Raw genomic sequence first — 57484 nt, forward strand, 5'->3', positions numbered from 1 at the left:
TTCTACTACAGGGGCATAATCATAAAATCCAGAATGATAATAACAATATCTACATTTCATGTTACAGTCATCAGTTACATTTAAAATTAGTTGTCTAAAACCATCTCGTTTTAGAAAATCTTTTATTTCTTCAATTATAAAAATATCATTTTTACCATAGTACTCTTCGAAATATTTATATTTCGAATCTCAATTGTCAAGACAATTACCTAAATAATTATTTAATTCCTTTACTAAATGTTCGTACTTATCTTTAGGAAAAATGATTCCCAATACATCATCATAAATATACTCACAATTCTCTGTAGAAAACTCAATAAACCTCAGTGAATCCATTATCCCTTTCTCCTGTTTTATTAAACTCTTTAAAACTACTTTGAAGTAGCTCCAACAGTAGTCCCTGTTTGAGATGCTCTTTGGGACACTACTAAATCAGAAACTGGTGATGCAGAATCTAATAAACACACTAATGCACATCCTACCCCACAAACACTCATACATATTACAAAGCATCTCCAAAATCCTTTTTCTGTATTGCTTTTAATTATTTCCATATGGACCCTCCTTCCGTGTTATTATACAGTGGTATTTAAACAAACAATCCCTAAAATCTTTGTGCTAAATTATAAGAAAAATAACTAACTCTTAGCGAAGCAATAACATCAGCAATTGGTATTCCTGGAGTATCTCCCATACAACCTATTGCACATCCACCTCCACATCCTGCTCCACATAAAAATACACACCACCTACTCACAGAATTAATCTCTTGATTTTTAACTATAACTTCCATTTTTCACTCCCCCTTCTAGAAGCTACTCTTTTTAATCCTTTTTGCTATAAAATTTTATATTCATCAATATGACTTTCCAATTTTTCATTTTCCCCAGTATAGTCTTTATCTTAAATATAAAACTATATTTATATCCCTTTTCATAAATTTTCATTTATCCCTAAAAATTTATCAAAAATATTTTTTACACGAAATAGTGTAAATAAGAGAGTGAAAAACGTGGAAGGTCTTGGTCTTTTCTTTTCATCTACAGTGATAAATCAGATGATAAGATTTTTTGAGTTTGTATTTGCCCTTTTAATGCTAATGTATCTTAATTTAAAATTGACTTTTTATGCTATTTCCATACTTCCAGCTTATTATGTAGTTATAAGGGCATTTTCCTTAGGATTAGTATCAGCGACAAAGGATGTTCTTGAGGGATCAGCAAATATTATGGGAAAGATACAAGAGAAAGTTTCAGGAGTAGAGGTTGTGAGGCTATTTGGGACTGAGGAAAGGGAAGCTGAAGAGGTAAAAAAGGAATTTAAAGGTCTTGCCAGGAAGAATTTATTACAAAGTATATTTTTTACCATTTTTGGAGAGTTAAATTTTGTTATTATCGCTTTAGGTGGTCTTTTAATTTTATGGGTAGGAGGGATGGATATAATAAAGGGTTCTTTTACGATTGGAAGCTATTTAGCTTTTGTAGGATACCTGCAAAAGCTTTATGGTCCAATTCAAAGTATGGCTACATTTAGTTTATCTTTGTATCCAGCTTTTGTTTCTCTTCAAAGAGTATCAGAGATATTAGAAGCAGAGAAAGAGAAGGAAGGGAATATAGAGCTTAAAAATTTAATAGGAGACATACAATTTAAGAATATTTCTTTTTCTTACGATGGAGAGAAGAAAGTTTTAGAAGGGATAGATTTACACATAAAACCAGGGGAGAAGGTAGTGATTTTAGGGCCTAATGGATCTGGAAAAAGTACCTTAATAAAGTTACTTTTAGGGATGTATGACCCTTTAGAGGGAGAAATTGTAATAGACGGAATAGATATAAAGGACATAAAACTGTCATCTCTTAGAGAAAAAATTGGTATTGTTTCTCAAAATGTATTTTTATTTAACGACAGTGTGAGAAACAATGTAGGCTATGCGATACCACAAGTGAAGGATGAAGAAATCATTAATCTTTTAAAGACAGCAGAGCTTTATGATATTTTTATGGAAGGATTTAAAGATGGACTTAACACGATAATAGGAGAGAGAGGAGCAAAGATATCAGGTGGACAAAAGAAAATAATAGCCTTTTTAAGGGCTGTACTAAAGAAGCCACATGTTTTAATACTTGATGAAGCCACATCGGAAGTTGATATGACAGTTGAGAGAAAGATTTATAAATATATTGAGAGGTTTATGAGAGATAAGACATGCATAATCATATCCCATATTATGCTGCAAAAGTTTTAGGAAAAGAAAAGAAAATAATAATTTCATTAAATGGAAAAGTTATAAACCAAAGCTAAAAAATATTACTAATATAATGTTTCTTCAGGGATGAGATATGGTAGTTTATATGATTATAAGGAATATCGTAATAATGCAGGATATTGGGTGTTTAGTAGGACATTAACTCTTCTTGGTAGTTTTTATTATGATTATAGCACTGGTAAAGTTATATCTGTAAGTGCTCATGTTCTATCTTCTGCGAGTATGTTTGTTAGTGCAAGGCCTTCTAATTGCTCGTATGGTACTGTAAGCTCCTGTGTTGTATAGACACGTGGAAGTGCTTTTTATGAGGTTTATATTGGTATTTGGGGAGTATAATTATTTTTGAGTATTGGAGTATGTTAATTATATTTCATGTTTTTTCTTTTTTGCAGATAAATTTAAAGATATGTATATTTAATTTCGAAACTTATAATTTAAGGAGGAGATTTAATGAGAATTATAAAGAGATCCCCATTGACTTTTTGAGTAATTTTATTTGTTTTTTATCTTAGAATTCTCTTTATTTTATTATTTTTAAGGTTTTAAAGGAAATGAAAGAAAGGAGTCAAAAAAAGATCAGTAGGGTCTAATTTTAGAGATGACAAATTCTTTTATTTTATTTAATAAACCCTGGAATATATTTTCTTAATATTTTCTTTTCGAAAAAATAAAAATAAAAGATATAGGCGAATATGTTACTTAACAATTAATCTTATTTTTGATAAATAGTAAAGTTTCCTATATTATCTATTACAATAATTAAATATTCTACATCTGGAATTTTTACATTATATTCTTCCTCATTAAAACCGTATCCTCCTATAGGTTCTATAAAATATTTTCTTGCAAGTTCCATCTCTTTGTAGTCCCAATCTGAGTCCTTCTTATAAAAAACTAAAACTCTGTTTATTCCACTTTGATTGTCTTTTGCTAAAACTTTAATTTCAATATTTCCATTTTGTTTTATTTCTTCTACTTTTAAAATTTCTGGCTTTTCTTTGTCCTCAAATTTTATTAATATGCGATTTGCTCTGTCATAATTAAATATTGTATATATTTTCCCATATGCAACACATAATTTTGGCATGTATGTTTCCTCACATTTAAACTTATATTCATCAATTTTGTGTATTCCATTCCATAAGAAGTAAATTTTAGAATAATCTTTTCCCACTACTGGCAATAAAACCATCTTTCTTGAGATAACTGGGGATCCTGCATTCTCATTTTCTTCTAACTTAAATTCCCCAATAATATTTCCATTAAAGTCAATAACATAAAGATTTAATGGTCTCTCTCCTAAGGTTCTGGGGGTATAGATATAATCTCCACAAGCCAAATAAGAATTACTATTAACATCTCCTCCTAAACCTAAAAATTTTTTCAATAATAATTTTCCTTCAGATGATAAAATTAATAGATTTCCCGAGGAGTCAATAAGGATTAATTTACCGTTCTTAAAAATAGGGGTGCTTAACATATTTTCATGTTTATAAACCCAAATTTTTTTGCCAGTTTCTACATCAAAGGCATGTATTTCTGTTTTTGGCTCTGAAACTGCATAAACAATCCCATCGCCATAGGCAAGTCCTCTTACTATTCCACCTATTTTATCTTTCCATAGCAATTTTCCATTATTATTGAAACAAAAAACGTATCCATCCGGACCTGAAGAACCTAATAATATTTTTTCATTTACTACAAGAAGGTTTGAAGATACGGATAGATCTGATGTTGTTTTATCTTCTGCCTCTAAAGGAACCTTCCAAATAATTTTCCCTGTATTTTTATCAAAGGCAATAAGGAAACCACTCTTTTCACCAGAGGGAGAGGATGAAGTTCCGACATAAAGATGATTACCTAATCCATAAGCTGTTACAAATCTAAAAAGACCTAAGGCTTTCCATTTTGGCCCTAAGTTGGTTCTATCATCGTATACCTCTACTCCCCATATCACTTCTCCTGTGTAATCGTTTATTGCATAAACCTTTCCACCTCTATCTGCCAAAAATATTTTTTCTCCTTCAACAAGAGGTGTAAAAGATCCAAACGTTTTTATTTCAAGAGATTTTACGGCAATTCTTGGTAATTCAGAAGGGGTTGATAAAGTAGCCCCTTCATCGGATTTTGTTAATTTCCAAGAGTAGTTTATTGTGGCATAGATATCCTTAAGAATTTTTTGTAAGTAAGTATTAATTTTATTTTCTTCTAAGATTTCCAATAATGGCTCTTTTTTCTGAGAAATTTCCGTTTTTGCACATCCAGATATTATTAGTATAGATAATATAATAACTGTAACGATTAATTTTTTAGCCATGTTAATTCACCCCCATTTTGTTTTTTTATAAAAGTTTATTAAATCTCTTAATAATCTTCAAACATGAATTTTAAAGAATTTAAGGAAAAATTTTCTGTAGTTGGAAATGAAATTTAATACATCAGCTAATTTTCTTATGATTAAAATTTTTAAAAATTAATTAATATATTGAGAAAACTTGGAATTTTTGTGTCAATATAAATAAGATAAATAAGAAAAAATTTTAAGATTTTAATGTTTTTTATTTATAAGTCTGATATACTCTTTAAGAATAGGTTTGAAGATAATTTTTCAAGAAAAAAGGAGGGAAAAGTGAATGTTTGATATGCTAAGGGGGATTATTTCAAAAGTTTCAGCAGATTATGTGGATATAAGATATGAGAAGGTGTGGGAAACAAAGATTGTTATGAATAAGAGGGAGATATATCAACTCGGAGAAAATTCTGGTGATGGGTATGTAGTAAGAGTATTGAAAGATGGAGGATTTTCCTCTATTGCTTTTACAAAGTTGGAAGATGCTGAAAAGGCTTTAAAAATTGCCTTAGAGAATGCTATTTTAATTTCAAAGAATTCAAAGAAAAAAGTTAAATTGGCAGAGGTTGAAGTAATTAAAGATATTTTTATTCCACCTCTTGATGAAGATCCAAGAAAGATATCTATAGATGAAAAATTAGAACTTTTAAAGCACTATAATGAAATTCCTTTGAAGTTTGATAATATAACTACAAATCTTCATTATTGGGAGGTAATAAGGGAGAAATATTTTGTTAGTTCTGAAGGAACAGAGATAAGAGAAGATCTTATTACATGTGAAATAAGAGGTTCCTTGATAAGTTTTGAAGGGTCTCTTGTACAGAATGTAAGGGTAGGAATAGGTGGAAGTACAGGATTTCATAAACTAAGAAATAGGGAGGATGTTTTTGAGAAGAAAACAAAGATTGTACTTGATCTTTTAAAGGCCGAGCCTGTAAAAGCAGGTGTATACAATGTGATTCTTAATCCTGATATGGCAGGGGTTTTTACTCACGAAGCTTTTGGGCATTTTTCAGAAGCAGATCTTATAGAGGATAATCCATCTATGAGAGAAAAAATGAAGATTGGAGCTAAGCTTGGAAATGATATCTTAACCATAATTGATGATCCTACCATGCCAGGACAATTAGGTTTTTATAAATATGATGATGAGGGAGTAAGGGCAAGGAGGACATATCTTTTGAAAGATGGTATTCTTTCAGGAAGACTTCATTCAAGAAGGACTTCTGCTGAATTTGGTGAACCTGTAACAGGACATTGTGTGGCAGAAGATTATAGATATGCTCCTATAGTAAGGATGGGAAATATATTTATAGAGCCTAAGGATATGACCTTTGAAGAGCTACTGGAAAAGTTAGGAGATGGTCTTTATATTCTGGATGCAAAAGGTGGCCAAACTTCTGGAGAAAACTTTACTTTTGGAGCTCAATATGGCTTTGAAGTAAAAAATGGAAAGATAGGGAAGATGATAAGAGATATTAATATTTCAGGTAATCTATATCAAACCTTAAAGGACATTGTGGGAGTGGGTAATGATTTTGAGCTTGGAGAAGTTGGAGGATGTGGAAAAGGCCAATTAAATATAAGATCTTGTCATGGTGGTCCCCATATTCTTGTTAATAATGTGGTCATAGGAGGTGTATAAAATGTTAGATAGATTGATGGATATGACTAAAAAATATACAGATGAGGTGGAAATATATTATATAGATTATTCTGTTTCAAATATATCTTTTGAAAATGGTAGTTTAAAAGATATAGAAAGTAGTATGCAATCAGGAATATCTCTTAGAATTATAAAAGATGGAAAATTGGGTTTTTCTTATACAAAAAATCTCATAGATCCAGAACTCCTTATACAAAATGCAATCCACTCTTTAAAGGGAGATGTAAAAGTAGAGTTCCATTTTCCAGAAAGAAAAGGTATTAAAAGTTTGAATACTTATGATCCAGAGATAGAAAACCTTACAAATACTCAGATGGTGGAGGAAGGAAAAAGAATTTCTGAGATATTATCTCATAAAACTGGTACTCAGATAAATGTAGGTCTTCATAAAGCAGTTACAAATTTAAGGATATTGAATAGCAAAGGAGTAGATTATTCTGTTAAGACTTCTGTATATTATTGTCATGCAGAAGCTATGTATCCAGGCTCCTACTCTGCTATAGTTAGGTTAGTTGTAGATAAAAAGTTTAGAGAATTTTCTCAAGAAGACATTGATTATATTGCCTTTTTATACAATAGTTCTAAAAAAGAGGTAAGACCCAAGGGTGGAAAAATGAAGGTATTATTCTTACCAAGTACCATGTATGTGCTAATGTGGAGACTAATTTTTGCTACTAATGGTAAGAATGTCTATGAAAAAACTACGCCTTTATTAGGAAAAATTGGAGAGCTAATCTTTGATACTTCAATAACCATATATGATGATCCTTTGAATGATCTTTTACCAAATGCAAGAAGCTTTGATGATGAAGGAGTTGAATGTAAAGTATTGCCTATTGTTGAAAATGGAATTCTGAGAAACTTCTATTATGATCTTTATTATGCTGGAAAGATGAATACAAATTCTACAGGACATGGTTATAGAGCAGGAGACTGGGGACAAGAAAGTATAAGAGTAAGGCCATCTCCTTCTTTAGAGCATCTCTATATGCAAACAGGAGATAAAAACTTCTACGATCTTATAAGATTAATAGATAAAGGCATTATAGTGGCAGGAGCTTTAGGTGCCCATAGCGGAAATATCCCTAATGGAGATTTCTCTATCGGACTTTCTCCTGGATTATATGTAGAAAATGGAGAGATTGTAGGACATGTGAAAGATTCTATGGTAGCTGGAAATATTTATGAGGTTATGAAAAATGTGGTAGGTATAGAAAACAGGGCATATGTATACAGCATGGGAGTTTTTCCATCAGTTCTCTTTGATAATGTAAGTGTGGCGATAAAATAGTAATTTTAATGGGGGTATTTTATGATTTACTTAGCAAATCCAAGTAGATATGAGAATATGATTTATAGAAGGTGCGGAAAGAGTGGTTTAAAATTACCTGTGATATCTTTGGGTTTCTGGCATAATTTTGGTTATAATGATTCTTTTGAAAATATGAGAGAGATGGTAAAGAAGGCTTTTGATCTTGGTATTACCCATTTTGATCTTGCTAATAACTATGGGCCACCTCCTGGATCTGCAGAAGAAAATTTTGGAAGAATTTTAAAAATTGATCTAAAAGGTTATAGAGATGAAGTTGTGATTTCCACAAAGGCTGGATATAAGATGTGGGATGGACCATATGGAGATTGGGGAAGTAAAAAGTATCTTATAGCAAGTCTTGATCAAAGTTTAAAGAGAATGAATTTAGATTACATAGACATTTTTTATCATCACAGACCAGATCCAGAGACACCTATAGAAGAGACTATGGAGGCTCTTTATCAAATTGTAAGACAGGGCAAAGCTCTTTATGTAGGCATATCAAATTATGGACCTGAAGAAACAAAATTAGCTTATGAAACCCTTTCAAAAATGGGAGTAAAGATAATTGTGAATCAGATTTTGTATAACATGTTCTTTAGATATCCAGAGGAAAAATTGTTTCCTGTAATGGAAGACCTGGGAATAGGGGCTACTATTTTTTCTCCATTGGCACAAGGACTTCTTACTGAAAAATACTTATGGGGTATTCCTGATGACTCGAGGGTTAAAAAATCAGGTGTGTTTTTAAAAGAAAGTGATATTACTCCTGAAAGGATTGAAAAGGTTAAAAAACTTTCAGAGATAGCCAAAGAAAGAGGACAAAGTGTTGCTCAACTTGCCTTAGCATGGGTGCTAAGAAAAAAGGTAGTAACTTCTGTTATCATAGGTGCAAGTAAACCGTCTCAGATAGAAGAAAATGTTAATAGTATAAAGAATTTAGATTTTTCTGATGATGAATTAAGAAAGATAGATGAAATATTAAAGGGATAAAAGGGGGAGGAAATATATTTCCCTCCCCCCTTTTACTTTTAATTTTCTTCTAATTCTACGTTATCCAGATAAATTGTAGTTGCAATACTTTTTTCACTTATTTTGCCCATATCAAAAACTATTATGTGGGCATCTTTTTTGGGGGTAAATTCCCATTCAAACTTTTGCATCTCAGTGGTAAGGTCAAAAACTTTTTGTTCTACTATTTCCCATGTTTGATCTTGAATAGCTCTTATCTGTAGATCTCTCGGATTATCGGCCTTTGCTTCAAAAGTAATTTTATACTTCTTATTAGCAGAGAGTGGTACATGACTTCCAAATTGTATATGCCAGAAAGCATCGCCGGGATTCTTGATCTTTACATAAAATACTCCATTTTTAGCACCATATTCTTCTACTTCTGCTGTTCCTTGTACCACAATATACCAATTAGATGGTGTAGAAAACGTGATAGATTCATCAAAGATGCCTAATTTTGTTACATTTACAACTTTTGCTGTACCTTCTGGGGTCTTTACTTCAGTAACTGCTTGTTCAGTCTCTTTTGATGTTGTCGGGGCACCTGCACATCCAGCAACAAATAAAGTAAAAGCTAAAATTAGTAATAGCACATAAAACTTTTTCATAGTATAAACCCCCTTTTAAAAAATGTAAAAGGTTACAAAGGAGTTTAAAAAAAATAAAAATTTTCTCTTTTCTTTTACACCTCCCTTTCCTCTTAAGCTTTTAATTTGTACATAGTATAATACTTTTCTCCTCTCTTATCAAGTTATTGATTAATTGTGTTATTTATAAAATTTAAAGTGTAACTAATAACAATTAAAAACCCTTAATATTTTTTTAATTTGACATAGATTTTCGAGGTTAATAAAATATATTGTGAAAAAAATAACGTTAAAAAATGAACAATATAGGAGTAGAATATGGATAAGCTTATCTTAACACAAGAGATCAATTGTCAATATTGTTATAAATGTCTCAGGAATTGTCCTGTAAAAGCCATAAGGTTTAATAAAGGTAAATCATCAGTTATAGATGATGATTGTGTATACTGTGGTACATGTATTGAGATATGTCCACAACATGCCAGGATCTATAGAACTGATGTAGAAGATTTAGAAAAATATATTGATAAACCTTTTCTTATATCCATAGCTCCATCATTCTTTGCCCATTTTGATCAACCTTTTAAAGTTATTACCTTTTTAAGGAAATTAGGAGCAACATATATACAAGAGACTTCCTTAGGTGCGGATATGGTTTCCTTTTACTATAAAAAATATGTCAATTTAAGAAAAGGTAAAACTTCTATAAGTACAGCCTGTCCTGTAGTATACGAATTAGCAGAGAAATATTATCCTGAGGTTATACCTTATCTTTTACCCTTCTTATCTCCCATGAATGTACATGCTCTATATATGAAAAAGTATTTTGGCGATTTTCCTGTGATATATTTAGGGCCTTGTATAGCAAAAAAGAAAGATGGGGAAAATTATGTGGATCTTATATTAACTTTTGAAGAATTAGATATTTTTATTAAGAAAAATAATATTGATATAGATTCTTTTGAAGAATCATTTCCTAATGCTCCATTCCCTGAAAGAGCCCGAATATATCCAATAAGTGGGGGTATTAATTCAACTCTTGATGGTAATTGGGAGAATCATTTAGTGGTTGAGGGAGTAGATAACATTATTAGGCTTTTTGAGAAGATTAATAATTATGGAGAAGGATTTTTTGTGGAGGCATCAGCCTGTTTTGGTGGGTGTATTAATGGACCTGCTATTAGGAAAGATCTAACTCTTTTGGAAAAGAGAAGAAGGATCATATCTTATACTGAAAAGATGAAAAGTTTAGAAGGAGAGGTAATTAATTGGGAAGATATAGACTTAAATATAAGAAAGAGATTTGAACCCCAAAAGAAAGTTATAGATATTCCTGAGGAAAAGATAAAGGCAGTTTTAAGAGAGATGGGGAAGGATAATCCTAAGAAGGAACTCAATTGTGGGGCTTGTGGATATGCTACATGTAGGGATAAGGCTATAGCAGTTATTTTGGGGAAAGCTGAAAAGGAGATGTGTATTACCTATCTTTTAGATAAAGTAAGCTCTGTAAGTAATGCTATTATAGAAAATTTTCCGAGTATTGTAATTATATATAAAGATAACACTTTACTTTATCTAAATCCATTTGGGGAGAAATTCTTTGAGGATAAATCACCTCTTTTAGATTACGTCCTTGAGGAGATCGAATCGGGTAAAAATCCATTAGAAATATTAATTGATGATAAGAGATATGTTTTCTTTATAAAAACTTTTATACTTCCTGATCAGTCAGGAAAGGTATCTTTACTTATTGATATTACAGGTGAAAAGGAAAAGGAAGAAGAATTAAACCTCCTTAAAAAGGAAAGTATGGAGAAGATCGAAGAAGTAATTAACAGACAAATGCTTCTTGCTCAAGAAATTGCTAGTCTTCTTGGTGAATCTATAGCAGAGACTAAAAGTTATTTTGCTAAATTTAAGGAGTTTTTGAAAAAAGAAAATGCTGACCTGTGATATTTCTTATGCCTTTAAAAATAAAGAAGGAGAAGAGGTTTGTGGAGACACTATAAAAATAAAAAAAGGTGAAGATAGGGTTGCTGTTACCGTTTCTGATGGTCTCGGTAGTGGAATAAAAGCAAGTATTCTTTCCACATTAACTGCATCAATGGCAACAACTATGCTTTTTAATGATATGGGATTGGATGATGTTGTGAGAAGTATTTTAGCAACACTTCCAAAATGTAAAGTGAGAGGAATAAGCTATGCCAATTTTTGCAGTACATTGTATAGAGCTGATACTAATCAACTCTATATAGCTGAATATGAATTCCCTGTAGTACTTTTTGTTAGAAATGGTATTTTCTTTGAGCTTTCTAAAAAGAAGGTTTTGATAGAAGGAAGAGAAATATTTGAAAGCACCCTTCATCCGCAAGAGGGAGATGTCCTATTTATTATGACAGACGGTATTTCTCAGGCTGGATTAGGTACTAAATTATATCCTTTGGGTTTTGGAATTGATAATATAAAGCGAGAAATCTTAAATCTGATGCATTATAGATTGTCTTCTAAAGAGATAGTTTATCACCTTATAGATAAAGCAAAGAGATTAGATAAGGGAATCAAGGGAGATGATGCTTTAGCGGCAGCCTTATATTTTAGAGTATTCAGTAAAGTAAATATCATGGTAGGTCCTCCATCTGATCCTAATCGTGATAAAGAAGTAGTAGAAAGATTTTTAAGTTTACAAGGAAATAAGATTATATGTGGGGGTTCTACTGCTCAAGTGGTTAGCAAAATTACTGGTAAGGAGGTGAGATTGGATTTAAAAACTATATCTGAGAATTCTCCTCCTATAGGTTATATGGAAGGAATTGATCTTGTTACAGAGGGTATTATTACTTTAACGCAAGTTTTCAGATATCTATCGGGGCAGATTAGAGATGTGGGCTATGGTGCCAGTTTAATTATAGATTTATTGGAAAAGGCTGATAGCGTACATTTTTTAGTGGGAGGAGCTATAAATCCTGCTTATCAAAATCCTTTATTTAGTTATGACTTATCATTAAAAGTTAGAGTTGTTCAAGATATAGCAGAAATTTTGCAAAGTAAAGGAAAGATTGTAAGTATTGAATACTACTAATTAGGAGGGTTTTTATGAAACTAAAAAGAAATTTTGCAAAAGTAGAGGAGATTCTTAAAAAGCATGAGTATCGCAAAGACAATCTTATAAAAATTCTTTTGGATGTACAAAAAGAATATAGATATATACCAGAAGATGTGGTCAATTATATTGGTGTAGCCCTTGATATACCACCTGCAAAAATATATGGTGTTGCTACTTTTTATTCTCAGTTCTCCTTAAAACCAAAAGGTAAATATACCATCTTGGTGTGTGATGGTACGGCATGTCATATGGCAGGTTCCACATCGTTGATAGAAGCAATAAAGGAAGAGACAGGTATTGGACCTGGAGAGGTTACAGAAGATCTTTTGTTTAGTCTTGATCAGGTAGGATGCTTAGGAGCTTGTGCTCTTGCTCCTGCTATGGTTATTAATGAAGAAGTTTTCGGAAATCTTACTCATGAAAAGGTTAAAGAGATAATAAGAAATTTGAAAGAAAGGGAGAGGGAAAATGCTTAGGACAATTGATGAGGCTTTAAATTATATTGAACAGCAAAAAATAGAAAGAAAGAAAAGATTAGAAAGTCTCAATGTATTTGTATGTGTAGGTACAGGTTGTGCAGCAAAAGGAGCTTTAAAAATTTTTTCTGCATTAAAAGAACTTTTTGAAAAGAACAATATTAATGCCAAACTCCAAAAATTGGAGGGGGATGAATCTTATGTTAAAAGAACAGGATGCTGTGGGAGATGTTCTGATGGACCTTGGGTAATTGTAATGCCTTATGGATATTTCTATTCAAAAGTAACACCAGAAGATGTAAAAGAAATATTTGAGGAAACTATATTAAAGGGTAGGACAGTTGAAAGACTCCTTTTTACTGATCCTGCTACTTCTGAAAAGGTATTTAGTCTTGAGGATGCAAAATTTTTCAAGGCCCAATCCTTCTATATTATGGAAGAAATAGGAAAGTGTGAATGCGATAACATAAATGACTATATGGGTAGAGGAGGGTATCTTTCTTTCTTAAAAGTATTAAAAGAAGAAAGTCCAGATAAAGTAGTGCAGATGATCAAGGCTTCTGGTCTTCGTGGAAGAGGAGGAGCAGGTTTTCCTACGGGAGTTAAATGGGAAATAACAAAAAATAGTAAGGGAGATAAAAAATTTGTGGTGTGTAATGGAGATGAGGGAGATCCAGGTGCATTCATGAATAGAACTCTACTTGAAAGAGATCCTCATGCGGTATTAGAAGGAATGCTTATTGCAGCATACACTATAGGGGCTCAAAAAGGTTATGCTTATATTAGGGCTGAATATCCAGTAGCGGTTTCTATGTTTAGAAAGGCAATAGAGGATGCTAAAAAATTGGGGTTAATTGGAGATAATATTCTTGGTACAGATTTTTCTTTTGATATAGAGATAAAAGAAGGGGCTGGAGCTTTTGTATGTGGAGAAGAAACAGCTCTATTAGCCTCTATTGAAGGGAAAAGAGGAGTGCCAAGACCAAGGCCTCCGTATCCTGCTCAAACTGGGCTTTGGGGATATCCTACTCTTATTAACAATGTAGAAACTTACGCCAATGTTCCAAAGATTATAAGAGATGGGGTAGAAAATTATAGAAAAAGAGGAGTGCCTAATTCTCCTGGGACTAAAATGTTCTCTGTAACTGGACCTGTGAAACTTACTGGTATTATTGAGGTGGAATTTGGCACTACATTAAGACAGATTCTTTTTGATATATGTGGGGGATTGTCTGAGGGTGAAGAGTTTAAGGCAGTACAAATAGGAGGGCCATCTGGAGCTTGCCTATCAGATGCTTATTTAGACCTTCCTTTAGATTATGATTCTTTAAAATCTGCTGGTGCTATGGTAGGTTCTGGTGGTATTGTAGTACTTTCTAAAAAGACATGTATGGTAGAAGTAGCAAGATTTTTCCTTGATTTTACAAAGAGAGAATCTTGTGGAAAATGTATTCCGTGTAGAGAAGGATTGATGCAATCATATAGAATACTTGAAAGGTTTACCCAAGGAAAGGGTACATGGCAAGATTTGGAAAATTTAGAATTTCTTGCTAATCTTATAAAGACAGCCTCTGCATGTGGGCTTGGACAAACTGCTCCAAACCCTATCCTAAGTACTTTAAGATTATTTAGAAATGAATATGTTTCTCACATTGAAGGAATATGTCTTAGTGGAATGTGTACTGCCCTTAAGAAATATGTTATTAATCCGGAGCTATGTAAGGGTTGTGGACTTTGTGCTAGATCTTGTCCTCAGGGGGCTATTTCTGGAGAGAGAGGGAGGCCTTATTCAATTGATCAAGATAAATGTGTAAAGTGTGGACTTTGTTTTGAAAAATGTAAATTTAAAGCTATAGAGATCAGATAAAGGAGGCAGATAATTATGAAGATATATGTGGATGGAAGGGAAGTAATAATAGGAGATAATGAGAGAAACCTTCTTGAAGCTCTAAAGAAGGTGGGCATTGAGATACCTAATCTATGTTATTTATCAGAAGCATCTATTTATGGGGCCTGCAGACTTTGCTTAGTGGAGGTAAATGGGAAGAATATTGTCACATCTTGTAACTTAAAGCCAGAAGAAGGAATGATAATAAGAACTAATACTCCCGAAATATATGAGGTAAGAAAAGGTATATTAGAACTTCTTTTGGCATCCCATAATAGAGATTGTACCACATGTGAAAGAAATGGAAGCTGTAAACTCCAAGAGTATGCAGAAGCCTTTGGTATAAGAGAAATAAGGTTTGATAATGTAAGAAAAGATGGTGGTGTAGATAAGCTCTCTCCTGTAGTAAGGGATAATACCAAATGTATACTTTGTGGAGACTGTGTTAGAGTTTGTGAAGAACTTCAAGGGGTTGCCGCCATAGATATTGCGGGAAGGGGTTTTGTATCAAAAGTTACACCAGCCTTTGAACATAGTTTGGCAGATGTTGAATGTGTTTATTGTGGTCAATGTGTCGCATATTGTCCTACAGGAGCTCTTTATGTAAGGAACGACATAGATAAGGTTTATAATGCATTAAAGAATAAGAAGAAAGTTGTAATTGGTATGATGGCACCTGCTGTTAGGACAGCTATTCAGGAAGAATTTGGAATGGAAAAAGATCTCTTTGTAGCAGGAAGGGTAAGTTCATTTTTAAAGATGTTAGGTTTTGTAAAGGTTTTTGAAGTACCTTTTGGGGCTGATCTTGTAGCCTATGAAGAGGCACACGAATTCTTAGATAGATTAGAGAAGGGAGAAAGACTTCCTCAGCTTACATCTTGCTGTCCTGCATGGGCAAAATATGTGGAAGAGTTTTTTCCAGCCTATATAGATAACTTATCAACAGTTAAATCCCCACAACAAGCCTTGGGTACTGTTATAAAAGAGATATACTCTAAGGAGATCGGGGTACCCAAAGAAGATATATTTTTAGTATCCATCATGCCATGTACAGCTAAGAAGTATGAAGCAGAAAGACCGGAACATAATGGAATAGTGGATGTGGTTTTAACAACTAAGGAACTTATACAGATGATAAAAGCAAGTGGTATAAAATTATCGAATTTTAATCCTGAAGCCTTTGATAAGCCCTTTAATTTATATTCTCAGGGAGGACTTGATTTTGGCAAAACAGGAGGAGTATTAGGTACTGTACTCTCTGTAATAAATGATAAGGTTAAGATTAAGGAATTCAAAGAGGAAGAAATAGAAAAGGGGATAAGACTTTTCAATATAACTCTTGGAGATGGTAAGGAAGTAAAGGCTATGGCAGTATTTAACTTAGGTAATGCTAAAAAGGTTATGAAAGATATAAAGGATGGAATTTTACAAGTAGATATTATAGAGGTTATGGCTTGTGGTTATGGATGTATAGGTGGAGGTGGACAACCTTATCCTAATGATACTATAGTAAGAAAAAATAGAGCTAAGATTCTAAAGGATATGGTAAGTGTAAATCCAATAAAAACTCCTCAAGAAAATCCATACCTTATGGATCTATATAATAAATACTTAAAGCATCCTTTAAGCCACGAAACTCATCGTCTATTGCATACCACTTATTCGCCTAAACGAAGAGTTCCTGAAGAAGATATTGAAATCTTAACTCTTCCTTTGCCTGACGAAGAAAAAATAAAGGTTAGGGTTTGTCTTGGGACTTCTTGTTATATGAAAGGGTCATATAAAATTCTTTCTGATCTTATAGAAATGGTAAGAAAAGAAGATTGGGCAAAAAATGTTGAAGTTGTGGGTACTTTCTGTACAGAAAATTGTGACAAATCTCCCAATGTTATGATAAATGATATACTTATTAGTGAGGCTAATACTGATAAGATAAAGGAGATGTTAAAAAGGTATGTTAAAGGAGAATAAAGAATTCATAATGTTTCCAAAAGCTACTTTAGAGAGGCTTAAATTATATCATAGACTTCTTTCTGAGGAGAAAAAAGAATATATTTCTTCTGAAGAGATAGGAGAAAGACTTGGCATTCTTCCAGAGCAAGTAAGAAAAGATTTATCATATCTTGAGTACAAAGGGAAGCCTAAGGTAGGTTATAATGTAAAGGATCTGCTGGAGGAATTAAATCGGTTATTTGGTATTGGAAAATCAACTAAGGTTATAATCGTTGGAGCGGGAAATTTAGGTACTGCTATTACAAACTATCCCGGATTTGCTAACTATAATATTGAAATTGTTGGTATCTTTGATAATGATCCCAATAAAATTGGAAAGAGAATTGGAGATTTAGTAGTTCTTCCTATGGATTATTTAGAAAGAGTCATAAAAAAGTTTAATGTAGAGATAGGTGTAATGTGTGTACCTAAAGAATCTGCTCAAGAGGTAGCCAATATTTTGGTAGAGAATGGAATAAAGGCTATCTGGAATTTTGCACCCACTTTTATAAAGGTACCTGAGGATGTAATTGTGAGAAATGAGGATATAACCTCTGGACTTTTATCTTTAAAACACATGTTAGAAGTTAAAGAGCGAAAAATCAAAAAAGATTAAATATTTTATCTGCGATCTCTTTATCTTCTCTATCCTCCTGGTGGCTAACCATCAGGAGGGTCGTTTTTTTATTATTATCTAAATGATATTTAAGAAAGGCTTTAGCTTTTTCTTTCAGATTTATATCCAGAGATTTGAAGGGTTCATCAAGGAGTAATAAATTATGGGGAATAGTAAGAGTCCTTACAAAAGAAAATATCTGCAGGTAACCTCCACTAAGTTGGTGAGGAAATAGATTCAGGTAATTTTTCAATTTAAAATAATCTATAAGTTCTTTTAATTTTACTGAATCTTTACAAGTTAAATTAAGATTCTCTTCCATATTTAACCAGGGCAAAAAGATAGGATTTTGAAACATAAAGGATATTTTAATGCCTGGTCCTATTTCTACAATACCTTCATCAGGTTTTATTAGGCCTGCAATAATTTTAAGAAGAGTGGTTTTACCACAGCCATTTGGGCCTTTGATTACAATTTTTTCTCCTTCTTCTACTTTCAAAAATATTCCATTTAATACTTTTTTGTCATCAAAACTTTTTTTCAGGTTTATAATATTAATTGCAGTCACGATTTAAGATCCTCCTTTAAGATATTCATTTTTCTAAATATGTATTCTAAGAGTTTACTTATAATAAAGAGATATATAGATATGGCATAGATATATTCAGTATTGAGAAAGGTTTTTGCATAGCTTAAGAGAAAGCCTATTCCATTATTAGTAGCAAAAAATTCAGACATGGCTGATATTTTGAAGGATGAAATGGTTGAATTTGCTAATACTGGAAGTATAAATGGTTTAATATAAGGAATTAGGAATTTGGTAATATAATCCTTTTTAGAGATGGGATATATTTTGAAAAGTTCTATATATTCAGTAGGGACATTTTTAATAGCATGATAGACAGGAAGATAAAGATTAGGAAATAGCATAATGAAGGTAGTAAAAATGACAGTTCTGCTTCCAAAACCAAACCATAGTAAGGCTAAGGTAATCCATATAATTAAAGGATTACTCTGAAAAATATCTATTATATTCCTTATTCCCACATAGAATTTTTTATTTTTTATGTTTCCTAATATAAATCCTATAAAGAAGGCTAAAAAGAGGCCTACTAATGATCTAATAATAGTTAAACTGAGGTGGTATAAAAATTCTGTGTCACTAAGTAAAGAAATGGTCTTTAAGATTACCTTATGGGGATAAGGGAATATGGCAGGGGAATTCACCCTTAACCCCATAAGGTACCAAAATATAAAAAATATAATCCAAAATATTATTTTAAATCTTAAAGAATTCTTCATTAGGCAATTTATTATCTATTACTTGAGGTGTTTTTTCCAAAATAAAGTTTAAAAATGTTAATAAGTCTTTTTTAGCTGAGTTTCCTTGATATCTAAAGGAATGTCTCTTAAAGGATAAGTTTATTATATTTTTATCTATCTTCAATATACTGGATGCTTTTTCTATAAAAGGATCTGGATTATCATGAAGTTTCTTGAAATTATCCCTAAAAATTCTATCTATTTTTATTACTAAATCTTTCCTTATTTTCTCATTAATACCTATAGATGTTATAGGAAGATGGGCTTTATTAAAATCTCTATATACTCTTTGGATATCAAGGATTATAGATCCTCCTTCAGAAAGGCACATGGAAACATAGGGTTCTGGAAGTAGGGCATAATTTATCTTTTTAGCTATAAAAAGTGTGGTTATTTCTTGAGGTGTAGAATAGTAGATATGGACTTTGTCTTTTAAATTCTTTTCCTGTAGATAAATAGAAAATATAATATCTTGGGTTGATCCTTTTTGAGCGATATATATATTTTCTCCTACAAAATCTTTCTTATTTTTATTAGTAACAAGATAAAAAGAAGCCCAGTTAAATGTGGCTAAATGTCTTGCTTTAATAATTCCTTTATTTTGAAGATTTACAAGGGTTACAAAAGGAGAAATCAATATATCAAAATTCCCATCTTTAACTTTTATTGCCAGTTCATCAATTGTTCTCCAAATAATAAAGTTAAATTTTATATCTACTTGATTATTGCTTGACATTAAAGGAGCAAAGGGAATTATAGATGGTCCAAAAGGTATTAAAACATTTATCTCTTGAATTTGGGAAAAGGTGTTTGCTGAAAGAATAAAGAGAAGAATGGTTAATGTGAAGATTAGTTTAGATATATTTTTCAAGCTATCACCTCCACAAATTGTTATTTTTTTCACGAATTATTATATCAAAGAAATATTTAAGAAATATTAAAAATTATTAATCGTGATCTTTTTAAATTCTCTATTTTTGATGTATAATTACATCTGTTTATGGATAGTGGTTTAAAGAAAAAGTTTAAAAATTTAATATTTAGACAAAACGTCACTCAGGCAGCAATCTTGATTACAATCCTTGCAACTATTAGTAGGATAATAGGCTTTTTAAGGGAAATGATGATTGCTGCCTTTTTTGGAGCAAAAAAATTTACTGATAGTTTTATAGTGGCACAAGCTATACCTGGAGTTCTTGCGGGACTTATTTCAGGAGCATTATCAGCAGTATTTATACCTCTTTATGCTGAATGGAGAGAAAAGAAAGGAAAAGAAGAAGCAGAAAGGTTTACTTCTATTCTTCTTACTGACATATTGATAATCCTTATTGGTACTACACTTCTTGCGTACTTCTTAGCTCCCTTTATAGTTAATATTTTGGCTCCAGGATTTAATCAAGAAACAAGAAATCTTACTTTAAGTTTTACCTATATTATGCTTCCTTCTATCATATTTTGGGGCACTTATGGTTTAATTACTGGACTTTATAATTCTCAAAAAAGTTTTTTTATTCCAAATCTTGCAGGACTACTTGGAAGTGTTATTTTCATTATATCTATATTTTTATTTCATAAAATATTTGGGGCTTACATACTTCCATGGGGCTATCTTGCTAATGTATTTGTCCAATATATTCTTCTTATTCCAGCTCTTAAAAGAATTGGGGTAAATTTAAGATGGGAGTTTAATCTAAAATATGAGGGTCTAAAAAAAGCGCTTATCCTTATAGGGCCTATATTCTTGGGACAAAGTGTAGGAATCTTAAATATGGCAGTGGATAGAATTTTTGGATCTTATCTCTCTGAAGGTAGTATATCAGCCTTGAATTATGCAAGTAGAATTTATCAACTTCCTATGAATTTATTTGTAAATGCCCTCGCTACAGCCATATATACTGACCTTGCTTTTAGTGCTCAAAATGATAATTTAGAAAAATTCAAACTATCTATAGAAAAAATCATAAGAGCACTGTTATTTTTTATTATTCCAGCCACTTTTGGACTCATATTTCTTTCAACCCCTATAGTCCAGCTTGCTTTTCAAAGAGGAGCTTTTGATGCTATTGCTACCCAAAGGACATCAGAATCGTTAACCTTCTATTCTATTGGATTAGTATTTATGAGTATTAATTTAATTATGGTGAGAGGATTTTATGCCCTTCATGATACAAAAACACCTACTATTAACTCTATTTTAGCTCTCCTTTCAAATATAGCATTAAACACTATATTTATTAAACCTCTTGCCCATAGAGGTCTTGCTCTTGCTACTTCTTTAGCTTCTTTTATTTCTTTTGTACTGCTTTACAGATCCTTTAGATTAAAAATAGGAGAAGTTCTTTCAAAAGAGACCAAAAGAGATATTATAAAATTTATGATTTCTGGAGCTCTTATAGGTATGCTTGCGTTTTTTATCTATAAATTTTTAGATTGTGTTTTACCATCAAAACAAATCTATCTTGCTTTTAATTTATTTTCTGCTATAGGTATTGTTGTGATGTTATATCTATATTTAGGAAAAAGATGGAAAATTGATGAGGCAAGAAAAATTTGGAGTCTAATTGATAAAGGTTTAAAATTAGTATCAGGAATTTTGGGAATTAAATAATCTCCCTCTTTAAAAAATCTTTGAACTCTTCCAATAAATTCTTAAGAGTATTTAAACCCATGTTTAATGTACTTCCCTTATATTTGAAAATGAAAAAATTTTAAAAAGGGGGTAAGTTAATGTTTAAGAAAAAAAGTATAACAGTAGTATTAGTAATGGGGAGTTTACTTTTAGTTTTTTTACTTCTATCTTTATTTAATTTTTTAAATCCTGCAATGGCAAATATGGAAAAGGTAAAAGCAAAAATAGCAATATTTTCTGATCCTCATTACTTCAGCCCTAACTTGTTAATTAAAAGAGGTCCTAAATTTGAAGAATATATTATGATGGATAGAAAGATGATCTTAGAAAGTCCTGCTATTTTAAAGGCGGTAATAGAAGATCTTAAAAGTAGTGATGTGGATATTGTTTTGATTCCAGGAGATTTGACAAAAGATGGGGAAGAGATATCTCATCTTGAATTTGCTGATTATTTAAAGGAACTAAAAGATAACGGTAAAAAAGTTTATGTTATAAATGGTAATCATGATATAAATAATAATCATGCTTACAAGTATGATGGGGATAAGGTAGAAGCTGTAAAAAGTGTGACACCAGAAGAGTTTAAGAAAATTTACTGGGAATTTGGATATAAAGAGGCAATAGCTGTGGATAATAATTCTTTAAGTTATGTAGTTGAACCTATAAAAGATGTAAGGATAATCGCTATAGATGCATGTAAATATAATCCATATTCAAAAACAGAGGGTGAAATATCGAAAGAGACTTTAGACTGGATTTTAAAACAAGTTGAAATTGCTAAAAAGGAAAACAAAATTGTTTTTGGAATGATGCATCATGGTATTTTAGAACACTTCGAAGGTCAAAAGATGTTATTTCCTGAATATATTATAAATAATTATGAGGAAGTAGCTAAATTATTTGCAGAAAAAGGACTAAATGTGATATTTACTGGCCATTTCCATGCCCAAGATATAGTGAGAAAGGATTTTCAAAATGGTAATTTTCTCTTGGATATAGAGACAGGTTCTCTTGTTACATATCCTTGTCCTTACAGAATGATAACATTAACAGAGGATAACAAACTAATTGTCGGTAATAAAAAGGTAGAAAAGATTGATTTCGATATAAAAGGTATTTCTTTTCAAGACTATGCTTATGACTTTTTAAAGACAGGGATAAAAAATATTATCCCACAATATTTTGCGGGTTATTTAATGAAGAAAGGTTTATCAAGGGTAGAGGCAATGTTAAAGGCCAATAATCTTTTATCTATTGATTTACCCTCGGATATAGCTCCAAATTCCAAGATCATTGATATTTTGCCTGATGCTATTATCTCTCATTACAAAGGAGACGAGAAAATTAGTAAATTAGTATTAGAATTCTTTGATAATTTAGCACATTCTGAGGATGATAATGAAATCTTAATAGGAAAAATTTTGATTTCTTATTTTTCTGATCTTCCCCCTGATGACAATGACACTGTAATAGACTTGAATCTTAATGTTGTTAAATAAATAACCTTAGTAAAAATCTTATTTTTCTAATTCCCCCTTTCGTCATGAATAAGGCGAAAGGGGTTTTATTTTTGTATGAGGGAATATATAATATAAACTTGTCTTACTAAGTAACTGAAAAAAATAAAATTTCATAAAGGTGTAATTTAATATGATGAGATTAAAGAAATATATAAAGAATAACTTGCACTTTTTTTTATCGGCTATTTTCTGCGCTATTTTGGCTTTATCTCTTGATATGTTTAATCCTAAAATTGTTGGAGTGCTTGTTGATAAAGTAATTATAGGGAAAGATATAACTCCTTTATCTCGATTACTTCTATTCTTAACTTTGATAACAATTTCCAGAGTATTTCTTGGATACTTTAAAGAATATTTTATGGATTTAGGTGGATCAAGACTTGCTTATGAGCTGAGAAAGGATCTTTTCGAACATCTTCAAACTTTGCCTTTTTCTTTTTTTGATGGCATAAATACTGGTGAGCTTATGTCCCGAATCAGAGAAGATATTGAAAATATTTGGTTTACTTTTGGTTTTGGGTTGGTCTTTTTTATAGAACAGCTTTTTTATTTTATTATCGCCAGTATAATCCTTTTCTCTATTGAATTCAGATTAACTTTAATAGTACTTCTCGTAATTCCCTTTATCGGCTATACAGCTTATAGACTTGAAAAAGAAAATGATGAGGTATATGGAGAGATATCAGATCAAGGGGTTAGAATGAATACTACTGCTCAAGAAGATATAGCTGGAATAAGAGTTGTAAAATCCTTTGGTAGAGAGAAATATGAGATAGAGAAGTTTTTTAAAGAGAATATGAGAAATTATGAGTTAAATGTAAAACAGGCAAATATTTTTGCAAAGTATTTTCCTTGGATGGAATTTTTAACTAATTTTTCAATAGCTTTATCTATTACTATTGGTGGACTTTTAGTAATTGCAGAAAAGATGTCTATTGGTACGTTAGTTTCTTATTCATGGTATGTTTCTATGATTGTATGGCCTGTGAGATTAGGGGGTTGGATTGTTAATATGTTAGCTCAGTGTTTGGCTTCCTTAAAGAAGATAGATAAGTTATTTAAAGAGAGATCGGAAAGACCTTACATAACTGAGAAAGTAGATATTAGGGATATAAAGGGAGAAATAGAGTTTAAGAATGTATCTTTTAAATATAAAGATGAGTATGTGTTAAAGAAAATTAGTTTCCATCTAAAACCTGAGGAAACTCTTGGTATTATTGGGCTCACAGGTTCTGGGAAGACCACTTTAGTGAACTTATTAGGAAGATTTTATGAGCCTTGGGAAGGTGAGATATTAATAGATGGTATTGATATAAGAAGAATTGATTTAAAATTTTTGAGAGAACATCTTTCATATGTTCCTCAAGATATATTTCTTTTCTCTGATACAGTAAGGGAGAATATAAAACTTGGGAAGGATATAGATGATGAAAGAATAATACAAGCTTTAAAGGATACAAGATCCTATCACTTTGTAATGAGGCTACCAGAAAAGCTTGATACTGTTATAGGAGAAAGAGGTCTTGGCCTTTCTGGAGGTCAGAAACAAAGGCTAACTATTGCTCGTGCATTGGTAAGATCTGCTAAGATTTTGATTCTTGATGATCCTACTTCTGCTCTTGATTTGGAGACAGAGCTTTATATTCAAAAATCTTTGGAGAAATATAAGGGAGTAACAAAAATTATTATTGCTCATAGGATTTCTGCAATAAAAAATGCTGATGAAATAATAGTACTTGATAAGGGAGAGATTATAGAAAGAGGAAAACATGAGGAACTTTTAAGAAAAAAGGGTAGGTATTATGAGATTTATCAAGAGCAGTACGGAAAATTTGCCTTTATTGAGGGGGAATTAGTTTAAATGCCTTATGCATTAAGAGAAGACGAAAAGTTGGAAGAGAAGGTAAGTATAGACATACTTAAGAGGCTTTTTAAATATTTGAAGCCATATAAGAGAGAAGTCTTTATAGTATTATTTTTCATTTTTGTAGTTATGGTGGTCGATTTACTAAATCCCTATTTTATAAAATTTGCTATTGATAGATTTATTAAAGATAAGGATAGTAATGGATTAATTCTTGTTGGCATTTTAATGATTGTCTTAAATCTCATATCTATGATATCTGCTAAGAAAAGAACTCAAAGAATGTCAAAGATTACCCATGGAATATTATTAAATATTAGGCAAGATTTGTATAATCATATTCAACAGCTTTCTTTTACCTTTTTTGATGAAAGACCAGTGGGAAAAATTTTGGCGAGAATAATAAGTGACGTAAACTCTTTAGCAAATCTTTTTAATATGAGTATTACAAATCTTATACCTGATTCTGTTACTATAATTGCTACTTTGTTAATAATGTTTTATCTTAATTCAAAACTTGCTTTATACGCTATGTCTATGCTGCCTCTTTTGTTTGTAGTTCTTTTTTCAATACAAACCATAAGCAGAAAAAGATGGCAAGTAGTAAGGAAAAAGGGATCTACCCTTAATGCTTTTACTCATGAAAACTTTTCTGGAATAAGAGTTGTTAAATATTTTACAGCAGAAAAATATAGAGCAAATATATTCTCAGAGCTTGCGTGGGATGTAAGGCAGGCTTTTGTTAGAGCTGTGAGAATAAATGATTTATTCTGGCCTATGGTGGAGTTTTCTTGGGGAATAGGTACTGTTATAACCTTCTATTTTGGAGTAAAGATGATAAATTCAGGTGATATTTCTGTAGGCCTTCTTATTGCATTTACAAGCTATATAGGCATGTTTTGGAGACCTATAATGAACCTTTCTAATTTATATAACAATTTTGTTATAGGCATGGCAAGTGCGGAGAGAATATTTGAAATAATGGATATAGAGCCCAATATAAAAGAGGAAGAAGATGCAATAGATATTGATATAAAGGGAGAAATAGAATTTAGAAATGTCTCCTTTTCTTATGATGGAAAGAGAAAGGTTTTGGATAATGTAAGTTTTAAAATAAAACCTGGGGAGAAAGTGGCTCTTGTTGGACATACAGGTGCAGGTAAAAGTACTATTGTTAATCTGTTATGTAGATTTTATGATCCACAAGAAGGAGAGATTCTTATTGATGGGATAAATATTAAAAAGATTAAATTAGAGAGCTTAAGAAAACAGATCGCAGTAATGTTTCAGGATACATTTTTATTCTCGGGTACTATTCTTGAAAATATAAAATATGGAAGACTTGATGCTACTTATGATGAAGTAGTTGAGACAGCAAAGAAGGTTTATGCCCATGATTTTATCTCTAATATGGAGAAGGGTTATGATACAAACATTAATGAGCGAGGTATGAGGCTTTCTTTAGGACAAAGACAAATAATTTCTTTAGCAAGAACTCTTATTGCAAATCCTAAAATTATAATACTTGATGAGGCAACAGCGAGTGTAGATACCTATACTGAGAGATTACTTCAAATGGGAATTGAGATCCTTCTTAAGGGAAGAACTTCTATTATTATTGCTCATAGACTATCTACTGTGCAAAATGTTGACAAAATTATAGTTATTGAAAACGGAAGGATTTTAGAGATAGGCAATCATGAGGAACTTATGAAAAAGAAAGGAATTTATTATCATATGTTTATGTCCCAATTTAATTATTGGGAGGAAAGAAATAGTGAAATTGTCTCATAAAAAAATAAACCCCCTGAGAGGGGGGACTCAGGGGGAGGGGGTGAGAGGGGGAGGTGTCTTCTCTAACTTACTCTTTTTACTTTTTTAGACTTACTAACCTTACTTTTTATTCCTAAACTTTTTTAATAACATCAACTTTCGTTAAATAAGGTATCAAATATTTAATATGGTGTCAACCAAAAAGGGTTAAAGTTATATTAATTATTTTAAAAATTTGTTAACATCTATAACTCAATTCCCATAAGTTGTAGAATAAAAACTATCTGCCCAGCATGATAACAGTCATGACTTATTATACCATATAGATTGTCTTCTAATGTACCATATTCTCCAATATTTTTATCAAGGTCATCATCATTCTTGGTTTTTAATATTTCTATAAGCTTATTATGTGCGTCTTCAAGTCTTTTAACTGTATTTTTCCAAGCCTCTTCAGAGGTATCAGTGGGAGTTTTAAAGTCATCTTCGGAAGGAAGATCTTTTCCTTCAAGGATACTTAAGAGATATTCTTTCCCAAAAATTAAATGATTTGTTATCTCCCAAATACTATGGGTATTTTCCTTTTTAAAAACTGCCTCTTTTGAAGTGGCATTTTCAAGAACATCCATTACAGAGTGAGACCATAATCCTTTGTCTTTTTGGAATGCATCATTCATGTATTTTATTATCCTTTCTAAGCGATCTCTCATGATGGACACCTCCTAAAAGGTATATTTGTGGATTTGATGGTCTTGTTTATAGTTTATCATAAATGTAAAATAAAACTTATGAAAAAAGAGATTTTTTTATTAAAAGTATTCTTTTTTATATACTTTTCTGCTTGGGTATTTATCTTCTCCTTTGTACCTGTTTATTTAAGAGAAATAAAAGGTTTTTCTATTGGAATGATAGGGCTTTTATCTGCTATCTCATCGCTTTCTGGGACTATTTTTCAGGTATATATAGGTTATTTATCAGATAAGATAGGGAAGAGAAAGCCATTTATTATTTTAAGCTTTATTATGCTTATTATTCTTTACTCTCTTGTTTTTCCTAAATTGAATAGTTTTTGGACTTTTATATTTGTTTATTTTCTTTTAGGGGTTTTTGTAAGTACTATAACTACTATGGCTAATGTACTTGTTATGGACTATGCTATATCCGAAAATACTGGTACCCATTATGCCTCTATAAGAATATGGGGAAGTATAGGTTTTTTATTACTTATGCTTGTTACAGGTTTTTATCCTAAACTGGTAGAGCCTAAGATTATGTTTGTTATGATTGGTTTAATATATATGTTAGGCTTAACAATAACTCTTATTGTGAAAGAACCTTCTTCTAAGATTAGTGTATCTAAGGTTGACTTTAGGAATATAAAGAGATTAATTTTAAGATCTGATGTTAGAAATTTTCTTTTATTTTACATTATTTACTACGTAGCTCTTCTTGGAGCATCTTCTAATGTGAATCTTTTAATTCGATCCTTAGGGGGTGAAAGTAAACATATAAGTTTTGCTTATTCAGCAAGCTCCTTTTCCGAAATTCCTTTTATGCTTATCTGGGGACGTTTATCTGATAAGGTAGGAAGAAAACCTTTATTAGTATTTACCTCTATTGTTCTTCCTATAAGGATCTTTCTTTATACATTAACTACTAATCCGTGGCATATAATCTTAATTCAATTATTACACTCTTTAACCTTTGCTGTTATAGGTACTATCCCTGTTGTTTATATGAATGATTTAGTTAATCCAGAAGAAAGGGCTACTGCTCAAGGTTTATTAAGTATGGGTATGTCCTTATCTTCAACAATTGGACCTGTAATCTCAGGATTTGTAGCTGATATTTCTGGATTGAAAGGTATGTATCGTTTTCTAACCTTTGTTTCTTTGCTTTCCACTTTAATTTCAATAAAATGTATAAAGGAATCAAAAAATAAGGTATCCCCTGTTTAGGGGATACCTTATTTAAATTTCTACTATTATTTTTTATTATCTTGTTAATTTCTTATGGCAGAGCCACCAATCAAAGCATTCAATTTCTCCTTTTTTAGCAGATTCAAGTCTTTCATTGGCTGTTTTTACATCCTTTGCAGGAGGAATTATTACATGGTCTTTACCAACAACTTCACTATCTGGCCAGTGAGCGGGCATGGCTACTCCATATTTGTCAGATACCTGTAATGCTTCTACTGCTCTTAAAATCTCGTCCATATTTCTTCCTACTTCTTGTGGATAGTAAAGTATTAATCTAATTATTCCCTTATCATCAACGACAAATACAGCTCTTACAGTGTTTGTTCCTTTTCCTGGATGGATTAAACCAAGCTTTTCTGCCACCTTTCCTGTATCATCTGCTATAATTGGGAATTCAATATCAACGCCTAACTTTTCTTTTATCCATTCAACCCATTTTATGTGACTGAAGACTTGGTCAATACTTAAACCTATTAATTCTGTATTGAGAGCTCTAAATTTTTCATATCTTTTTTGAAAGGCCACAAACTCAGTTGTACATACTGGAGTAAAATCTGCAGGATGACTAAAAAGTACAAACCATTTACCTTTATAGTCATTAGGAAGTACTTTCTCACCATGAGTGGTTAAAACTTTCATTTCTGGGAAAGGTTCACCAAGAAGTGGAAGCCCTTTTCTTTCAAGGTTCTCCATAATTACACCTCCTTTTTTAAAATAATTATTATTTTCAATTTTATATTATCACAAATGAAAAATTTTTGCAATATGAGATGATTTAAAAATAAATTTATGAAGATTGTCAGTAGTGACGAAAATCACTTTTAAATTACATTCTTTATGATATAATAAACAAAAAAATGTAGATTAAGAAAGATAAAATATGTTGGGGGTTGAATTGGTTAGAATAATTAAAAAAACTTGGGTACGTATCTTATTGGACTGGTTTTTTTTTATAATTTCTATATTTCTTGCTTTTTTTCTAAGATTTGAATTTTCAATTCCCCAAAAGTATATCCCAATTATAATGTACGCTCTTTTAAGGGAAATTATCATATTTTTTATGTTTTATTTCTTAGTATTTAAAATATATAGAACTCTTTGGGAATATTTTAGTTTAGACGCATTAAAGGATTTAACCCTTGCACTTACTTTTGAAAAGCTTAATTTTTATCTTTTAGGTATGATATTTCCATTAGAGGGTTATCCTCGTTCTATATTTGTAATCTCCTATGTTTTGTCTCTTATAATGCTTTTTTCATTAAGGGCTTTTATAAGATGGTTTTATGAAACTTTTAAACATCCGAAACCTCTAAATAATCATTACAAAAATGTAATTATCATTGGGGCTGGTGATGCGGGAGAGAAAATATTAAGGGAGATTAAAACCCATAAGGAGTTAAATTATAACGTTGTTGGCTTTCTTGATGATGATAAGAATAAAATTGGAAAAATAATTCATGGAGTAAAGGTTTTAGGACCTATATTCTCTCTGCATCAGATTGCAAAGAATAATTCTGTGCATGAGGTACTCATTGCTATACCTTCAGCCCCCTCATCTTTAATAAGGGATATAGTTGGTATGGCTTCTAAATTGAAAATTCCCGTAAAGACACTTCCTGGTATTTGGGAGCTTATAGATGGCAGAGTAAGTATTAACAAGATAAGAAATGTAAGAATTGAGGACCTGCTTGAAAGGGATGTAATAAACTTAGATTCGGAGAAAATAAGGGAATATATAAAAAATAAGAAAATTCTTGTAACTGGTGCAGGAGGTTCCATAGGTTCTGAGATATGTAGGCAAGTAGCAAAATATGAGCCAGAAAAACTTATTCTTCTTGGAAGAGGAGAAAATAGTATTTTTAATATAGAAATGGAATTAAAAAAATATTATCCAGATCTTTCTTTAAAATCATATATAGCAGATATAAAGGATAGAGATAGAATTTTTTATGTCTTTGAAAAGGAGAGGCCTCAGATAATATTTCATTCAGCAGCCCATAAACATGTGCCTCTTATGGAGGAAAATCCTGATGAAGCGATATTTAATAATGTATTTGGTACCATAAATGTCATGGATGCAAGTATACATGTAGGAGCAGAGAAATTCATCTTTATATCTACTGATAAGGCGGTGTATCCTGCTAACATTATGGGAGCTACAAAAAGAATAGGAGAGATGTTAGTTAAATTTTACAATAGTCATTCAAAAACCAGTTTTATTGCGGTAAGATTTGGGAATGTTTTAGGAAGTAGAGGAAGTGTACTGGAGGTTTTTAAGAAACAACTTGAAAGTGGTGGCCCTATTACTATTACAGATCCTGAGATGGAAAGATATTTTATGACTATTCCGGAGGCTGTAGGACTTGTGCTTCAGGCAGGAAGTATAGGAACTTCTGGAGATGTTTTTGTGCTTGATATGGGAAAGCCAGTAAAGATTTTAGATCTCGCAAAAAACTTTATTGAACTTTCTGGGCATTCGGTTGATGATATAGGAATAAAGATAATTGGACTTAGACCTGGAGAAAAATTAAAAGAAGAACTTTGGGAAAAGGAAGAAAAAATTGAAAAAACTTCTCATCCTAAGATATATAAGATAGTTTCAAGTATGGGTATTGATAGGAATACTTTTAATAGAAAACTACAAGAACTACTGGAATCTGCAAAGAAAAGGGAAAAGAAAGAAATTGAAAGGGTAATTATAGGATTAATTCCCACATATAAAAAGGATATGAATTTAACAAAAAAAGTCATAAAAGAAAGTGGAGTATCATAGATTATACATTTCAAAACATAAGGATTAGAGACTGTTAGAAAGAGATTTTATTATTAGTGGTAATGATTTTTGGCTATGTCTGATGATAATTTAGATTTATAAATTTTTGTGTCCTGTAAAGGAAATTGAAATAGAAAATTTGATAGATTATATAGATTATAAAGAAATTATGATATTTCTTTTATGATAAGAGGTAAGTTTATATAAAGAAAGGAAGAGAATTTAGATGGGACTTAATATAGTCTCCATTGTAGGTGCAAGACCACAATTTATTAAACTTGCTCCTCTTTCAAAAGTCTTAAGAGAGGAAGGTTTTAAAGAGACAATTGTACATACAGGTCAGCATTACGATGATAATATGAGTGATATATTCTTTAAAGAACTTGAAATTCCAGAGCCTGATTACAATCTTGGTATTGGATCAGGTTCTCATGGTGAGCAGACAGGAAAAATGTTAATAGCTATAGAAGAAGTACTTATGAAGAGAAAGCCAGATTTAGTTATAGTCTATGGAGATACAAATTCTACTTTGGCAGGTGCTTTAGCTTCATCTAAACTTCATATAAAATTAGCTCATGTGGAGGCTGGACTTAGAAGTTTTAATAAAATGATGCCTGAGGAGATAAATAGAATTGTGACAGACCATCTTTCTGATATACTGTTTTGTCCTACAGAGACAGCAGTTAAAAATTTGGAAAAAGAAGGTATAACAAAAGGAGTTTATTTGGTAGGAGATATAATGTTTGATGCTCTTATGTATTTTTCAAGAATGAGTGAAGAAAAAAGTAAAATATTACAAAACTTGAAGCTAAATCCTAAAGAATATTATCTTCTTACTATTCATAGGGCTGAAAACACAGATAATTATGATAGGTTAAAAAATATACTTTTGGCTATAGCTCAATTTAGAAGAAAAGCTGTATTTCCTATTCATCCCAGAACAAGAAGCAGAATTAAGGAGTTTAATTTAGATAAGTATTTAGACAATGAGAATATTTTATTAATAGATCCTGTTGGATACTTGGATATGATAAGTTTGGAGAAGAATGCCTTTGCCATATTTACAGATTCTGGTGGAGTACAGAAAGAAGCATTTTGGTTAAGAGTACCTTGTATTACTTTAAGGGATGAAACTGAGTGGATTGAGACTGTAAAATATGGATGGAATACATTGGTGGGAGCAAACATAGAAAAAATATTAGAAGCTGAGAGAAATATTAAAGAAGGAGATTATGTAGATTTTAGTGATTACTATTCTGCTCCAAAGATGAAAGAGGTTGTAATAAAGGAAATTTCATAAATTACTTTGATGGTTATGAAAAAAGATATTGTTGAAAAAACTAAAGAAGAGCTAAAAGAGATTATAATAGACTATCCAGTTGATTTTGTAATAATATTTGGATCCTTAGTTAAAGGAAATTTTAGAGAAGATAGCGATATTGATATTGCAATTCATTTACAAAGAGATTTAGAACTTTTGGAGATTGGAGATATAGTTTCTCGATTAGAAACTAAATTGGAGAAGAATGTAGATATTGTGATACTAAATAATCTCTATAAGATGGACCCTGTTATGGCTTTTGAGATAATTTCAAAAGGAATGCCTATTTATGTAATAAATAAGGAAAAATTTGTTGAATTTAAATATAGGACATTTATAGAATATATGGATACAGAGTATTTGAGAAAAATGATGGATAGAGATTTAAAAGAGAGAATAAAAAATAGAAAGTTTGGAATAAGAAAATGATTAAAGAAAGAATAAAAAGATTAGAAGAAAATTTAATAACATTAGAAGAATTTAGGAAAAATACTTCATTAGAAGATGTTTTAGAAGACAAAATTAAACAATGGGCATTGAGATATGGAATTTTAGAGTGTATTCAAGAAGTAGTAGATATATCTTGTGCTTTAGTAAGTAGTAATAATTTAGGAAGTCCTAAAAATTATAGAGAATGTATAGAGATTTTAATAAAAAATGGATATATACCTGAAGATTTAGGTAAAAGATTGATTAATATGATAGGTTTGAGGAACCTACTTGTACATGAATATATGAAAATTGACTTATCTCGTTTGTATGAATTTTTAAATAATGTAGGTGATTTTAGAGAATTCATCTATTATATAGAATTAAATAATTAAATAAAGAACTGGAGGATTGAAAAATGAGCTTTAAAAAAATATCTGTAGTAGGCTTGGGTTATGTAGGACTTCCATTAGCCTTGGAATTTGCAAGAGCTGGAGTTATAGTGCATGGGATTGAGCAAAATCCCAAGAAAGTAGAAATGGTAAATAAAGGTAAATCATATATTGATGATGTGAAAAGTGATGATTTATTACAAGTTGTAAGAAGTGGTAATTTAAAAGCTTATGTTGATTTTGAACCTGTTAAAGATTCTGATGCAGTAATTATATGTGTACCAACTCCTCTTGGTCCTCACAAAGAACCTGATATTTCATACATAGTTAATGTTGCGACTGAGATATCCAAAGAATTAAAAAAAGGCCAGTTAGTTGTCTTAGAAAGTACTACTTATCCTGGTACTACAGAAGAAGTTTTGGTACCAATATTAGAAAAAAGTGGACTGAAAGCAGGAGAAGATTTCTATGTTGCTTTTTCTCCAGAGAGGGTAGATCCCGGAAATAAAAAGTTTACTACAAAAGATATACCAAAAGTGGTTGGAGGAATAAATCAGGTTTCTAATGATAAAGCAGCAGAACTCTACTCCCTAATAGTTTCACAAGTATTTAAGGTTTCTTCGCCTAAAGTGGCAGAAATGGAGAAACTTCTTGAAAATATATTTCGACTTGTAAATATATCTTTCATAAACGAGCTTGCAATATTGTGTAATAAGATGGGTATTGATATATGGGAGGTTATCCAAGCTGCATCAACAAAACCATACGGTTTTATGCCCTTTTATCCTGGACCAGGACTGGGAGGTCACTGCATTCCTATTGATCCCTTTTATCTCTCATGGAAGGCCAAAGAGTATGATTTTGAGGTGAGATTTATAGAGCTTGCTGGAGAAATTAATGATAGTATGCCTAAATATGTAGTACAACTTGTTATGGAAGCACTTAATAAGGATAAAAAATCAGTTAACGGATCAAAGATACTTATTATAGGAGTATCTTACAAACCTAATATTGCAGATCCCAGAGAATCCCCAGCATTAAAGATTATTCCAGAACTTGAAAGACTTGGTGGAGAAGTGGAGTATTATGATCCCTATATATCAGAGATAAAAATAAATGCAAATGGTAACGATAAAGTGTATAGGTCATGCGAATTAACAGAAGAAAAAGTTAAAAATGCTGATTGTATATTAATTGTTACAGATCATGATAATATAGATTATAATACTATATATAATAATGCAAAAAGAATTGTTGATACAAGAAATGCATTGAGAAAAAGAGGAATTGATATAGATGAAAGAGTAATAATCTTGTAAGAGAAGATATCGATGACCTGAAGATGTGGGATGGAATATAATAAGAGAAAACTTAACGAAAAGAAATTTAAAAATTGGGAAGAGTATTTATGGGTAGAAAGTATTGGTATCAAATTAAAGGAAAGGCTGGATGGAGGGCTAAATACGTAAAAGAAGTTTGATATTGATGAGAATACTATAAAGTTTTATCAAGAGATTTATAATGATAAGGGGAATTAACAGAGGTTCACATAAAGTATCCTGAAGATCTTGGCCATAGAAAAGTTAATAAAAATGATGTAAATTAATTAAAATTAGGAGGTTTTTAGTATTTTTATGATAACAAGAAGAGATTTAGCCAAAAAAATTATAGATTATCTTTATAGTAGAATTTCTTTAGATGAGCTTGTGGATTGGGCTGAAAAATGTTTAATGGAAGAAGACTTTGAAGAAAGTTATTTTGATTTAATAAGAGATATTTAGTTATATTGGATTATCTAATGTTCCAGCCTTTGGTCTTGCATGGGAGGATTGTAAAAATTTTTTAGAAAAACTTGGATATGGAGTTCAAATAGAGATATATGAAAAAGTTGGTAATGAATAATAGGTGAATAGGTAATATAGATAAAATGGATAAATTTATAGGACTTATAGGGCTCGGATATTGGGGTAAAAACATATTAAGGAATTTGTATGAACTTAATGTTCTTCATACAGCATGTGACTTTGATGAAAAGGTTATTGAAGAAAGAAAAAAAGATTTTCCAGATGTAAATTACACTCAAAAAGTAGAAGATATTTTTCAAAATCCAGAGATAACTTCTGTAGCTATAGCAACTCCTGCAGTAACTCATTATGAATTGGTCAAAAAAGCTCTATTGTGTGGTAAGGATGTATTTGTAGAAAAACCTATGGCTATATCTGTAAGAGAAGGAGAAGATATAGTTAAGTTGGCGGAAGAAAAGGGAAAAATTCTTATGGTAGGGCACATTTTGCAGTATCATCCAGCTGTAAATAAATTGAAAGAACTGATAAAAAATGGTGCTATAGGTAATATTCTTTATATTTATTCTCATAGATTAAATATAGGGAAGGTTAGAAAGGATGAGAATGCATGGTGGAGTCTTGCCCCTCATGATATATCTTTGATTCTTAGTATAGTAGGTGATATGCCTATTAATATATATTCTCAAGGGTTTGGATTTATAACAAAAGGGGTTGAAGATGGAATTTGGGCATCTCTTGAGTTTAGTAATGGAATTAAAGGACATATATTTGTAAGTTGGTGGCATCCTTTTAAAGAACAAAAATTAGTAGTAATAGGTACAAAAGGTATGATTGTATTTGATGATACCACTAAAGAAAAGTTGTTTTTATACCCTCATAAAGTAGAATTTAATAATGGATACCCTATAGCTAAGAAGGAAGAAATGCAAGTTATTGCTATCGAAAATAATGAACCATTAAAATTAGAGCTTCTTCATTTTATAGAATGTGTTAAAGAAAGGAAAAGACCAATAACAGATGGTTATGAAGGATTAAGGGTATTAGCTGTTCTTGAACAGGCAATAAAGTTGACAAATAAAGGTGAGAGTAGCTTAAATTAAATATGATGGAGGGATATATGTCAAATAATAAACCATATTTTGTACATGAAAGCTCTTATGTGGATGATGGAGTAGAAATAGGAGAAGGTACAAAGATTTGGCACTTTTGTCATATATTAAGTGGAAGTAAAATAGGTAAAAATTGTGTGCTTGGACAAAATGTAATGGTGGGACCAAATGTAAAAATAGGCAATAATGTAAAAATACAAAACAATGTAAGTGTTTATGAAGGAGTAGAAATAGAAGATGATGTATTTTGTGGACCTTCTTGTGTATTTACCAATGTAATAAATCCAAGGGCATTTATTGAGAGGAAGCATGAATTTAGGAAAACATTAGTAAAAAGAGGAGCTACTATTGGTGCGAATGCTACCATAGTATGTGGAGTGACAATAGGAGAATATGCCTTTATAGGAGCAGGAGCAGTAGTGACAAAAGATGTACCGCCATATGCTCTTGTAGTAGGAGTTCCAGCAAGACAGATTGGCTGGGTATGTAAGTGTGGAGCAAGATTGGATTTTAATGAGAATAATGAAGCAATTTGTAAAAGTTGTGGAAATGAATATAGAATGGAAGATAAGAAGATTATTCTAGTAGAAGAAAAAAGTTATAAATAAGATTAGGTATATGAGAGTCAAATTTCTTGCGGATGTAAATGTTGAAAAGGCAATAGTAGATTTAATTCGAGAAATGGGATATAATATCATTTGGATAGCAGAAAGTAATCCTACCATGAGAGATAATGAGGTTTTGGATTTGGCTAAATTATCTCTGATAACAAGTTTAGATTTATACCCTTGAAAGGAGAGAAATAATAATGATAGAGAATCTTTTAGAGCGAATAGAAATGAATCCTCAAATAATGTTGGGGAAACCTGTGATAAAAGGTACAAGGCTTACTGTTGAAATAATATTAGAAAAATTAGCCTATGGTTATACTGAAGAGGATATACTTAAAGAATATCCATTTATTACAAAAGATGATATAAAGGCTTCTCTCCTTTATGCTGCTAAATTACTAGCTCTTGAAGAAGAATATATATTAGGTAAATAAGGATGGAAGTATTTTGTGGACCCTCTTGTGTATTTACCAATGTTAATGAAACTATCATTTCTAAGGTTTTTAATAAATAGATTTAAAATAAAAAATAGTTAACTTTAGGTAGTTAATATAATGATTAATATGGGAGGTTATGAATGAAGGTTTTAGTAACAGGTGGTGCAGGATTTATAGGGTCTAATTTGTGTGAGGCTTTACTTGAAAGAGGATATGAGGTAGTTTGTTTGGATAATTTTATAACAGGAAAGAAAGAAAATATAGAAGAATTTCTTAGAAATTCTAAATTTAAATTAATTGAGGGAGATATTAGAAATATAGAAGTTTGTCTTGAGGCTTGTAAGGGTGTAGATGTTGTTCTTCATCAGGCTGCAGTAGGTTCTGTTCCTCGTTCAATAGAAGATCCTTTAACTACACATCAGTGTAATGCTACAGGTTTTGTGAATATGTTATGGGCAGCATATAAAAATGGAATTAAGCGTTTTGTATATGCTTCTTCGTCTTCTGTTTATGGAGATATTCAAGATTTGCCTAAAGTAGAAGAAAGAATAGGTAAACCTCTCTCTCCTTATGCAGTTTCAAAATATACAAATGAGCTTTATGCTAATGTTTTTTCAAATATTTATGGAATGGAAACTATAGGATTACGTTATTTTAATGTTTTTGGTAAAAAGCAAGATCCCTATGGACCTTATGCAGCAGTTATACCTAAATTTTTTAATGCTTTAATTAATGAAAAATCACCAGTTATTTATGGTGATGGGGAGACTACAAGAGACTTTTGCCATGTGGATAATGTAGTTCAAGCTAATATTCTTGCAATGGAAACAGATAATCCTGAAGCTTTAAATAAAGTATATAATATAGCATATGGAAAGCAAACTTCATTGAATGAACTTTTTAGAATGATAAAAGATGTAATAGTTGAATATCTTAGTAGTAATGGATATAAAGATAAAGCTAAAAGGATTTCAAAAATAGAGCCAATTTATGGGCCATTTAGGAAAGGGGATATAAGACATAGTTTAGCTGATATTTCAAAAGCAATAAAATTGCTAGGGTTTAAACCTAAGATTGACGTGAAGAATGGATTGAAGTTATATCTGTTTTGGTTCTTAAAGATAGAAAGTGTCAAAGAGATAAGTTAACAATAAAAATTAGGTCTATTTAACATGAAAGATTTAGAAAAAATAAAGATTTTATTTATATCTGATAGTTATTCAGGAATTGATTCTTGGCTTATCCATGGACAACAACCTTCTGGTTTACCATCATTTTATATGATACTCAAAAGGTTTATTGAAATTGCTATAGTTTATTTTTTATATCCTTCTAATAAGAATACATCACTATCATTAGGACAGAATTTTATATTTTATAAAATTTATAAACCTCGAAGTAGATATAAATTTTTAAAATTAATAGAACGTTTTTTCCAAATGTTCCAAATTATAGTAATAGGCGCTGTAGTTTGTTTTTTATATAGACCACATATAATATATTCAACTGGTTATATGAGTATACCAGCATCGTTGCTAGGAAAAATATTTGGTATTAAGGTTATTTCAAGAGTTTATGGAACATTTTTATATCAGAAGTTAATTTATAAGTCTTTAAGAAAATTTATAAGCGCATTACCAGAAATATTTTTATTTAAATCACCTGTGGATGTTTTTATTATAACAAATGATGGTACTAAAGGTGATGTGGTAGCTAGGTTGCTTAATATTCCTCCTAAAAAGGTATATTTTTGGATTAATGGTGTTGACAAACCGCTTTTAAGAACTTTAAAAGATAGAGAGTATAAAATAAAGAAAGAAATAAAGAGCGAATTAAATATTCCAGAACATACTTTGATTGTAAGTAGTGTTGGAAGACTTGTTAAATGGAAGAGAATTGATCTTGTTATAAAAGTATTTTCAGAGATGCTAAATAAAAATGCTTTAGTTAGTTCTAGACTTATAATAGTTGGAAGTGGTAGAGAAATGGAGAATCTTAAACAATTATGTCATGATTTAAGTTTGGATTCAAAAGTTTTTTTTACAGGTCAAACTAATCATATTAAGGCATTAGAATACATTGTAGCATCAGATATATTGCTTTTCTTTTATGAATATTCTAATGTAGGAAATGTATTATTAGAATCTTTATCACTCGGTAAGGCTATTATTACTCGTGATACTGGTGATACTGCAAGTTTTATTAAACATGAATTTAATGGATTAATTGTTCCGAATGAATCGGAAGAAGTAATTATATCTTTAGCAAGTAAATATCTTTTTGAACTTCTCCATAATTCAAGTAAGCGGGATGAATTGTCTAGAAATGCAATTTTGTTCGCAGAGGAAAAAATTTGGGATTGGGATGTTAGAATTTCTAAAGAAATAGAGTTAATTAAAAAAATAATAAATAATTGAATTATAAAAATTTGTTTTTCTAAAATTTTAATAAAATATTATTTTTGTTAATTATGAGGGAATGTTTAAATAAATGAAGATTAGTTGTTTTTCATTATTACATCTATGGAATTTTTCTTTGATTTTTAATTCTATTTTTATAATAATTCCTTATCAAGGGATGCATACTTATACTATATTTAGCATACCATTGGGATATATGCTGTTCATTATTACTTTTTTATTTATTATCGTCTTTAATAAATTTAGAATTGAAAAAATTAATTCTCTCATAAGGTATTCAATTTATGGAATTTTATTTTATTGTATGTTTTCAGTTTTAATTGTAAAGAATTATAGGAGTTGGTTTATTTATTTAGTTATGTGGATTTTTTATGTATTATCTTTTCTTTCTTTAATAAGAATATATAATAGGCATATATGTTTAAAAAATTTTATAACTTACTTAAAAAATATAATTTTTACGTTTTCAATTATTTCTCTAATAGGAATATTTCGTTTTTTATTTCTTAAATTTGGAGATGCAAATCCCTGGGCATTTATTAATAAGAATGGATATATTTTTTCAATTGTACCTTTTATACCAATTATCTTAGCTGCAATAGATTATGGAATGTATAAAACTTTTAAATTTTTAATTATCTTTATTATAATTTTTATTAATATTATACTTGTTTTTAGTAGAACAGCCTATATAGGACTTGTATTTAGTTTATTTATGTATTATATTATATATCATATTGTGAATTTTTATAGAATCAACTTGTTAAGTTTGTTAAGGAGAATTTTGAGATTTTTGTTAGTTACAATATTATTGTATATTTTGATGATTAATATACCACACTTCAAAGAAAAAATAATAATTGGTTTTGAGACAGTAAATAAAGTGATCAAATTCGGAGAAATAAAAGAAGGAGAGTCAGATTATAGAAGATATCTATTAATAAAAGAATCGATTAGAATATTTAAAGAACATTGGCTATTAGGAACAGGTTTAGGTTTAGAGAATTATTTATATTATTTTAATGAAAATACTATTCCAGCAAAACCACATAGTTTATATTTATCATATTTAGCAGAATTTGGTCTTATAGGTTTTAGTTTTTTGGTACTGTTTTTGTTTTCAATATTACAAGTATTGTATAAAACTATTTTGTACACTATAGGTAAAAAGGAAGTATATTTATCTATTGGGTTTTTTGTTGGCCATTTGACAATTTTAATTATGTTTTTATTTAATGAATATATAACTGCTCCTTATACATGGTTTTTTTGGGCTACGGCTGTAGCATATAGTTTATTAGTTAGGAAGGAGAGATAAGCGATTAATGTTAGAAATTTCATATTTACCTTTTATAACATTGTTAATAGTTGTTAGAAACGAGAGAAGTTACATACAAAAAAGCCTTAATTCTCTTTTAAATCAGACTTATCCTAAGGAATTAATAGAGATTATTATTGTTGATGGTATGTCTTCCGATGGAACCAGAGAGTTAGTAAAAAAAGTGATAGAGGAACTCAGAAGAACAGGTATTAGTATAAGTATGATAAATAACCCTCAATATATATTAGCCAGTGGATGGAATATAGGTATAAAAAATGCTAAAGGTGAAATTGTCTGTAGAATAGATACCCATAGTGAAATTTATCCAGATTACGTAGAGATAGGAGTTAGAGAACTTTTAAAAAGAAAGGAAGAGAAAGTTGTATGTGTGGGAGGAGTTTTAGAAAATGTAGGAGATGGGAAAATAGGGGAGAGTATTGCAGATCTTTTCTCTTCAAAATTTGGGGTGGGAAATTCTGCCTTTAGAACCGGGGTTAAAGAACCTAAATATACCGATACTGCGGTATTCGGACTTTATTGGAAATGGATATTTGATGAGATTGGATATTTTAATGAAGCATTAAAGAGGAATCAGGATATAGATCTCCACGATAGAATTTTAAAACTAGGTTATAAGTTTCTTACTCATCCAGATATGAAAATAAAATATTATGTAAGAAATAATATTTCAGGACTTATTAAAAAGGCATTTGGAGATGGTTATTGGGTTGTTGCATCTTCAAGATCTTACCTTAGGCATAAAGTTCCTTTTTATTTTGTTCTATATCTTCTATCTTTACTTTTTATTATTCTAATAACTAATTCTACGAATTTACTATGGATCAGATATATATATATGATGCCTTTAATTATATATACTCTTTTTTTATTTTTCTTCTCTATAAAAGATGGTAAATCTCTTATTAGAAAGTTATTGCTCTTGTTCTTATTTCCAATATTTCATATTTCTTACGGATTAGGTTCATTTAAAGCTTTATTGGATAGATATATTTTTGAGAGGGTAAAAGAATGAACTATATCTTCCTTTTTATCTTCTCTCTTCTGGCCACATATCTTTCTATCTTCTTTGGTCGTAAGATAAGAATTATAGATAATCCATCATTCGAAAAGATTCATAGAGTACCTGTGCCAAGAACAGGTGGATTAGGGATATTTTTAACTTTTATTTTAGGACTTGTTTTATTTCCTAATGTTTTAAATTTTTTTGAAATAATATTTCTTAGTTTAATATTTCTTATCGGCTTTATTGATGATATAATTTCTATTCCTCAAAAGATAAAATTTATTATTGAGATTATCTTAGCTGTAATAATAGGCGTTATTAATTCATGGCGATTTACTGGTATAAATATATTAGATATTTTTTTCTCTACTTTTTATATAGTGGGATCAATAAATGCTCTAAATGAGATAGATGGAATGGATGGACTTGCTGGGGGTATTGTTTTGATTGTTTCAATTTTTTTAAGTTATTGGATGAAAGATATAATGTTGGTAGTAGCCTTAGCAGTTTTAGGATTCCTTTTCTTTAATTTTCACCCTGCTAAGATATTTATGGGAGATGGAGGTAGTCTTTTTCTTGGGGCATTTATAGGACTCATAGGTCTCAAAATCTTAAGCTCACATACAAATCTTTCTACACTTGTGGCTCTTATTTTTATTTATAGTATTCCTATATACGATTCTGCTTTAACAATATTAAGACGTTTCTTAGCTGGTAAATCCTTATTTGTTCCAGACTTGGGTCATTTTTATAACAAACTTTACCATATTGTTAATAATTATATTGGTACAGTGTTAATTATTTATCTTATTGCTATTATCAATGGTATTATGGGAATTATATTTTATTTATTAACTCCTATTTTTAGCTTTGTATTTGGAATCGCGATATGGATCATTTTATTATATATAGGATATAAATTAGGATTTTTGAAGAGTTAATAAAAATAAATGACTATTTTTTGAGGTGAAGCTATGGAAAAAATTCCTATGTCTGCTCCTGATTTAGATGAGAATGATATACAGGCGGTTTTAGAAGTTTTAAAATCTGGACGTCTTGCTTTGGGACCTAAGGCAAAAGAGTTTGAAGAATTAATGGCAGATTATATTGGTGTTAAGTATGCAGTGGCAGTAAGCTCTGGTACTGCAGGACTCCATATTTTAGTAAGAGCCTTAGGAATAGGTCTCGGAGATGAAGTTTTAGTACCATCTTTTACTTTTGCTGCAACGGTAAATGCTATTTTGTTTGAGAAGGGGATACCTGTTTTTGTTGATATAGAACCTGAAACTTATAATTTAGATCCAGATGATTTGGAGAGAAAGATTACAAAAAAAACAAAAGCTATCATGGCAGTAGATATTTTTGGTCATCCTGCAGAGTGGGATAGGATTTTAGAAATTGCTGATAAGTATAACTTGAAAATTATAGATGATTCTTGTGAGGCTTTGGGTGCAGAATATAAGGGAAAGAAAATAGGGCAATTTGGAGATGCTGCTTGTTTTGCATTTTATCCTAATAAACAGATGACAACAGGTGAAGGTGGAATAATTGTAACAGATAATCCTGGAATAGCAAAATTGGCAAGGAGCTTAAGAAATCAGGGAAGAGGTGAAATGTCCGCATGGCTTGAACATGAGAGATTGGGTTACAATTATAGGATGGATGAAATGTCCGCAGCTCTTGGAGTTTCACAGTTAAGAAGAATTGAAACATTTTTGGAAAAAAGAGAAAGAGTTGCAAGAATGTATACAGAGAAATTGAGAAAATTCTCATGGGTGAGGCCTCCAATAGTGAAACCGTATGTTCGCATGAGCTGGTTTGTATATGTGATAACATTAAAAGAGGGATTGGATAGGGATGAAATAATAAAAGAATTGGAAAAGGAAGGAATTCCTGCAAGAGGCTATTTTTCTCCTATTCATTTACAGCCCTATATAAGAGAAATGTTTGGAACAAAAGAAGGAATGCTTCCAATTACAGAAAATATTTCAAAAAGAACATTAGCATTACCTTTTCATAACAATTTAAAAGAGGAAGAAATAGAAGAAGTTGTGTCAACTTTGGCAAGAGTTATGGAAAGAAAAACTAATATATTATTATAACCACTAAGGAATAGCAATTACTTTTGAGTGAAGATATTTTATTGAATTTCCATTGTAAATAAGCACTCCTCTTACAGAATTTGGGCTTTCTTTAATAAAGTCTAAAAGATTCTTAATATCTTTCATAGTAGGGTTTTCTGTAAGTTTAATCTCAAAAGCAAGGATTTTTCTTCCCCATTCAATGATGAAATCTACTTCTTTGTCAGATATGGATCTGTAATAATATAGTTTTCCTTTTGGAATAATAAGTTCTGAATATGCTTGAAGATTAAGAAAGAGCACAGACTCAAAGAAATTCCCAAACTCACAAGCAATTTTTAAGCTTTCTTTGTTGTGATATTATGATAGGTAAGCACAAAAAGCAGGATCTATAAAGAATATTTTTAGTGATTTTATAATTCTTTTTAGTCTGTTGGAAAAATTTGCAGGGACTTTTCTAATTATATTTAAGATTTCCATAAGTTTTATATATCTATGAACAGTAGGTTGACTTATTCCTATTTCTCTTGCTATTTCCGTTTGATTAATTATATTTCCACTTCTTAGAGCTAAAGCTGATATAAGTTTTCTAAAATCAAGAAGGTTATCTATTTGAGAGAGAGCTTTAAGATTTCTTTATAAATTATGTTTTTTTATATATCCTTCCCACCATACAAGGATAGATTCTAAATTATTTATATATAATAATGGTAGCATGAAACCTTTTAAGATAAAGGGTATAGGATTAACTCTTTCTAAAGTCTCTTCTTTGGTAAAGTTTTCTTAACATAAATTAAAAGATTTATTTATATAAGATCTTTAATTTATAGATATGTCATAGGGAATATCTCAAAGTAAATAGTTCTTTCTGTAAGACTTTCAGAGATTTCTTTAAGAGTAAGGTATTGTATTTTAATTCATAATCTGAATGATTTTTATTCATGACTTGAATGTTAATACAAATCTTATGGAAAAGCAAACTATTGATTGAAGTAATAAGTAATATGCTATAATTTAAGTTGAGGTGATAGAAATGAGTATAACTGAAGAATTAATAAAGAAGATAGCTAATGATTTAGGTATTGATTTTGAGGATATTACTAAGGAAAGTTTAAAAGCTTTCTTGCAAGAAAAAAGAAGGAGGATAAAAATAGATATTTTAGAGATTCTTGATAGGTATAAAGTAACCTCTTCAAGAGAACTTGAGGAAAAGATCTTTAAAGAAGAAGTGCCAGAACATCCTGCCTGGGAGGACTTAATTCTTTTAGAAAATCTTGAGGAGACACTTAAAATAATTGAAGAAAATATTAGAAATATACCTTAATTTGTTAGATATCATATTAAATGAGTTTAGTTCAATTGTTGAATATGGAGAAATAATTTATACACAGAGTCAAGAACCATTGAAGTTACGCATATACTTTTATGATGAAAGTTTCTTAGATATTTTTTATTCAAAGTCAGGAAAGTATTCATATCATTGGGAGAGAAGATTTATTGATAATTCTATATATAGACACGATAATGCTCCTCATAGAAATTGGGAGAAAGTAAAGACTTTCCCAAAACATTTTCATAATGGTTTAGAGGAAGATGTAATTGAGAGCTATATTTCAGATGATCCTGAGGAGGCAATTAGGGATTTTTTAAATTTTATAAGAGGTAAAATACTGAAAAAGAATGATTTAGGTATTGATTATGGGAATATTTCAGAAAAGAAAGATTAGGATATTTCGTTTCAAAGATAATAAAGAAGAAGTCAAAGATTGTTTTTAGAAGAAAAGATAAAAAATAAATATTCACACAAAATAAGAGACAGATTATATTGAGTGAGAAGCCTTATAAATGGAAAAGAAAAATTGGATATCTTTAACTTAGGAAGCTTAACTTTAAAATTTAGGTAAATACTCCTTAACAGAGAGAACAAAATTTTCTATATCTTTAAGATCTGATTTTATTATTTGATATAGCTCTTTATTGCTAACTAAATGATACATATGGACTAATCTATTTCTATATCCCGCCATTTGAATTAGTTTTTCTCCTAACTTTTTGTCTATTACTCCTATTTCTACTAATCCTTTAGCAATAGATTTATATTCTGAGGAAAGATCTATGTAACCACTTTTTGATAAGATATGCCGTCCAATATCAAAAATGGCTTCTAAAGTTCTTCTCAGAAAACTTTCACAAGCTGCAGGATAAAGATTTTGAGATAAAAAAGTTTCTTCATCTAATTCAGCTAATTTATATAGTTCTTTTAGAAATGAGTCTATCATTAATAATCTTTCATTTATAAAATTCTTATTTATCATTTTTTAACCTTGTATTTTTCAAATGCTTCCTCATAGAATTTATCTAACACATATTTGAAATCTGCTGATTTTCTCAGTATCATCATTTCATAATTTTCTTTAAAATCATCAGAGATGCTGTATACACATATTCCCTTTATAGCTTCAAACTGGAAAACTGAATGGCATTCCTGAAGAAAAACTAAATCCAATTTGTAGGGTTTAAATATATCTTCCATTTCATTATATATATTTGCGTACAGTTTGTATCTTTCTGGTATATCATCAATATTTTTATCAAATACTATTCCTACATCTATATCTGCCAATGGATCTTTTATTTTTACCTCTTCATTTTTTAAAATCTTTAATGCATTATCTTTCTGACTTCCAAAAAGATAGCAAAGGGCAATATTGTATTTTTTACAAATCTTTATAAGCTCTTGAAGTTTATCCATATTAATATTCTCCTCAATTAGATTATATCATAAGCAAATTTTAACTTATAATTACCTCTTTTATGGAGATTTGAAAAGTAAAAATAAGCTAATCTCTTTTTCTTTCCTCTATCTTTTTATATAACTAATCCCCCTGTTTTCAACCTTATTTATATTTTGAACAGTCTCAATTTATACTATACATTTGTAATTATTTTGTTTAAGTTAGAAAACTTTTCCTTAATAGAATATTGTTGTTTGAAATTATCTAATATCATCCCAACTTTCTGTTCAATCAAACAGATATAATCTCCTACTCTTTTGAATCGCATGGCCTCGCCTAGCCAAAGAAACATATCTATTGCTGCTATTATAGGGATTACAATAAAAAAATTAACAAAACAACAGCATGTTGTTTATTCCATTGGGTAAAACCTACTGATATAAGAATACCTAAAATAGCAGCACCCCAACTTAGGGCACTAAACATATTAATACTTGCCTACTTACTTTCTTCTCTTAGACTTTTATATTCTTCTGCAAGTATTGATAAATATTGTTTTAGATCATCCATTAAAATACCTCCTTCTAATAGAATATTATCATTAAAACTATATTTTATTTTATCAAATCAATAAGTTCCATATTACTTAGATATTTTTGATATATCATTTGTTCTAAATTTTAGTTTAACTTTAATTTTAGAATCACTTTCTAATTCTTCCTCCAAAGTAGATGAGCCTGAAAGAATAAATTTCATCTTTCTCTGAGTTTTATCTACAGTGTTTTTTAAAGCTAAAAGAATATTAGGAAACCTTTTGAGGTTCATCTATAATGATTTTTTTTAGATCCTATTCATAAATAGTAAGGGATTATATTTTAATTCATAATTTGAATGATTTTTATTCGTAACTTGTTATTGTATTAATGTCATAATTAATGTGCTATAATTTAAATTGAGATGAATTAACATAATTTTCATTTTTTTTGAATAGAATAAAAGGGGTGAAATAATGAGTATATTAAAAAAGATTCCAAAAGAAGAACTGAAAGCTATTCTTCTTAGAGAGTATAAGAGAAGATTTCGTTTGTATAAAATTGTAGATGAGAAAATGAAGAAGAAATATAATATGTCATTTGAAGAATTTGAGAGGATGGGTATAGTGAAAGAAAAGGGGTACTCTTGGGATGTAGAAAATGATGCTATGGAGTGGGAACACGCTATTGAGGGAATTAGATATATACAAGAGAAGATAAAAGAATTAACATCTGAATGACAATTGATGAAATATTAAAAAATATATATAGCTTGAAAGTTAAATATGATTTAAATCTTCTCTTCTTAGATTATACTGATATAACACTTTTATGTAGATTAGGATTTTCTTATGATATTTTTATTCAGATTTATGTGAATATTAGAAAAAACAAAGTTAATTTGGCTTTAGTAGTAAAAGATAATAGGATTTATGGAATAGATAGAGAAGGTGGATTTATGCATGAACATCCAATAGAAAGTCCTGAGCTTCATATCCCTCATGAGTCTGAGGTATCCATTGAAGATTTTATAATAAAGAGTATAGATATTTTAGAGAATTTAGGTTTATTGTGAATACTTAATAAAGAATTACTAATAGAAAAGTAGGAAACTATATTTCTATACTTTTAAACTTATCTGCCAAAATTGTATTTTAAATTAGTGATGCTATAAAGTTTTTAGACCTTTTAGATTGGAAGTAGGATACTTTAGAATTCATGCTTCTGTTAACCATCTCCCTCATACTTCTTCCTCTTCTACATACCTTTCTCATTTCTTTTCTGTAAAACCCCCAGCTTAGCATACAGGTTATCAGATGTAATGTGCTATAATTTAAATTGAGGGTAAAAGAAGATAGCTAATGATTAAGGAAAGTCTAAAAGCTTTCTTGCAGAAAAAAGAAGGATAATATAGGAGGAGAAATTAATGACTTCTATATTCCCTTTAAGTAATGAAAAAATTAAGGTTATAGCAAAAGAACTTGGTTTATCTGAAGATGAATTGATGAAACAAAGTTTGGTAACTTTTTTAGAAAGAAAATTAAAAGAGATAAAGGCAGAAATTTATAAGATTATGAATAAGTATATGATTTCATCAATTGAGGATTTTGAAAGGCTTTATGAAAAAGTGAAAATAGAGGAAAAAGACTCTTTTGAAGATTTTAAAAGGCTAGATCATTTAGAATTTAAAAAAGAAGAGATAGATAAAATCTTGAAAGAATTAAAGTGATTATAGATACTGAAAAACTCAGAGATATTATAGAAACAGAATATAGTGACATTGTAGAGTATGTATCATTTACCTGATATAAATGAGATAAGAGTTTTCTTAATAGATAGTAGTTTATTGGATATATGGTTTTCTCTTAAGCTAGTGGGAAGATATTCATATCATTGGGAGAGAAGATTTATTGATAATTCTATATATAGACACGATAATGCTCCTCATAGAAATTGGGAGAAAGTAAAGACTTTCCCAAAACATTTTCATAATGGTTTAGAGGAAGATGTAATTGAGAGCTATATTTCAGATGATCCTGAGGAGGCAATTAGGGATTTTTTAAATTTTATAAGAGGTAAAATACTGAAAAAGAATGATTTAGGTATTGATTATGGGAATATTTCAGAAAAGAAAGATTAGGATATTTCGTTTCAAAGATAATAAAGAAGAAGTCAAAGATTGTTTTTAGAAGAAAAGATAAAAAATAAATATTCACACAAAATAAGAGACAGATTATATTGAGTGAGAAGCCTTATAAATGGAAAAGAAAAATTGGATATCTTTAACTTAGGAAGCTTAACTTTAAAATTTAGGTAAATACTCCTTAACAGAGAGAACAAAATTTTCTATATCTTTAAGATCTGATTTTATTATTTGATATAGCTCTTTATTGCTAACTAAATGATACATATGGACTAATCTATTTCTATATCCCGCCATTTGAATTAGTTTTTCTCCTAACTTTTTGTCTATTACTCCTATTTCTACTAATCCTTTAGCAATAGATTTATATTCTGAGGAAAGATCTATGTAACCACTTTTTGATAAGATATGCCGTCCAATATCAAAAATGGCTTCTAAAGTTCTTCTCAGAAAACTTTCACAAGCTGCAGGATAAAGATTTTGAGATAAAAAAGTTTCTTCATCTAATTCAGCTAATTTATATAGTTCTTTTAGAAATGAGTCTATCATTAATAATCTTTCATTTATAAAATTCTTATTTATCATTTTTTAACCTTGTATTTTTCAAATGCTTCCTCATAGAATTTATCTAACACATATTTGAAATCTGCTGATTTTCTCAGTATCATCATTTCATAATTTTCTTTAAAATCATCAGAGATGCTGTATACACATATTCCCTTTATAGCTTCAAACTGGAAAACTGAATGGCATTCCTGAAGAAAAACTAAATCCAATTTATATGGTTTAAATATATCTTCCATTTCATTATATATATTTGCGTACAGTTTGTATCTTTCTGGTATATCATCAATATTTTTATCAAATACTATTCCTACATCTATATCTGCCAATGGATCTTTTATTTTTACCTCTTCATTTTTTAAAATCTTTAATGCATTATCTTTCTGACTTCCAAAAAGATAGCAAAGGGCAATATTGTATTTTTTACAAATCTTTATAAGCTCTTGAAGTTTATCCATATTAATATTCTCCTCAATTAGGTTATATCATAAACGGACCTTGTTGAATTGAGAGGATTAAAAGGAAGATTTAGTTTCTCCCTGTTGCCTCACATAATATTCTATATGAATATAAATTTTATCCAATCTCTTTTCATCTCCCTTTTTATCACTGCTAGCTTTAAATTTTTATGCTTTTTCATTAACTTATTCTTAAATTTCTCCCTTTCCCAAGAAACTTTTGCTCTAGGATTTCTAATTCCTTTTTCTCTCATAATATCAAGAGAAGGAAAAGTAATTTTTCTCTAATCTCTTTTAAGGTAATAAATACTAAAGCTTGTGCTTCCTACATGGCATAGCTCATATCTGTTATATTTAGTGTATAGCCAAAATATCTTTTTACTTCTACTCTAAATGCTATAATTTTTCCTTTAGCTTTAGAGACAAAAGTCTTGGAATAATTTCTTAAGACAAAAGTAGTAAATTCATTTAAAATAAGAGTGCTTTCTTTTTTAGATATCTTTATAACTTTCTCTAATTACAGGCTTTCTTTCATTGAGATTAATAGTCGTGATGTTAGATTCTAATTTTATTGATTTCTTTCATTTAAAAAAATCCTTCCTTTTATTTCAAAATTTTCAAGTATGTTTTTTGTAATGCGATTTGTTCTCTAAATTTATTTGATTTTTTATGTTAAAATAAAGAGAAAATATAATAGTTGGGGGATAAAGATGAGGAAAATATTTATTTTGATTATACTGGGAATGTTTTATTTACTTTCAATTACCTTAGCCCAAACCTATACAACCTCAAGGTTATCTTCAGATGTATTCTTTGGAAGACCCATATACCCTGATAAATATGTTCTTGGGGTTGGAGATAAATTAAGAGTTTATATTCTGAAAGAGACAGGAGAGCCAGAAATATATGAGCTTTTTGTTTCTCCAACTGGATCTATAAATCTCCTTGTGGCTGGAAGTATCAAAGTTGCTGGTTTAACTCTGGCAGAAGCAACTAAAGAGGTTTCAAGAAAGATTTTAGCTTATTATCCAAGAAGTAAAGTAGAACTTGAACTTATATTCCCAAGATATATGAAAATTTCTGTAACTGGTGAGGTTTTGAATCCTGGTTCATACTTAGTTTCTGCTTTAAGTACTCTTGATGATGTGATAAAGGTTGCTGGGGGTTTAAAATCTTCTGCTTCTACGAGAAATATACAGATAAAAAGAGGAAATAATATTATTTCAATAGATTATTTGAAATATGTAAAATTTGGGGATGAAAAGGAAAATCCTGATATTAAAGAGGGAGATATAATATATGTACCTATTGTTAAAAAAATAGTAAAGGTTTTTGGAGAAGTACAAAATCCGGGGATGATAGAAATAAAAGAGGGTGAGATGTTAAGGGATATAATAAATATAGTTGGTGGATTTACCCCTAATGCAGATCTATTTTCAGCTTATGTGGAGAGACAGGGAAAAGATAAAAAGGAGATTATTTCAGTTAATTTATACAAATTGATTTATGAAAAAGATGAAAAAGAAAATATTGTTTTAAATGAGGGAGATACATTGGTAGTTCCAGAAAGAGCAAATAGGGTTTATGTACTTGGTTATGTTCAAAATCCTAAATCTTTTATAATTAGAGAAGGTACTTCTGAAAGAGCAACTTATACTTCTCAAATTCTAGAAGAGATTAGTGAAAATACAAAAGTGAGTGAGTTAATAAGAATGGCAGGAGGAATACTTACTGTAGGAAGCCAAAGAAAGATTCAAGTAATAAGGGATAATAAGTTGATAAAAGAGATAGATCTTTTTAAAGTTTTGATAAAAGGAGATACAGAAGAAGAAAATATAAAGATAGTGCCTGGAGATATCATCTATGTACCATTAAAAGAGAAGACTGTAAGAGTGCTTGGAGAAGTTAAGGTGCCCGGTATGTATGAAATAAAGACAGGGGAGAGGATTGTGGATTTAATAGAGATGGCAGGAGGATTTACAGTAAGGGCTGATATTAAGAATATCATAATTGAAAGGTACATAACAGAGAAAAAGCGAATAATTAATTTAGATCTTTCTAAATATTATAAAGATAAAGATGAGAGTGTTAATATTCTTCTTGAAGATGGAGATGTAATAAATATTCCTGTGAAGAGTGATTAAGGGGGAAGAAGATGAGAAAGAAAGTCTATTTTTTAGTATTATTCTTTTTAGTTATATTTTTACTATCTTATGCCCAAGAAGGAGCAATTGGAGTAGAAGGTATATATTCTGGAAAGGTTATTGATCCAGAGAAATATCTATTGGGGCCTGGAGATATTCTTAGGGTATACATAATAAGGGAAACAAACGAGACTATGAGTTTTAACTTGGCTGTTTCGCCAACAGGGCATGTATTAGTGCCTCTTGTAGGAAATATAAAAGTTGTAAATAAGACATTAGCTGATGCAACTCAGGAAATAGCAAAACAACTGATGAGATTTTATCCAAGGTCTAACATTATAGTGGATATTATTAATATAAAAAAGGTAAATATTGTTATAACAGGAGAAGTAGTAAATCCAGGTGCATACAGAGTGCTTGCTATAAGTACTCTCGATGATGTGATAAGGGTTGCTGGAGGTTTAAAGTCTTCAGCATCTATGAGAAATATACAGATAAAAAGAGGGGATAAAGTAATTAATATAGACTATATGAGATTTCTGAAATATGGAGATTTGGAACAAAATCCATATATAGAAGAGGGAGACTTTATTTATATTCCGCTAATTGGGAAGAGTGTAAAGATAGTAGGGCAAGTAAGGAATCCAGGTATATATGAGATAAAAGGAGGAGAGAGATTAAAAGATTTAATAGATATGGCGGGAGGACTAACGGCGAGTGCATCATTATATGATGCGGTATTAGATAGGGTAAGTGGGGAGAGGATAGAGCTTAATTTATATAAATTGATATATGGAGATGAGAAGGAGAGAGAAGAGGCGAATATAGAGCTAAGGGATGGAGATGCGATAACCGTACTAAGGGAGCAAAAGAGGGTGTATGTTTTGGGATTTGTAAGGAAGCCAGGGCCGATACAACTTGTAGAAGAGGCGAAGATGGTAGCGGAGGGAGAAGAGGGAGGGGAGGTAGTAGGAGAAGCGATAATGGGAGCGAAGGTAAGTGAGATAATAAGGAGAGCAGGAGGGGTATTGCCGAATGGAAGTACAAGGAATATAGAGATAAGGAAAGGAGGAAGAGAGGACAACAAAGTAGTAGTAGACTTATATAGGGTACTTGTATTAGGGGAGAAGAGTGAAGAAGATATAAAGGTGAATCCAGGGGATGTGATATACGTACCACCTATAACAAAGAGTGTAAAGATAGTAGGGCAGGTAAGGAATCCAGGTATATATGAGATTGTTGCTGGGGATAGAATAAGGGATATTTTGTTAAAAGCAGGAGGAATTACAGAAAAGGCATCAAGAGAGAAGGGTCAATTAGAGAGAGTAGAAAATGGTAAAAAAGTGATTTATGAGTTTAGAGTAGATAATGCTGTAAAGGGAATTGAAAAAGATAATTTAGAACTTGAAGATGGAGATACTATCTATATACCAGAGCAAAGAAGATTAGTTTATGTATTAGGACAGGTCAGCAATCCTGCTGCTTATGAATATAGGGAAGGTCGAAAACTTACCGAATATATAAGTATGGCAGGAGGGTTAAAGGATAGGGCAGATCTTGAAAGAATAGCGGTGGTAAGGGAGATAGATGGTAAAACTCAAGTTATTCCTATTAACATGAATGAAATTGTTAATAAAGGAAGAAGTGATTTGGATATTGAAATAAGGGAGAATGATATTATATTTGTTCCTGAGGTATTTATAAAAGGTTGGCAAGATATTGTTTCTATTATTTCTGGAATTTTCTATGTCTATACTATAGTAAAGCCTTTTGTGGGGTGGTAAATTGTCAAGATAAAGGGGGCTTTTAAAAATGATTTATTCATTAAAGGAGGGAAATCCAAAGAAGGGATGGGTGGTTATTGTACATGGTCTTGGAGAGCACAGTGGAAGATATAGAAAAATGGTAGAAGATTTTGTAAATATGGGGTATGGAGTTGTTACCTTTGATCATCCGGGGCATGGTAGAAGTGATGGAAAAAGGGGAGATACTACAATTGAAGAGATTTTAAGTGTAATTGATGAGGTTACTTTTGGTATTCCAAAGTTTCATATTTTTGGGCATAGTCTTGGGGGACTTATTGCTGTAAGATATGCTCAAGAAAGGCAAGATAGAATTAAAAGTCTTGTAGTATCTGCTCCTGCCTTAGGAATTAAGGTAGATCCATTGACAAATTTTGTGGCAAGAAGTATTGGTAGGCTTTTCCCACATATTACTATAAATAATAAATTAGATCCCGAGTATTTATCCAGGAATAAAGAAGTAATTAATAAAGTTGCAAACGATCCTCTTATGCATAGTAAAATATCTTTTAGGCTTGGATTAAGTATGATTGAGAATATCAGTTTAGCTCATGAAAAGGCTAAGGATATGAAAGTGCCAACTTTAATTCTTGTCCCTACTGAGGATAGATACGTGGATCCAGATGGGGCAAGAGAATTTTTCAAAAAACTTACCATAAATGATAAGAATTTAATAGAATTTCCAGGTGGATATCATGAACTTTTTGAGGATGAGGAATATAAAGATAGATTTTATAATGCTATCTATGACTGGGTAGAGAAACATAATTAAAGATCAAGCTTATTTTGCCTTCCTAAGTAAAAGATTTTTAAAGGGTTGATAAGGTCCTCAGAGTCATTTTGAGGATTGTTAACTTTTTTAGATACAGGATATGCTTCCATTTCATCTGCAGGATAAGGTTTTAGAAGAGAAAGAAGTTTATTGACATCTTTTTCTTCTTTGTTTACCCATATTTTCTCATCCTCTTTACTTAGTATTACGGGCATTCTTTCATGAATTTTTTTAATCAGTTCGTTTGGTTCTGTTGTTATTATGGTAAATGTTTTAATTGGCTTTCCTTCTGAACTAATCCAAATATCATAGATCCCTGCAAAGGCAAAAAGAGAATTATCTTTCATTTTTATGTAATAAGGTATTTTTTCTTTACCCACTTTTTTCCATTCATAAAATCCGTCAGAAGGTACTAAGCAACGCCTCTTTAAAAAGGAATCTTTAAACATGGCCTTTTCAAGAAGGGATTCTGCTCTTGCATTTATAGGTCTTTCTTTTGGTCTTTCTTTTGCCCAGTGAGGTATAAATCCCCATATCATTTCTTCTAATTTATTAGGACTTTCTTGAAAAACTATTGGTACGGGTTGATCAGGTGAAATATTGTATCTTTTTCTTAAATTGACTTCACCTAAAACTTTTACATCAAATCTCTCAGGTATTTTTTCTACTTGTATAAGGGTAAATCTACCACACATAAATTATCTCCTTATGATCCTTTTATAAAATTTTATCATATTTATATAAAATAAAAAGGCCTCCCCTTTTATGGGAGGCCTTTTCTTTATCTATTATTAAAAGTTTTAATATTTTAATGAGAGCCCGAAGATATGTTGATTAGAAAGGTCTTTTGAATACAAGAAGGCGTAATCAAACTGGATGTTATTAAGATTAAGTCCTATCCCTATACTGAAGGTGTTTTTCTCGCCATTATATCCTGTTCTGAAAAGTACAGGTATTCCAGGTATTTTTATTTCTGATCCTATGTGCAATCTTTGATAAAAGTACATTTTCTCATATAGAGATACATCCAATGCGAGTGTTAATAGTACCGATTTAAGGTCTAAAATTAAGGCAGTACCTAAAACTAAGTCTTCCTTTCCTACCGATTCTATTGTTCCAGTACTCCACTTAAGATAGCTTATGGGATTGTACCAACAAGCACCTACTTTTAACATATTATTAACTTCATATATGGCTCCAAAATCAAATCCAAAACCTGTAGCTTTGGCAGTATCAAGGGTAGCTGAATAAAAATGTCCTCTAAATCCTAAGCTTAAGTTGGGAAGAATTTTTCTTGCAATATTTAAGCTTATTGCATTTTCTTGAAATGGGAAAAGGAGTTCTTCCTCATTTGTAATTCCTTTGCTTTCTAAACCAGCTCCTACTATTGTCCCATTTATATTCAATCCTGCTCCAATAAATTCTACTCTTGTATATCCTTGTGGTATTTGTAAGTGGCTAAATCCAATTGTTACTATATCTATATTTGTAAGTCCAGCAGGATTATAAACTAAACCGCCTAAGTCATCTGAAATAGCTACATAGGTTTCACCTATACCAGCTGATCTTGCATTAAGAATAATGGGGGAGAAAGCTCCCCCTGTACTACTTGCAAAGGCATAAGATAAGAGAAACAATCCAATTATACTTATTAAAATTATTTTTTTCATAACCTTTGTCCTCCCTTATATCCTATCAAATTAGACAAGATTATTTCAATATACCTATAAATCTGTTTATTCTTACTTCACCCTGATCTGATTTTGCCACAATTTGGAATAGATATAGACCATTCTTTAACGTTTGACCTTTCCAATTTACTCCATCCCACAAGATGCTATAATTGCCAGCTGGCAAGTATCCTAAATCTCTTTCATAAAGTTTAACGCCAGAAAGATCGTAAACTATAAATTTTACATTAGCATTTTGGGTTATATTAAAGAAAATTTCAGCAGGACCTTCTTTAGGGTTGAAGGATTTAGTGAATTTTGTGACATTTAAGATAGATAAAGGTAAAGAGGAAGGTATAGTTGTGTAAGAACTTATTTTAGTAGTGTTATTTAGCTCATCCTTAGCAATTATTTCTATTAAATATCTTCCGTATGGTTGAATAGCTCCACTTTCATCTTTTCCGTCCCATGTATATTGATAGGTACCGTTTATAACCTTTGTATTGTTTTCTAAGGTCTTAATTAACAAATTCTTTTGGCCATTAATTGTACTGTAAACTTTTATTGTTAAGTAGGAATAGCCTA

General features: G+C 30.5%; 60 protein-coding genes and 3 pseudogenes (2 of these 63 only partly in view). 42 read left to right on the forward strand and 21 right to left on the reverse strand.

What is annotated here, in order from left to right:
• The 4 genes in view from ACY3JM_RS02975 to ACY3JM_RS02990 are tightly spaced (at most 50 nt apart) and all read right to left on the reverse strand, a layout consistent with a single transcriptional unit that may run on beyond the window.
• Positions 1-144, reverse strand: partial view of a radical SAM protein gene (locus tag ACY3JM_RS02975; RefSeq protein WP_463111796.1) — the start only. The gene continues 1131 nt to the left of window position 1, outside the view; only the first 144 of its 1275 coding nucleotides appear in the window; it begins with the start codon at positions 142-144; the stop codon falls past the left edge of the window.
• 45 nt (positions 145-189) lie between these two features.
• Positions 190-336 carry a hypothetical protein gene (locus ACY3JM_RS02980; protein ID WP_463111675.1) on the reverse strand — a complete coding sequence of 49 codons (147 nt, stop codon included), beginning with the start codon at positions 334-336 and terminating at the stop codon, positions 190-192.
• 35 nt (positions 337-371) lie between these two features.
• A complete protein-coding gene (locus ACY3JM_RS02985; protein WP_463111676.1) occupies positions 372-554 on the reverse strand; it encodes a hypothetical protein in 183 nt (60 codons plus the stop codon).
• Between the two features lie 50 nt (positions 555-604).
• Positions 605-793 (reverse strand): hypothetical protein, encoded by a 189-nt coding sequence (locus tag ACY3JM_RS02990; RefSeq protein ID WP_463092307.1) that lies wholly within the window; start codon positions 791-793, stop codon positions 605-607.
• A gap of 210 nt (positions 794-1003) precedes the next feature.
• Between ACY3JM_RS02990 and ACY3JM_RS02995 the strand changes: the two genes are divergently transcribed.
• Together ACY3JM_RS02995 and ACY3JM_RS03000 are read left to right on the forward strand one after the other, a co-directional pair.
• Entirely contained in the window at positions 1004-2245 is a 1242-nt protein-coding gene (locus ACY3JM_RS02995; RefSeq protein WP_463111677.1) for an ABC transporter ATP-binding protein, read from the forward strand.
• Between the two features lie 87 nt (positions 2246-2332).
• Positions 2333-2551, forward strand: a complete 219-nt coding sequence (locus ACY3JM_RS03000; RefSeq protein ID WP_463111678.1) for a hypothetical protein — start codon at positions 2333-2335, stop codon at positions 2549-2551.
• Positions 2552-2978: 427 nt separating this feature from the next.
• On the opposite strand, the gene ACY3JM_RS03005 is transcribed toward ACY3JM_RS03000, so the two are convergent.
• Entirely contained in the window at positions 2979-4583 is a 1605-nt protein-coding gene (locus ACY3JM_RS03005) for an outer membrane protein assembly factor BamB family protein (RefSeq protein WP_463111679.1), read from the reverse strand.
• Positions 4584-4899: 316 nt separating this feature from the next.
• On the opposite strand from ACY3JM_RS03005, the gene ACY3JM_RS03010 reads away from it, so the two are divergent.
• Genes ACY3JM_RS03010 through ACY3JM_RS03020 form a run of 3 tightly spaced genes read left to right on the forward strand, consistent with a single transcriptional unit; the run spans position 4900 to position 8587 of the window.
• Complete coding sequence (locus ACY3JM_RS03010) at positions 4900-6261, forward strand: TldD/PmbA family protein (protein WP_463111680.1); 1362 nt, start codon at positions 4900-4902, stop codon at positions 6259-6261.
• Position 6262: 1 nt separating this feature from the next.
• Complete coding sequence (locus tag ACY3JM_RS03015; protein ID WP_463111681.1) at positions 6263-7573, forward strand: TldD/PmbA family protein; 1311 nt, start codon at positions 6263-6265, stop codon at positions 7571-7573.
• A gap of 21 nt (positions 7574-7594) precedes the next feature.
• A complete protein-coding gene (locus ACY3JM_RS03020) occupies positions 7595-8587 on the forward strand; it encodes an aldo/keto reductase (RefSeq protein WP_463111682.1) in 993 nt (330 codons plus the stop codon).
• Between the two features lie 38 nt (positions 8588-8625).
• Here ACY3JM_RS03020 and ACY3JM_RS03025 read toward each other — a convergent pair whose 3' ends face one another.
• Positions 8626-9213, reverse strand: coding sequence for a carbohydrate binding domain-containing protein (locus ACY3JM_RS03025; protein ID WP_463082661.1), 588 nt, complete (start codon positions 9211-9213; stop codon positions 8626-8628).
• A gap of 297 nt (positions 9214-9510) precedes the next feature.
• On the opposite strand from ACY3JM_RS03025, the gene ACY3JM_RS03030 reads away from it, so the two are divergent.
• Genes ACY3JM_RS03030 through ACY3JM_RS03055 form a run of 6 tightly spaced genes read left to right on the forward strand, consistent with a single transcriptional unit; the run spans position 9511 to position 17267 of the window.
• Positions 9511-11145, forward strand: coding sequence for a [Fe-Fe] hydrogenase large subunit C-terminal domain-containing protein (locus ACY3JM_RS03030; protein WP_463111683.1), 1635 nt, complete (start codon positions 9511-9513; stop codon positions 11143-11145).
• On the forward strand, positions 11132-12271 hold the full coding sequence (locus ACY3JM_RS03035; protein ID WP_463111684.1) for a SpoIIE family protein phosphatase: 1140 nt from the start codon (positions 11132-11134) through the stop codon (positions 12269-12271). The genes ACY3JM_RS03030 and ACY3JM_RS03035 overlap by 14 nt, the downstream gene beginning before the upstream one ends.
• A gap of 14 nt (positions 12272-12285) precedes the next feature.
• Positions 12286-12771: an NADH-quinone oxidoreductase subunit NuoE gene (nuoE, locus tag ACY3JM_RS03040; RefSeq protein WP_463082658.1), complete on the forward strand. Its 486-nt coding sequence runs from the start codon at positions 12286-12288 to the stop codon at positions 12769-12771.
• Positions 12764-14638, forward strand: a complete 1875-nt coding sequence (locus ACY3JM_RS03045) for an NADH-ubiquinone oxidoreductase-F iron-sulfur binding region domain-containing protein (RefSeq protein ID WP_463111685.1) — start codon at positions 12764-12766, stop codon at positions 14636-14638. Before nuoE ends, ACY3JM_RS03045 begins: the two co-directional genes overlap by 8 nt.
• A 15-nt stretch (positions 14639-14653) precedes the next feature.
• Complete coding sequence (locus ACY3JM_RS03050) at positions 14654-16630, forward strand: [Fe-Fe] hydrogenase large subunit C-terminal domain-containing protein (protein ID WP_463082656.1); 1977 nt, start codon at positions 14654-14656, stop codon at positions 16628-16630.
• Positions 16614-17267: a redox-sensing transcriptional repressor Rex gene (locus ACY3JM_RS03055; protein ID WP_463082655.1), complete on the forward strand. Its 654-nt coding sequence runs from the start codon at positions 16614-16616 to the stop codon at positions 17265-17267. The genes ACY3JM_RS03050 and ACY3JM_RS03055 overlap by 17 nt, the downstream gene beginning before the upstream one ends.
• Here ACY3JM_RS03055 and ACY3JM_RS03060 read toward each other — a convergent pair.
• The 3 genes from ACY3JM_RS03060 to ACY3JM_RS03070 are packed head-to-tail and all read right to left on the reverse strand — an operon-like array spanning position 17254 to position 19494.
• Positions 17254-17835, reverse strand: coding sequence for an ATP-binding cassette domain-containing protein (locus ACY3JM_RS03060; RefSeq protein WP_463111686.1), 582 nt, complete (start codon positions 17833-17835; stop codon positions 17254-17256). The two genes, ACY3JM_RS03055 and ACY3JM_RS03060, sit on opposite strands and share 14 nt — an antisense overlap.
• Positions 17832-18506 (reverse strand): ABC transporter permease, encoded by a 675-nt coding sequence (locus ACY3JM_RS03065; RefSeq protein ID WP_463111687.1) that lies wholly within the window; start codon positions 18504-18506, stop codon positions 17832-17834. Before ACY3JM_RS03065 ends, ACY3JM_RS03060 begins: the two co-directional genes overlap by 4 nt.
• A 40-nt stretch (positions 18507-18546) precedes the next feature.
• Complete coding sequence (locus ACY3JM_RS03070; RefSeq protein ID WP_463111688.1) at positions 18547-19494, reverse strand: ABC transporter substrate-binding protein; 948 nt, start codon at positions 19492-19494, stop codon at positions 18547-18549.
• Between the two features lie 96 nt (positions 19495-19590).
• Between ACY3JM_RS03070 and murJ the strand changes: the two genes are divergently transcribed.
• The 4 genes from murJ (at position 19591) to ACY3JM_RS03090 (ending at position 26397) form a co-directional block, all read left to right on the forward strand.
• Positions 19591-21198: a murein biosynthesis integral membrane protein MurJ gene (gene murJ, locus ACY3JM_RS03075; RefSeq protein WP_463111689.1), complete on the forward strand. Its 1608-nt coding sequence runs from the start codon at positions 19591-19593 to the stop codon at positions 21196-21198.
• 119 nt (positions 21199-21317) lie between these two features.
• Positions 21318-22718: a metallophosphoesterase family protein gene (locus ACY3JM_RS03080; RefSeq protein WP_463111690.1), complete on the forward strand. Its 1401-nt coding sequence runs from the start codon at positions 21318-21320 to the stop codon at positions 22716-22718.
• 151 nt (positions 22719-22869) lie between these two features.
• Positions 22870-24600: an ABC transporter ATP-binding protein gene (locus ACY3JM_RS03085; protein ID WP_463082649.1), complete on the forward strand. Its 1731-nt coding sequence runs from the start codon at positions 22870-22872 to the stop codon at positions 24598-24600.
• The gene (locus ACY3JM_RS03090) at positions 24601-26397 is read left to right on the forward strand and encodes an ABC transporter ATP-binding protein (protein ID WP_463111691.1); all 1797 of its coding nucleotides are present in this window, start codon (positions 24601-24603) and stop codon (positions 26395-26397) included.
• 224 nt (positions 26398-26621) lie between these two features.
• Here ACY3JM_RS03090 and ACY3JM_RS03095 read toward each other — a convergent pair whose 3' ends face one another.
• Complete coding sequence (locus ACY3JM_RS03095; protein WP_463082647.1) at positions 26622-27086, reverse strand: DinB family protein; 465 nt, start codon at positions 27084-27086, stop codon at positions 26622-26624.
• Between the two features lie 78 nt (positions 27087-27164).
• Here ACY3JM_RS03095 and ACY3JM_RS03100 point away from each other — a divergent pair, with 78 nt between their 5' ends.
• Positions 27165-28334, forward strand: coding sequence for an MFS transporter (locus tag ACY3JM_RS03100; protein ID WP_463111692.1), 1170 nt, complete (start codon positions 27165-27167; stop codon positions 28332-28334).
• Positions 28335-28370: 36 nt separating this feature from the next.
• Here ACY3JM_RS03100 and ACY3JM_RS03105 read toward each other — a convergent pair whose 3' ends face one another.
• Positions 28371-29048 carry a peroxiredoxin gene (locus ACY3JM_RS03105; protein ID WP_463082645.1) on the reverse strand — a complete coding sequence of 226 codons (678 nt, stop codon included), beginning with the start codon at positions 29046-29048 and terminating at the stop codon, positions 28371-28373.
• Positions 29049-29415: 367 nt separating this feature from the next.
• On the opposite strand from ACY3JM_RS03105, the gene ACY3JM_RS03110 reads away from it, so the two are divergent.
• The 17 genes and pseudogenes from ACY3JM_RS03110 (at position 29416) to ACY3JM_RS03190 (ending at position 44099) form a co-directional block, all read left to right on the forward strand.
• Positions 29416-31128, forward strand: a complete 1713-nt coding sequence (locus ACY3JM_RS03110) for a polysaccharide biosynthesis protein (protein WP_463111693.1) — start codon at positions 29416-29418, stop codon at positions 31126-31128.
• Between the two features lie 226 nt (positions 31129-31354).
• Complete coding sequence (gene wecB, locus ACY3JM_RS03115) at positions 31355-32428, forward strand: non-hydrolyzing UDP-N-acetylglucosamine 2-epimerase (protein ID WP_463111694.1); 1074 nt, start codon at positions 31355-31357, stop codon at positions 32426-32428.
• Positions 32429-32437: 9 nt separating this feature from the next.
• Positions 32438-32878 (forward strand): type VII toxin-antitoxin system MntA family adenylyltransferase antitoxin, encoded by a 441-nt coding sequence (gene mntA, locus ACY3JM_RS03120; RefSeq protein ID WP_463111797.1) that lies wholly within the window; start codon positions 32438-32440, stop codon positions 32876-32878.
• Positions 32875-33273: a type VII toxin-antitoxin system HepT family RNase toxin gene (gene hepT, locus ACY3JM_RS03125; RefSeq protein WP_463111695.1), complete on the forward strand. Its 399-nt coding sequence runs from the start codon at positions 32875-32877 to the stop codon at positions 33271-33273. The genes mntA and hepT (ACY3JM_RS03125) overlap by 4 nt, the downstream gene beginning before the upstream one ends.
• Before the next feature lie 23 nt (positions 33274-33296).
• The gene (locus ACY3JM_RS03130) at positions 33297-34589 is read left to right on the forward strand and encodes a nucleotide sugar dehydrogenase (protein WP_463111696.1); all 1293 of its coding nucleotides are present in this window, start codon (positions 33297-33299) and stop codon (positions 34587-34589) included.
• 315 nt (positions 34590-34904) lie between these two features.
• The gene (locus ACY3JM_RS03135; protein WP_463082638.1) at positions 34905-35051 is read left to right on the forward strand and encodes a hypothetical protein; all 147 of its coding nucleotides are present in this window, start codon (positions 34905-34907) and stop codon (positions 35049-35051) included.
• 146 nt (positions 35052-35197) lie between these two features.
• Positions 35198-36175: a Gfo/Idh/MocA family protein gene (locus ACY3JM_RS03140; RefSeq protein WP_463082637.1), complete on the forward strand. Its 978-nt coding sequence runs from the start codon at positions 35198-35200 to the stop codon at positions 36173-36175.
• A gap of 17 nt (positions 36176-36192) precedes the next feature.
• A pseudogene (locus tag ACY3JM_RS03145) lies at positions 36193-36408 on the forward strand (DapH/DapD/GlmU-related protein); the annotation flags it as partial.
• Between the two features lie 123 nt (positions 36409-36531).
• Positions 36532-36654, forward strand: a pseudogene (locus tag ACY3JM_RS03150) (N-acetyltransferase); the annotation flags it as partial.
• A 148-nt stretch (positions 36655-36802) separates the two neighbouring features.
• Positions 36803-36976: a DUF5615 family PIN-like protein gene (locus ACY3JM_RS03155; RefSeq protein WP_463082636.1), complete on the forward strand. Its 174-nt coding sequence runs from the start codon at positions 36803-36805 to the stop codon at positions 36974-36976.
• Positions 36977-36992: 16 nt separating this feature from the next.
• Positions 36993-37229 carry a DUF433 domain-containing protein gene (locus tag ACY3JM_RS03160; RefSeq protein WP_463111697.1) on the forward strand — a complete coding sequence of 79 codons (237 nt, stop codon included), beginning with the start codon at positions 36993-36995 and terminating at the stop codon, positions 37227-37229.
• A gap of 143 nt (positions 37230-37372) precedes the next feature.
• Positions 37373-38380, forward strand: coding sequence for an SDR family oxidoreductase (locus ACY3JM_RS03165; protein WP_463111698.1), 1008 nt, complete (start codon positions 37373-37375; stop codon positions 38378-38380).
• Between the two features lie 24 nt (positions 38381-38404).
• Positions 38405-39649, forward strand: coding sequence for a glycosyltransferase family 4 protein (locus tag ACY3JM_RS03170; protein ID WP_463111699.1), 1245 nt, complete (start codon positions 38405-38407; stop codon positions 39647-39649).
• Between the two features lie 307 nt (positions 39650-39956).
• Positions 39957-40970 (forward strand): O-antigen ligase family protein, encoded by a 1014-nt coding sequence (locus tag ACY3JM_RS03175; RefSeq protein WP_463111700.1) that lies wholly within the window; start codon positions 39957-39959, stop codon positions 40968-40970.
• A 7-nt stretch (positions 40971-40977) separates the two neighbouring features.
• On the forward strand, positions 40978-42006 hold the full coding sequence (locus tag ACY3JM_RS03180; RefSeq protein WP_463111701.1) for a glycosyltransferase family 2 protein: 1029 nt from the start codon (positions 40978-40980) through the stop codon (positions 42004-42006).
• Positions 42003-42938 (forward strand): glycosyltransferase family 4 protein, encoded by a 936-nt coding sequence (locus ACY3JM_RS03185; protein ID WP_463111702.1) that lies wholly within the window; start codon positions 42003-42005, stop codon positions 42936-42938. The genes ACY3JM_RS03180 and ACY3JM_RS03185 overlap by 4 nt, the downstream gene beginning before the upstream one ends.
• A 33-nt stretch (positions 42939-42971) precedes the next feature.
• Entirely contained in the window at positions 42972-44099 is a 1128-nt protein-coding gene (locus ACY3JM_RS03190) for a DegT/DnrJ/EryC1/StrS family aminotransferase (RefSeq protein ID WP_463111703.1), read from the forward strand.
• Between the two features lie 3 nt (positions 44100-44102).
• On the opposite strand, the pseudogene ACY3JM_RS03195 reads toward ACY3JM_RS03190, so the two are convergent.
• Positions 44103-44699: pseudogene (locus ACY3JM_RS03195) on the reverse strand (ATP-binding protein); the annotation flags it as partial.
• Between the two features lie 412 nt (positions 44700-45111).
• Between ACY3JM_RS03195 and ACY3JM_RS03200 the strand changes: the two are divergent.
• The gene (locus ACY3JM_RS03200; RefSeq protein WP_463082626.1) at positions 45112-45402 is read left to right on the forward strand and encodes a hypothetical protein; all 291 of its coding nucleotides are present in this window, start codon (positions 45112-45114) and stop codon (positions 45400-45402) included.
• Positions 45374-45805, forward strand: coding sequence for a toxin-antitoxin system TumE family protein (locus tag ACY3JM_RS03205; protein ID WP_463111704.1), 432 nt, complete (start codon positions 45374-45376; stop codon positions 45803-45805). Before ACY3JM_RS03200 ends, ACY3JM_RS03205 begins: the two co-directional genes overlap by 29 nt.
• A 162-nt stretch (positions 45806-45967) precedes the next feature.
• Here ACY3JM_RS03205 and hepT (ACY3JM_RS03210) read toward each other — a convergent pair whose 3' ends face one another.
• The 3 genes from hepT (ACY3JM_RS03210) to ACY3JM_RS03220 all read right to left on the reverse strand — a co-directional run bounded on the left by hepT (ACY3JM_RS03210) (position 45968) and on the right by ACY3JM_RS03220 (position 47638).
• Complete coding sequence (hepT, locus tag ACY3JM_RS03210) at positions 45968-46393, reverse strand: type VII toxin-antitoxin system HepT family RNase toxin (RefSeq protein WP_463111705.1); 426 nt, start codon at positions 46391-46393, stop codon at positions 45968-45970.
• Positions 46390-46830, reverse strand: coding sequence for a nucleotidyltransferase domain-containing protein (locus ACY3JM_RS03215; RefSeq protein ID WP_463111706.1), 441 nt, complete (start codon positions 46828-46830; stop codon positions 46390-46392). Before ACY3JM_RS03215 ends, hepT (ACY3JM_RS03210) begins: the two co-directional genes overlap by 4 nt.
• A gap of 625 nt (positions 46831-47455) precedes the next feature.
• A complete protein-coding gene (locus ACY3JM_RS03220; RefSeq protein ID WP_463082622.1) occupies positions 47456-47638 on the reverse strand; it encodes a hypothetical protein in 183 nt (60 codons plus the stop codon).
• Positions 47639-47822: 184 nt separating this feature from the next.
• Here ACY3JM_RS03220 and ACY3JM_RS03225 point away from each other — a divergent pair, with 184 nt between their 5' ends.
• The 4 genes from ACY3JM_RS03225 (at position 47823) to ACY3JM_RS03240 (ending at position 49486) form a co-directional block, all read left to right on the forward strand.
• A complete protein-coding gene (locus ACY3JM_RS03225; protein WP_463082621.1) occupies positions 47823-48086 on the forward strand; it encodes a hypothetical protein in 264 nt (87 codons plus the stop codon).
• The gene (locus ACY3JM_RS03230; RefSeq protein WP_463082620.1) at positions 48083-48421 is read left to right on the forward strand and encodes a hypothetical protein; all 339 of its coding nucleotides are present in this window, start codon (positions 48083-48085) and stop codon (positions 48419-48421) included. The genes ACY3JM_RS03225 and ACY3JM_RS03230 overlap by 4 nt, the downstream gene beginning before the upstream one ends.
• Positions 48422-48772: 351 nt before the next feature.
• The gene (locus ACY3JM_RS03235; protein WP_463111707.1) at positions 48773-49075 is read left to right on the forward strand and encodes a hypothetical protein; all 303 of its coding nucleotides are present in this window, start codon (positions 48773-48775) and stop codon (positions 49073-49075) included.
• Between the two features lie 60 nt (positions 49076-49135).
• Positions 49136-49486: a toxin-antitoxin system TumE family protein gene (locus ACY3JM_RS03240; protein ID WP_463111708.1), complete on the forward strand. Its 351-nt coding sequence runs from the start codon at positions 49136-49138 to the stop codon at positions 49484-49486.
• 162 nt (positions 49487-49648) lie between these two features.
• Here ACY3JM_RS03240 and hepT (ACY3JM_RS03245) read toward each other — a convergent pair whose 3' ends face one another.
• The 3 genes from hepT (ACY3JM_RS03245) to ACY3JM_RS03255 all read right to left on the reverse strand — a co-directional run bounded on the left by hepT (ACY3JM_RS03245) (position 49649) and on the right by ACY3JM_RS03255 (position 50765).
• Positions 49649-50074: a type VII toxin-antitoxin system HepT family RNase toxin gene (hepT, locus tag ACY3JM_RS03245; protein WP_463111705.1), complete on the reverse strand. Its 426-nt coding sequence runs from the start codon at positions 50072-50074 to the stop codon at positions 49649-49651.
• Positions 50071-50511, reverse strand: coding sequence for a nucleotidyltransferase domain-containing protein (locus ACY3JM_RS03250; protein ID WP_463111706.1), 441 nt, complete (start codon positions 50509-50511; stop codon positions 50071-50073). The genes hepT (ACY3JM_RS03245) and ACY3JM_RS03250 overlap by 4 nt, the downstream gene beginning before the upstream one ends.
• Before the next feature lie 101 nt (positions 50512-50612).
• Positions 50613-50765 (reverse strand): hypothetical protein, encoded by a 153-nt coding sequence (locus tag ACY3JM_RS03255; RefSeq protein ID WP_463111709.1) that lies wholly within the window; start codon positions 50763-50765, stop codon positions 50613-50615.
• Between the two features lie 456 nt (positions 50766-51221).
• Between ACY3JM_RS03255 and ACY3JM_RS03260 the strand changes: the two genes are divergently transcribed.
• From ACY3JM_RS03260 to ACY3JM_RS03270, 3 genes are read left to right on the forward strand one after another with little or no spacing between them, the layout of a single operon-like run.
• Positions 51222-52655 carry an SLBB domain-containing protein gene (locus ACY3JM_RS03260; protein ID WP_463111710.1) on the forward strand — a complete coding sequence of 478 codons (1434 nt, stop codon included), beginning with the start codon at positions 51222-51224 and terminating at the stop codon, positions 52653-52655.
• An 11-nt stretch (positions 52656-52666) separates the two neighbouring features.
• A complete protein-coding gene (locus ACY3JM_RS03265; protein WP_463111711.1) occupies positions 52667-54439 on the forward strand; it encodes an SLBB domain-containing protein in 1773 nt (590 codons plus the stop codon).
• A 28-nt stretch (positions 54440-54467) separates the two neighbouring features.
• Positions 54468-55229, forward strand: coding sequence for an alpha/beta hydrolase (locus ACY3JM_RS03270; RefSeq protein WP_463111712.1), 762 nt, complete (start codon positions 54468-54470; stop codon positions 55227-55229).
• Here ACY3JM_RS03270 and ACY3JM_RS03275 read toward each other — a convergent pair.
• From ACY3JM_RS03275 to ACY3JM_RS03285, 3 genes are all read right to left on the reverse strand, one after another.
• Positions 55226-55924 carry an SOS response-associated peptidase gene (locus tag ACY3JM_RS03275; RefSeq protein ID WP_463111713.1) on the reverse strand — a complete coding sequence of 233 codons (699 nt, stop codon included), beginning with the start codon at positions 55922-55924 and terminating at the stop codon, positions 55226-55228. The two genes, ACY3JM_RS03270 and ACY3JM_RS03275, sit on opposite strands and share 4 nt — an antisense overlap.
• A 105-nt stretch (positions 55925-56029) precedes the next feature.
• Positions 56030-56899, reverse strand: a complete 870-nt coding sequence (locus tag ACY3JM_RS03280) for a PorV/PorQ family protein (protein ID WP_463082609.1) — start codon at positions 56897-56899, stop codon at positions 56030-56032.
• A gap of 40 nt (positions 56900-56939) precedes the next feature.
• Positions 56940-57484, reverse strand: partial view of a M6 family metalloprotease domain-containing protein gene (locus tag ACY3JM_RS03285; protein WP_463111714.1) — the end only. 2542 nt of this gene lie beyond the right edge of the window; only the last 545 of its 3087 coding nucleotides appear in the window; its start codon lies off the right edge, out of view; it ends in the stop codon at positions 56940-56942.

This window comes from Dictyoglomus sp. SSW (assembly GCF_055181335.1).

Excerpts from the sequence above, each read along its gene's own strand:
- ACY3JM_RS03030 (WP_463111683.1), top strand. The coding sequence starts at position 9,511 with ATGGATAAGCTTATCTTAACACAAGAGATCAATTGTCAATATTGTTAT.
- ACY3JM_RS03155 (WP_463082636.1), top strand. The coding sequence starts at position 36,803 with ATGAGAGTCAAATTTCTTGCGGATGTAAATGTTGAAAAGGCAATAGTA.
- ACY3JM_RS03055 (WP_463082655.1), top strand. The coding sequence starts at position 16,614 with ATGTTAAAGGAGAATAAAGAATTCATAATGTTTCCAAAAGCTACTTTA.
- ACY3JM_RS03100 (WP_463111692.1), top strand. The coding sequence starts at position 27,165 with ATGAAAAAAGAGATTTTTTTATTAAAAGTATTCTTTTTTATATACTTT.
- ACY3JM_RS03090 (WP_463111691.1), top strand. The coding sequence starts at position 24,601 with ATGCCTTATGCATTAAGAGAAGACGAAAAGTTGGAAGAGAAGGTAAGT.
- hepT (WP_463111705.1), bottom strand. The coding sequence starts at position 50,074 with ATGATAAATAAGAATTTTATAAATGAAAGATTATTAATGATAGACTCA.
- ACY3JM_RS03005 (WP_463111679.1), bottom strand. The coding sequence starts at position 4,583 with ATGGCTAAAAAATTAATCGTTACAGTTATTATATTATCTATACTAATA.
- ACY3JM_RS03175 (WP_463111700.1), top strand. The coding sequence starts at position 39,957 with ATGTTTTCAGTTTTAATTGTAAAGAATTATAGGAGTTGGTTTATTTAT.
- ACY3JM_RS03025 (WP_463082661.1), bottom strand. The coding sequence starts at position 9,213 with ATGAAAAAGTTTTATGTGCTATTACTAATTTTAGCTTTTACTTTATTT.
- ACY3JM_RS03170 (WP_463111699.1), top strand. The coding sequence starts at position 38,405 with ATGAAAGATTTAGAAAAAATAAAGATTTTATTTATATCTGATAGTTAT.
- ACY3JM_RS03050 (WP_463082656.1), top strand. The coding sequence starts at position 14,654 with ATGAAGATATATGTGGATGGAAGGGAAGTAATAATAGGAGATAATGAG.
- ACY3JM_RS03275 (WP_463111713.1), bottom strand. The coding sequence starts at position 55,924 with ATGTGTGGTAGATTTACCCTTATACAAGTAGAAAAAATACCTGAGAGA.
- ACY3JM_RS03035 (WP_463111684.1), top strand. The coding sequence starts at position 11,132 with ATGCTGACCTGTGATATTTCTTATGCCTTTAAAAATAAAGAAGGAGAA.
- ACY3JM_RS03265 (WP_463111711.1), top strand. The coding sequence starts at position 52,667 with ATGAGAAAGAAAGTCTATTTTTTAGTATTATTCTTTTTAGTTATATTT.
- ACY3JM_RS03080 (WP_463111690.1), top strand. The coding sequence starts at position 21,318 with ATGTTTAAGAAAAAAAGTATAACAGTAGTATTAGTAATGGGGAGTTTA.
- wecB (WP_463111694.1), top strand. The coding sequence starts at position 31,355 with ATGGGACTTAATATAGTCTCCATTGTAGGTGCAAGACCACAATTTATT.
- ACY3JM_RS03215 (WP_463111706.1), bottom strand. The coding sequence starts at position 46,830 with ATGGATAAACTTCAAGAGCTTATAAAGATTTGTAAAAAATACAATATT.
- ACY3JM_RS03220 (WP_463082622.1), bottom strand. The coding sequence starts at position 47,638 with ATGAACCTCAAAAGGTTTCCTAATATTCTTTTAGCTTTAAAAAACACT.
- ACY3JM_RS03185 (WP_463111702.1), top strand. The coding sequence starts at position 42,003 with ATGAACTATATCTTCCTTTTTATCTTCTCTCTTCTGGCCACATATCTT.
- murJ (WP_463111689.1), top strand. The coding sequence starts at position 19,591 with ATGGATAGTGGTTTAAAGAAAAAGTTTAAAAATTTAATATTTAGACAA.
- ACY3JM_RS02980 (WP_463111675.1), bottom strand. The coding sequence starts at position 336 with ATGGATTCACTGAGGTTTATTGAGTTTTCTACAGAGAATTGTGAGTAT.
- ACY3JM_RS03180 (WP_463111701.1), top strand. The coding sequence starts at position 40,978 with ATGTTAGAAATTTCATATTTACCTTTTATAACATTGTTAATAGTTGTT.
- ACY3JM_RS03250 (WP_463111706.1), bottom strand. The coding sequence starts at position 50,511 with ATGGATAAACTTCAAGAGCTTATAAAGATTTGTAAAAAATACAATATT.
- ACY3JM_RS02990 (WP_463092307.1), bottom strand. The coding sequence starts at position 793 with ATGGAAGTTATAGTTAAAAATCAAGAGATTAATTCTGTGAGTAGGTGG.
- hepT (WP_463111695.1), top strand. The coding sequence starts at position 32,875 with ATGATTAAAGAAAGAATAAAAAGATTAGAAGAAAATTTAATAACATTA.
- ACY3JM_RS03135 (WP_463082638.1), top strand. The coding sequence starts at position 34,905 with ATGATAACAAGAAGAGATTTAGCCAAAAAAATTATAGATTATCTTTAT.
- ACY3JM_RS03280 (WP_463082609.1), bottom strand. The coding sequence starts at position 56,899 with ATGAAAAAAATAATTTTAATAAGTATAATTGGATTGTTTCTCTTATCT.
- ACY3JM_RS03230 (WP_463082620.1), top strand. The coding sequence starts at position 48,083 with ATGACAATTGATGAAATATTAAAAAATATATATAGCTTGAAAGTTAAA.
- ACY3JM_RS03160 (WP_463111697.1), top strand. The coding sequence starts at position 36,993 with ATGATAGAGAATCTTTTAGAGCGAATAGAAATGAATCCTCAAATAATG.
- ACY3JM_RS03015 (WP_463111681.1), top strand. The coding sequence starts at position 6,263 with ATGTTAGATAGATTGATGGATATGACTAAAAAATATACAGATGAGGTG.
- ACY3JM_RS03225 (WP_463082621.1), top strand. The coding sequence starts at position 47,823 with ATGAGTATATTAAAAAAGATTCCAAAAGAAGAACTGAAAGCTATTCTT.
- hepT (WP_463111705.1), bottom strand. The coding sequence starts at position 46,393 with ATGATAAATAAGAATTTTATAAATGAAAGATTATTAATGATAGACTCA.
- ACY3JM_RS03095 (WP_463082647.1), bottom strand. The coding sequence starts at position 27,086 with ATGAGAGATCGCTTAGAAAGGATAATAAAATACATGAATGATGCATTC.
- ACY3JM_RS03105 (WP_463082645.1), bottom strand. The coding sequence starts at position 29,048 with ATGGAGAACCTTGAAAGAAAAGGGCTTCCACTTCTTGGTGAACCTTTC.
- ACY3JM_RS03010 (WP_463111680.1), top strand. The coding sequence starts at position 4,900 with ATGTTTGATATGCTAAGGGGGATTATTTCAAAAGTTTCAGCAGATTAT.
- ACY3JM_RS02985 (WP_463111676.1), bottom strand. The coding sequence starts at position 554 with ATGGAAATAATTAAAAGCAATACAGAAAAAGGATTTTGGAGATGCTTT.
- ACY3JM_RS03255 (WP_463111709.1), bottom strand. The coding sequence starts at position 50,765 with ATGAGAGAAAAAGGAATTAGAAATCCTAGAGCAAAAGTTTCTTGGGAA.
- ACY3JM_RS03270 (WP_463111712.1), top strand. The coding sequence starts at position 54,468 with ATGATTTATTCATTAAAGGAGGGAAATCCAAAGAAGGGATGGGTGGTT.
- mntA (WP_463111797.1), top strand. The coding sequence starts at position 32,438 with ATGGTTATGAAAAAAGATATTGTTGAAAAAACTAAAGAAGAGCTAAAA.
- ACY3JM_RS03110 (WP_463111693.1), top strand. The coding sequence starts at position 29,416 with ATGTTTTATTTCTTAGTATTTAAAATATATAGAACTCTTTGGGAATAT.
- ACY3JM_RS03260 (WP_463111710.1), top strand. The coding sequence starts at position 51,222 with ATGAGGAAAATATTTATTTTGATTATACTGGGAATGTTTTATTTACTT.
- ACY3JM_RS03165 (WP_463111698.1), top strand. The coding sequence starts at position 37,373 with ATGAAGGTTTTAGTAACAGGTGGTGCAGGATTTATAGGGTCTAATTTG.
- ACY3JM_RS03200 (WP_463082626.1), top strand. The coding sequence starts at position 45,112 with ATGAGTATAACTGAAGAATTAATAAAGAAGATAGCTAATGATTTAGGT.
- ACY3JM_RS03085 (WP_463082649.1), top strand. The coding sequence starts at position 22,870 with ATGATGAGATTAAAGAAATATATAAAGAATAACTTGCACTTTTTTTTA.
- ACY3JM_RS03045 (WP_463111685.1), top strand. The coding sequence starts at position 12,764 with ATGCTTAGGACAATTGATGAGGCTTTAAATTATATTGAACAGCAAAAA.
- ACY3JM_RS03190 (WP_463111703.1), top strand. The coding sequence starts at position 42,972 with ATGGAAAAAATTCCTATGTCTGCTCCTGATTTAGATGAGAATGATATA.
- ACY3JM_RS03020 (WP_463111682.1), top strand. The coding sequence starts at position 7,595 with ATGATTTACTTAGCAAATCCAAGTAGATATGAGAATATGATTTATAGA.
- ACY3JM_RS03000 (WP_463111678.1), top strand. The coding sequence starts at position 2,333 with ATGAGATATGGTAGTTTATATGATTATAAGGAATATCGTAATAATGCA.
- ACY3JM_RS03235 (WP_463111707.1), top strand. The coding sequence starts at position 48,773 with ATGACTTCTATATTCCCTTTAAGTAATGAAAAAATTAAGGTTATAGCA.
- ACY3JM_RS03065 (WP_463111687.1), bottom strand. The coding sequence starts at position 18,506 with ATGGGGTTAAGGGTGAATTCCCCTGCCATATTCCCTTATCCCCATAAG.
- ACY3JM_RS03140 (WP_463082637.1), top strand. The coding sequence starts at position 35,198 with ATGGATAAATTTATAGGACTTATAGGGCTCGGATATTGGGGTAAAAAC.
- ACY3JM_RS03240 (WP_463111708.1), top strand. The coding sequence starts at position 49,136 with ATGTATCATTTACCTGATATAAATGAGATAAGAGTTTTCTTAATAGAT.
- ACY3JM_RS03130 (WP_463111696.1), top strand. The coding sequence starts at position 33,297 with ATGAGCTTTAAAAAAATATCTGTAGTAGGCTTGGGTTATGTAGGACTT.
- nuoE (WP_463082658.1), top strand. The coding sequence starts at position 12,286 with ATGAAACTAAAAAGAAATTTTGCAAAAGTAGAGGAGATTCTTAAAAAG.